This window comes from Orenia marismortui DSM 5156, from assembly GCF_000379025.1.
GTDB lineage: Bacteria > Bacillota > Halanaerobiia > Halobacteroidales > Halobacteroidaceae > Orenia > Orenia marismortui.
Genome location: NZ_KB900620.1, coordinates 54802 through 112472, shown reverse-complemented (window position 1 = coordinate 112472; position 57671 = coordinate 54802). Strand labels below are relative to the sequence as shown.

Genomic DNA, 57671 nt, shown 5'->3' with positions numbered 1-57671 from the left:
CCAGAACTTCAGTTACATATAAAGATTTACCTAAGGATATGAATGCTGGAGATACTATCTTAATTGATGATGGTTTAATTGGATTAAAAGTTAAATCAACTACTAGTACAGATGTTATTTGTGATGTAGTTAATGGTGGTAAATTAGGATCTAGAAAAGGTGTTAACCTACCAGGTGTTGCTGTTAATTTACCAGCTATTACTGAAAAAGATATTGCTGACATTAAATTTGGTATTGAGCAAGGTGTAGATTTTATTGCTGCTTCTTTTGTTCGTAAGGCATCTGATGTTTTAGCAATTAGAGAGATTTTAGAAGAAGAAGATGCAGATATTCATATCATTCCTAAGATTGAAAATCAAGAGGGTGTAGAAAATCTTGATGAAATCTTAGAGGTAGCAGATGGGTTAATGGTAGCTCGTGGTGACTTAGGTGTAGAAATTCCACCTGAAAAAGTACCAGCTGCTCAAAAGATGATGATTAAGAAATGTAATAAAGCAGGAAAGCCAGTTATTACTGCTACTCAAATGTTAGATTCTATGCAGAAGAACCCTCGTCCAACTAGAGCAGAAGCGAGTGATGTCGCTAATGCTATTTATGATGGTACTGATGCAACAATGTTATCTGGAGAGACTGCTGCTGGAGATTATCCAGTTGAATCTGTAGCAACTATGGCTAGAATTGCTATAGAAACAGAAAAACAATTAAAATATGCTCAATTAATGGATAGAGATGGATTAGAGTCTAGAAATACTATAACTGATTCTATTAGTTATGCAACTTGCAAAAGTGCTTATGAATTAGATGCTGCTGCAATTGTTACTAGTACTCAATCAGGATATACTGCAAAGATGGTATCTAAATATAGACCATCTACTCCAATTGTTGCAGTAACTCCTAATCAAAGAGTATTCAATAAATTAATTTTATCCTGGGGAGTTAAGCCTATTTTGGCTGATATTACAGAATCTACTGATGAAATGATTCAAGATTCTATTAATGCAACTCTAGAAGCAGGGTATGTTAATAAAGATGATGTAGTTGTAATTACAGCTGGAACTCCAGTTGGAGAAGCAGGTACAACTAATTTATTAAAAATTGAAGTTGCTAAATAATTTTGTATATAATATTCAAAGGTGTAGGAATTTAAATTCCTACATCTTTTTCTATTTTTTGAGGTAAAAGATTATATATCAGGGATAGCTAATATTTTCTTTACAAAATAGAATAGCGATTAACTACATAATTAAAGGTAATGATTCTCATTAATTGTAAACAACATTAAATAAATGGAGATTTAGTATTGGAAAGCTTCATGATTGAATTAATTTAGGGTCTAAATACTATATCGGTGCTTATACTATCTATTATCCTTTTACCATTTCTTAGATAACAGAATATTATAAGGATAATCTACTAAAGCAGTAGAAAAGATAGAAGTTATGGTCAAAGAAGTAGAAGAGAATACTAGAGTCAGTGTAGGAAAAACAGTTAAATTAATTCAAAATATAACATCAGATTTATAATAATGTGCAAGGGCTAGTGGAAAAGCTCTAAGATCAAATGTAAAATATTAACAATTTAATAAATTTGGTTATTAAAGTCGACCTACTGGAATATATTTGATTCTGGTAGGTCTGTTTTTGATTAGCTTATCTGAAAGTATTTTTGTATTATTTTTAAATCAGTTATATCAAATGTGATAAATATTTATTTAAAAAGCAATATTTATTAGAAAATAATGGATGAGTTTATTTATTATAATTATAGCTTATTTTTCTTATTTGATAAAAAGCAGGGATAAAAAGACTATAAATTACAGGATATAAATTCTAATTATGTATTTTTTATTTAAAAATTGCCTTGACATTTGTTAAAAAAACATTTATTATGTTTAGATGTGATATCCATTAATTTCATAAAAACAAAAATAATAGGATTTAAATAAAATTTATCAAGTAAACTGCTGGAAAGGAGGTGAATTTTAGAAGGCGGTATTATATAAGAATTAGTTTAATTTTATGTGAAACTAATTGTGATAACTTAATAAGTGATAAAATATGGGGAGGAATTTCAATTATGGGTTCGTTTTTTAGTCAGAAAAATAATAAATTATTAGTTATATCAGTATTGATGATAGGACTTTTGGCATTAGTAGGTTGTAGTGATGACGATGGTTCGCCTACATATAATGTGTCTGGTAAAGTGATCAAAGCTGATGGAACTGGAGTTGAAGGCATTAAGTTAAATGCAGGTAATAAAGTTGCTGAAACTGATACAGAAGGAAAATGGAGTTTTACAAGGGTTAAAGAAGGTGTTGAGATTACTCCAGTTGCTGGAGAAGCACAATCAGCTACTTTTTTTGAGCCGGAAGCATATGAAGTTAAATCAAATCAAGAAGATGTAGAATTTACAATGACTGGTGTAACTGGTGCAACTTATGTTGAAGGAATAGAGTATAAGGAAGATATAGATGAGACATTATTTATTATCTCTTTTGATAGAGATATTAGAGAAGCAGATGCTAGAAAAGATCTAAAAGAAGCTATTACAGTTGAGGGGTTAGATGGAGATTTTTCTGTTAATCTTTTAGCTAATGAAGAAGCAGCTACTTTCTTAGATTCTTTAGATGAGACAAATACAGATGATGGTGATGATGATACTGATTATTTGGAAGATAAGGTATTAATTATTAGAATCAATGGAAGAGTAGCAAATGAATTGAAGGTTATAATTGAAGATAACACTTTTGTTAATTATGATAAAGATGGTGAAGAAGGTAGTAAGCTTGGAGCTATTGAAACTGCTAAGTTAGGATTAAGCATTAATACTAACTTAGAGAGTATTCAAGAAGATATGGAAGATGATGGTGTAACTGGTATTGAAGCAGTTGTTACAGATATAGATAATACAGCTAATAAGGTATTTGTTTTACTTGATGAAGATGAATTGCCAGAAATAGTATTACCAACTGTAGAGAAGCTATACTCAGCTTTAAGAACAGTGGATACTGGGGCAGATATTATTTCAATTGCTGGCAAAGAAGATAATACTTCTACTTATCGAGTTAGTGAAGAAGATCTAATCGTAGTAAGAGCAGAAAATGGAAAAACTACTGAGTATAAGATAGAGATAGACCCAATGTATAAAGACAATACAGTAGAGTCTAGAGTTAATGTTGATGGAAACAAGTACTATACTGTAGATAACACTGCTAATGTAATTAGTAGTGGTACTGTAACAATCTCTTATAATGGAAAATTTGATATTTCAAAACTTGATTATGATAACGATTATAAAGATGTTATGTTCGTAGAAAAAGATTACGATGATGAATTTAGTGCTGATAAAGCAGATGATGTAAAGGATTTAGTGCCTGGAAATGAATACAAATTAGTAGTTAGATCAGCAATTGGAACAGTTAGAATTTATGATATAGAAACTGCAGAGCCATCTGATAATACTAATTTAATATCAGATGATATTAGAGAGTTAGCTATTGATAATGAAGCTAAAACAGTAGTGGTAAATACTAATGCTGCTGGAGTTGCATTTAATACAGTATTTGCTCCAGAAGATAATGCAATTCTTCCAAGTGAAGCAATTGTAGATGATGCTACTGTAACTATAACTGCTGCTGATGGAATTACTACTGCTGATTATAAGGTTGATGTAGTTCCTGCTATTACAGATGCAGTTATTGATGATGATGTAGCCAATGAAATTAATCTAACTTTCAGTGAAGAAGTTGGATTATCAGATAAGAGTGGATTTACTGTAAAGGTAAATGACACAGAAATAGCTATTAAGAGTATGCATAATAATTCAGAAGGTAATGGTGAAGAATATGCTACTTTAGTATTAGCTGAAGATGTAAAAGAAGATCAAATAGTTACTATAAGTTATGATGGTAGTGGAGATATTAATGCTGATGCTGATAATGATCCATTATTTGCTCATGTTAATTATCCAGTAACAAACAATGTTGATGCCCCAGATTTTGCTGATGCTATAGTGAGAGACAATAATCCATATAGCTTAGAAATTATCTTTGATATGGATTTAGATCCTTTAGTAGATGAAGATTATGAAGATATTGATGCATCTGATAACTTTACGGTAATGGTAAATGGTACAGAAGTTGAAATTAAAGCTGTAACAAGAGATGATATAGATACTTCTTATAGTGGTCAGGATACTATAACTTTGACACTTGTACAAAAAATTCTTGAAGATGATGATATTACAGTATCATATACTCCTCTTGAAGAATATGAATTTATTAGAGATATTGCTGAGGATCAAACAGTTGGGTTTGAAAACCAGGGTGTAGCTAATGCTGTAAATGCGCCAGATTATGAAATGATTCCAGTAGCTGTGACTGATAATAGAAATGATATGAGTCTAATAGATAATACTGTTACTGCTGATCAAGATGCAGTTCTAGTAGAATTGGATTCTAATGTAACTATAGATGGGGATGCAAATAAAGTTGCAGAACAATTTACAGTTTATCTTAATGATAAAGCTTATATTCCTAGTGATATTGATGTTAGTACTGGTGGAACTCGAATTCAATTAACTATTGATACTAGGATTTTAGAGGGAGAAAAGATTGAGGTAGCTTATATTCCTGGAAATAATGTTTATAATGATCAAGATGTTTTAGAAGATGGAAATAATAATGTAGCAAGATCATTTGCTGCAGGTTCTGGTGACTTCTCTACAAAAGGTAAGTCTGTTCCTAATAGAATTGAAGTTCCTGAATTGGAAACTGCAACAATCTTTGATGGAGCAGCTGATAAGCTTGTATTGGATTTTAATGCTAATGTAGAACTTTATAATGTTGTTGCTGCTGATCCTAATGCTTTTACAGTAAATAGTAGTCAAGGTGAAATAAATGTTATTGATGTTACTGCAGGTACAGATGCAGACCAGGTTGTTTTAACATTAGAAGAAGCTGTAGATGAAAATGCAAAAATTAATGACATTACAGTGACTTATGATCCTCAGTTTAGATCAGATAGTCCAGTAACTACTGATTTAATTGTAGATTCTACTGCTGATGATTTATATAATAGAGTACTGCCATTTATTGATGAAACTGTAGATAATCAAGTAAAAGTACCAACTGAATTAATTAATGCTATCGTTATTGAAGGAGATAGAAATCAGCCAGATATAATTGAATTAACCTTCAATGATGATATTAAAGAAGTTAGTAAAATTGTTAATGATGCTCAGGAAAACATATTCTATGTTGATTATTCAGGTGGGGTAAGAGATAGTAAAGATCCTGAAGAAATAACTGTAACAAATGCTACAGTAAGTGGAGAGAAAGTTATCTTAACTTTAGATGATTATGTTGCTGGAGAAGATGAATTTACTTTACACTATATAGAAAATGTTATTAAAGATGTAGATGGTGATACTGTAGTTGATTTTGATGGTATTGGATTTGATCCTGATGCTACTTCTACCATTGACTTAGCTAATGGCGATAATATTGGTCTAAATGATGTTGAAGAATTATACATTACTGGTGGTAAAGCAACTAATCCACATACAATTCTATTAAACTTAAACAAAGTGATCGCTATTGATCAAGATGATCCAGACTTTGGTTTTGATGCTAGTTATGGAGATGACTTTGCTGATGATAACTTTAAAGTATATTTTGGTAGCCAAGAAATTAAGGTTACTAATACTCAGTTGAAGAAAACTGGTCAGCCAGAAGAGCAAATTCTTCTTACTCTTAATAAGCCAATCACTGTTGACTCTGGTAATGTTACAGTAAGTTATGAATTTGTTGCTGGTGCTGATCAAGATCATATTGATAGTAAGATTACTGATGGTAGACACAATTATCTTGAAAATGATAATTTAGATAGTAATAAGATTAATAAAAATGTACCAATCGAAAGTTTAGACTTTGCTTCTTTTGAAAGTGCTATAGTTGAAGATAATACTTCAAATATAATTAGCTTGACATTTACTGATAGTGTTATCAATACTCCAACTGTTGATAGTATTGATGTAACAGTAGGTGGTAGCTCTGCTACTATATCTAATGTAAGAGCTAGCGGTAATAATGTAAGTATTACATTAGATGAAAAGGTTAAAGAAGATGCTTTAGTTCAAGTAAGCGGTATATTTGAATTTGTAGCAAATGATGTTGAGCTTAGTAATGAAGCGGTTGTAAATGAAGTAGAAGGAGCAAAAGTTGCTAGTGCTGTAGTTGCAGATAATGCTTCTGATAAAGTAGTTGTAACATTTGAAGAAAAAACCAATATAGATGATGCAACTGGAAATGACACTTCTGTTCAAAGAGTAAGTGGTGTGAGTGATGAAGATCTTATTAGTGACTTCAAAGTAGCAATTAATGGAAATAATACTACTATCACTGCTGTGAATATAAGTGCTAATAAATTAACATTAACTCTTGATAGAAAAGTTGAAGAGACTGCAAGTGTAACATTAGATTACACTAATAATGATCATTTACAAGATCAATATGGAAATCTTGCAGTGGTTGATGCTAGTGTTGCTGCTTTTGCTGTAGCTAACGAAGTAGAAAATGATCTAGCAATAGATTATGATAGTGAGACTACTTTAGTTAATGATACTGCTAATGATAGTGCTGTTGTTACAGTGCCAATGACTCAAGCTATAGAATATCAAGGAAATAGTGATGATATTAATAGTCTAGACTTAAAGGTATATACTGTAAATGATGGTACTGCATTACCTATTAACACTATTGAAGTTGTTGATAGTGGAAGAACCCTTAAGATTACATTAGCAAATGCAGTAACTAAAGAAGATGGTAACTTAACTGCTTACTATATCTCTAATCCAGATAATAATTTAGTTACTATTGCTAAAGATGCAGTTGAGACATTCTCAGTTCATGTTCAAAATACTTTAACTGAGGAGTAATCGGATTTACAAAAAATAAATAGTTTAACTATTTTCCCCGTATCTTAGTTGATGCGGGGTTTTTATATGGAAAGCGAGATTCCTGCCTACGCAGGAATGACGAAAGAAGGCAGGGAATATACTGTGATTTAGAATGAGAGGAATACCCTATAAAGTATCATTTCGATTGAATCGGAATACCCTATAAAGTATCATTTCGGTTGAATCGGAATACCCTATAAAGTATCATTTCGGTTGAATCGGAATACCCTATAAAGTATCATTTCGGTTGAATCGGAATACCCTATAAAGTATCATTTCGGTTGAATCAGAATACCCTATAAAGTATAATTTCGGTTGAATCGGAATACTCTATAAAGTATCATTTCGATTGAATCGGAATACCCTATACAGTCATTCCGGTTGAAACGGAGTGGAATACCGGAATCTTGATTGTAGAATAAAAGAGATATTTTTACTTGTGTAACTAAAAATGATAATAGAGGGAGTTAAGATAAAATGAGAAGGTCATATGCATATATGATGACAAATAAAAACAATACTGTGTTATATATAGGCGTCACTAATAATATTAAAAGACGAGTATATGAACACAAAGAGAAATTAGTAGATGGTTTTACAAAAAAGTATAACTGTAGCAAATTAGTATGGGCAGAAGAATTTAAAACTATGGAAGAAGCTATTCAAGCAGAGAAGAGAATGAAAAAGTGGAAAAGAGAGTATAAAGAGAATTTAATAAAAGAACTTAATCCTGATTGGAATGATCTGTATGATTATTTTTAGTTAGAATTTTAAGCTAATATGATCTAGAGGAAGAGATACTATAATTTTGTTTCTAGAGAAGTATAATGTTCCAATTTTATTTGTGGAAGAAAAGCGAGATTCCTGCCTACGCAGGAATGACGTTTATACAGCCATTCCGGTTGAAATGAAGTGGAATGCGGGTTATACAGTCATTCCGGTTGAAACGAAGTGGAATACCGGAATCTTGATTGTAGAAGAAAAGATATACTTTGATTCTAGTTGAAATAAATTTAATATCTTAATAAATATCATTTCCAAATTATTCTTTTAATACCAGTGGGATTGATGTATAATAATTAATAGTAAAAACTAGATTAAATAACATAATTTATAATTATTAAAAAGTGTTATATTAAAAATATTAACTAAAGGTTGGTGGCATGACTATGAGAAAAAAAAGGAAGTTATTTTTACTACTAGTTATAATGTTGATGTTAAGCTCTGCTTGTTCTGATGGTAATAGTGTTAAGGAGTTCAGTTTAGAAATTAAGTTAGAGGGAGAAGGGATAGTAACTCCTACTGAAGGGATACATACATATAAGAAAGGTACAGAAGTTACTTTAACAGCCGAAGGTAAAAACGGTTGGCAATTTGAACAGTGGAAAGGAAGTCTAAATGCTACTAATAGTCCTAATACAATTGTAATTGATAGCGATATGACTATTATTGCCAAGTTTTCTAAAAAAGATTATCTGTTAAAAAAATATAGATTTGATCAGTCAGAGGATAAAGTGGTAGATTTAGGAGTACTTAATAATAATGAGGAAGTTATTGTGGCTATTACTCCATTAAACTTAAATCCTGAGAGTAATAAGATATATAGTTCTAAGCTAGATATAAACTATACTAATGAAATTAAGCAAAATTTAATTTCAACTACGAAGATACAACAAGTAGCTAGTGGTTTTTCAGATCAAGCTCTAATGGATACTAAGATGAGAAACTTAGAAGATCAATTTTTGCAAGAAAGGTTAGAGAATAAAAATAGAAAGTCTTACATACAGGATATTAACAGTTCATATCAGTTAGGTGAGAGTAGAGAGTTTTATGATGGGATTTATGAAAGTTTAACAGCTAATTTAGAGAAGGTCAGTGATCGAGCATTAATTTACGTAGAAGAAGGATATAATATGAGTCAATCTGAGTTAGACACTATAGCAGAAGAATTTGATAATCAGATTTACGATACTGATATGAGTTATTTCGGTAGAAATAATGGTAGTATCTATGATTGGGATAATAATGGCAAGTTAATTATTTTAATTACAGATATGAGTGATTATTTTACTAAGACAGCCAAGCTTAATTCTAAGACTCTAATGGGCTATTTTTTCTCTAGAGACTTTTATAGTAGAGAAGATAAAAACACTTCTAACGAAGCAGATATGATATATATTAATTATCAGGTTTTAGAAAAGATTAAAAATGGAGAGTATAGAATGGATGATTTACTAGGAACTATAGCTCATGAATTTCAACATCTAATTTATTTTGTAGAAAAATATGAAGCTGGACGAGTAGGTAGTCTAACCTTGCCAGAAGATCAGTGGATTAATGAAGGTTTTGCTAGGTTAGCTGAGTATTTAGGTGGGTATAGTAGTATTGCTAATGATACTCAGATAAACGAAGATTATTTCTCCTATCCAAAGAATGAGTCCTTGCTATATTGGGGAGGAAAATTAAGTGATTATGGGATTGCTAAGATATTTACTTTTTATCTATATCAACGTTTAGGTGCTAATATACTTAAAGAGATAAATTCTAGTTCTCAAGATGCAATGACAGTTATCTCTGAAGAGTTGGGGGAAGATGGAGATTTTGTTGATTTATTATTAGATTGGATGATTACAAATCAGATTTATGATTATACTGGGCTAGATAGTAAATATACTTACCCAACTGATTTAGGGGCAAAGCCTAGTATAGAAGAGATAACAGCTTCAACCTCTATTCAATTTGTTGTTAATTCTAATGCAGTTAAGTATTTTAGAATAAAAGGTGCTGGTAAAGAGGTTGAATTAAATTTAGAATTAGCAGAAGATACAGGGATTGTTATTTATAAATAAGGAAGATTTTATTTGAAGTGTTAATGTTATGAAGAAGGGTGATAGAAATCTGACTATATTATAGTAATTAGTTATTTGTTTAGTTTTATAATCATCTATAAAAGGTATATCTATATTATTCTAGAATTTCTATATTAGATAGATGATAGAGTTACTATGGTCTTGGATTCATTCTAGGGCCTGATCTTTAGTTTATCCTTTAAGAGGGTCCAGGTCATGCTTTGATACTAATTTTTAGGGGAAGATAACTACTATCTACTATTTTATACGCAATGTTGATCGTGGTACTACCGAATCGACTTGGCATAACCACGATCTTCTATATTAATTACGCAATGTTGATCGTGGTACTACCGAATCGACTTGGCATAAAGCTTCCTTTGAAACTAATAAGTCATTTTATGAGTTTTTTATTAACTATAATGATAGATAAGAGTTGATTGCTGAAGAAAATAAGGTGTCTGCTATTCTTTTAAAGCTTTATTTTAAGAAGGTTACCCTAGGATATGGAATTAGTAAAGAAAGCAAATAACCAAATATGAAGGCGCTTAATTAGAATTATGGTGATGAATGCTTAGATATTATTGTGATCCTTAATTCTAATGAAATAATTTAAAATAAAGGTAAAAGGGTTAGTTATATAACTAACCCTTTTACCTTTATTTTAAATTATTATTTAAGGCAAAGCTTAAAATTATCTTAAGCAGAGGGGGATTATTATGAATAGATTGTATACTAGAAATCAAAAAAATAATAGAAATAATTTTTTAAGAGATTCGGATAATAGATTTAAGTTATCGGATATGATTTTAGAAGCTTCTATGGATGCTTTTTTGGTAGTAGATTTAGAAGGAGAGATTTTAGAGGTTAATGAAGTTTGTGTAAATCTTTTAGATTATTCTCCATCTGAGATAATAGATATGAATATTAAAGATCTTAATATTTGTAGGAGTCAAGAAGAAATTAAAGAGTATTTGAATCAAATTAGAGCGAAAGGAATAGATAGATTTGAAACACAATGCTCTCTTAAAAATGGGGAAGTTAAAGAATTAGAGATAAGTGCTATTTTTATTGATAACTTTGAAGTTCCAATAGTTAATATTTTTATTAGGGATATCACCCAGAGAAAACATAGACAATATCAATTAGAAAAGGCATATCAGGAGAATAAAGAATTTTTGGATGAATTACGTAAGCAAAATAATAGAATTAATACTATTTTACAGACTTCAATGGATGCTTTTTGGGTAATGAATACTGATGGAGATATATTAGAAACTAATGAAGCATTTTTAAATTTATTTGGGTATTCATTATTAGAAATAATGAATATGAATATTAATCAATTAGATGTTAGTAAAAGTAAAGATCAACTTAAAGAGAAATTAAAGGAAATTCAGAGAAAAGGAAGAGATCGATTTGAAAGTAAATATCAACTTAAAAATGGAGAGATTAGAGATTTAGAGATCAGTGTTACTTATGTAGATTGTTTAGATCAATCTATATGTTTGGAAGAAGCTATCTTTGAAGTCTTTGCAAGAGATGTTACTGAGAGAAAGCAGAAAGAGGAAGAATTAAGGAGAACTCAAAAACAACTTATAAGATCAGAAAAGATGGCTGCTTTAGGGAGACTTGTAGCAGGAGTAGCCCATGAAATAAACACACCAATTGGTATTGGAGTAACTGCTATTTCTCACCTTGTTGAAAAGACTGAAGAGATCATAAAACTTTATAATGAAAATAAGATGAAACGTAGGGATTTAGAAAATTTCTTTAAGTCTACTATGGAGACTGCTAAAATAACTTTAAGAAATTTAAATAATGCTTCTGAACTAACAAATAATTTCAAGCAATTTGCAGCAGATCAAACAGATAATCAGAGAAGAAAGTTCAAAATGAAATATTTATTAAATGAGATAATGATTAGTTTAAAGCCTAAATTCAAGAATACTAAGCATGATGTTGTGATTTATTGTGATGAAGATATTGAAATAACCAGTTATCCAGGGGCTATTTCGCAGATTATTACTAATTTAACCTTAAACTCGTTAATCCATGGTTTTGAAGAGCAGAAAAAAGGCAAGATTAAAATTGAAGTAGTCGAAGAGGAAGATTTAATTAAGATTATATATAGTGATAATGGAAAAGGAATTTCAGAAGAGAATATGGATAAAATATTTGAACCTTTCTTTACAACTAAGCGTGGGAGGGGTGGAACAGGACTAGGCTTAAATATAATATATAATTTAATAAATAATTTTTTAGGTGGAGAAATAGAATGCAATAGTAAATTAGCTAGTTATACTGAATTCATAATTAAATTACCTAAAAAATCAAAAATTAGTAACAATTAACTAACAAATTGCTTGTTAAAAGCTATGATATCGACTAATTATAAAAAGTATTGTTTTAAATAATATATTAATATACTATTTAAAAATTCTAAAAAAGGAATTATATAGTCGAAACTAGAATTAATATATTAAAAACATATAAAATTATCTTGAATAATAGAGATTTGTTATTTGTGAAATTAGTATCTAAGATATATATTTATATAATGACAGCTCAATTAAATGTTAGATAGATTAATTCTTAAAGAGGGTGACTATGTATGGAGATAAAGGTGAGTAATAAAGATGATATAAAGGTAATTAAACTAATAGGTGATTTTGATGGTTTATATGCTGATAAGGCTAGAGAAGAAATAATGCCTATTATTAAGCCGGATATAAAGCTAGTTTTTGACATGAGTAAGTGTAAGTATATTTCTAGTGCAGGATTAAGGGTTCTTTTAATAATTGCTAAGAAGCTTAAATCTGTAGAAGGATGTGGAGTTATTACTAATTTATTAGAGGAGGTCGAAGATGTGATGGAGATAACTGGCTTCAGTCATATGCTTAACATTTATGATGATCTTAATGAAGCAATAAATTATGTTAAAAAAGGAGAATAAATTATGTTACGTGTAGATACATATCCGACTCATGAGTATGAAGGTATAAAAATTCGCCGTGGTAAAGCTTTACCTTTTGGTGCAACAATAGTTCCTGGAGGGGTTAACTTTTCCATATTTTCAAAGCATGCAACCTCATGTGAACTTGTTCTTTTTAAAAAGCATGAGCAAGAGCCTTATGCTATTATTCCTTTTCCAGATGAGTTTAGAATAGGAAATGTCTTTACCATGATGGTCTTTGATATTAACCATGAAGATATAGAATATGGTTACAGAATGGATGGACCATATAAACCTAAAGAAGGGCATCGTTTTAATAAGAATAAAATATTACTAGATCCTTATGCTAAAGCAATAGCAGGTAGAGAAGAATGGGGAGAGGAACCAGATTGGGATAAAGAAGTTCAATATCGATCTAGAATAGTATTAGATGATTTTGACTGGCAAGGTGATAAATCTTTGGAACGAGATATGAAGGACTTAATTATATATGAGGCTCATGTGAGAGGTTTTACTAGACACTCTTCTTCTAATGTTAAATACCCAGGAAGTTTTGCAGCTATTAGAGAAAAGATACCTTATTTAAAAGAGCTAGGGGTAAATTGTATAGAACTTTTACCTGTTTTTGAATTTGATGAGTTTGAACATTCAAAAATTTCTGAAGAGACTGGGGAAAGGTTGATGAATTATTGGGGGTATAGTGCAGTAGGTTTTTTCGCTCCCAAAGCAGGTTATGCAGCAACAGGCAAATATGGAATGCAGGTTGATGAGTTCAAAAATTTAATAAAAGAGCTTCATGAGAATGGGATTGAAGTTATTTTAGATGTAGTATTTAATCATACTGCTGAAGGAAATGAAAAAGGTCCCTATATATCTTATAGGGGAATAGATAATAAAACCTACTATTTATTAACCCCAGATGGATCTTACTATAACTTTAGTGGTTGTGGTAATACCCTTAATTGCAATAATCCTATTGTTAGAAATATGATATTGGATTGTCTAAGGTATTGGGTTTCTGAATATCATATAGATGGATTTAGATTTGATTTAGCATCAATTTTATCAAGAGATCAAAAAGGGGCTCCAATGGTGAATCCTCCTTTGTTAGAGACCTTAGCCTATGATCCTATTTTAGGGAAATCTAAGTTAATTGCCGAGGCATGGGATGCAGGTGGCTTATATCAGGTAGGTTCTTTTCCAGATTGGGGTAGATGGGCAGAGTGGAATGGACAGTATAGAGATGATGTAAGAAGATTTTTAAAAGGAAATGGTCAGATGGCGGGTAGAATAATTCAAAGAATTCAGGGTTCACCTGATCTTTATAATGATAGAGGTCCTATAGCATCAGTTAACTTTATTACTTGTCATGATGGTTTTACATTAATGGATCTTGTTTCTTATAATAGAAAACATAATAAGGCTAATGGAGAAAATAATAGAGATGGTTCTGATGAAAATTACAGTTGGAATTTTGGTCATGAAGGAAAAACTGATAATCCAGAGATAAAAAGAAATAGGATCAAGCAGATTAAGAATGCAGTAACAATTTTATTACTAAGTCGAGGAGTACCAATGTTATTATCTGGAGATGAGTTTGGAAATACCCAATTTGGGAATAATAACGCTTATTGTCAGGATAATGAAATATCATGGTTGAATTGGGAGCTTTTAGAGGAGAATAAAGAAATATTTGAATATTTTAAACAAATGATATCCTTTAGAAAGAGGCACCCAGTTTTAAAGACAGAACACTTTAGAACTGCTTATAATGCTTCAGGATATCCTGAAATTTCGTGGCATAGTCAACAGGCTTGGAACTTTGATTTTAGTGCAGATACTCTTACTTTAGCAGTAATGTTTGCCGGAGCAGCTGAAGAGTACAATACTAAAGATGATCAATTTATTTATGCGGCAATAAATATGCATTGGGAATTGCATGGTTTTGAATTACCAGAACTTCCTGAAGATAAAAACTGGTATGTATTTGCTAATACTGGTATGAATTCTCCAGAGGATATTTGGGAAGAAGGTCAAGAGAAGAAGCTTAATAAGCAATCTGAAGTATTAGTTGCTTCAAGGTCAATAATAGTATTGATAGCTAAGTAATTGTTCAGAGGTTTATCTACTAATTAATTTAAAGGATAAGATTAATTAATAATTTAGAATTAGCCAGATTTCTCTGATTTTTGTTATTAACGCCAGGTGTGCTAAATAAGATTAAATTAAAGGGTAATTAGTAGTATAGAAAATTTAAAGAAGGATGATTAAGATGAAAAGTTTGAAGGCACCTGCAACTATGAAAAATCTTGATTTAATGATCGGATTTATCATGGATAAAGTAAAAAAATTAGATTTAGAAGACAAGAAATTAATCTTTAATCTGAGGTTAGTTTGTGAAGAAGCTTTATCTAATATTATTAATTATGCATATTTAGATAAAGATGAGACTGGTGAAGTAAAAATAAGCTTTGATATGGATACTCAAGAGGGGAAATTAGTTCTAGAAATAGTTGACTATGGAGTTTCTTTTAATCTAGTTGAATATGACCCTCCCAAGTTAAAATCTTCTATAGAAGAACAGAAGATTGGAGGCTTTGGTATTCATCTAATTAAAACTTTGATGGATGAAGTCAAATACAAAAGAGAAGCTGGAAGAAATATATTAACTTTAGTTAAATTAATTGATGTCAACTGATAAATAATTATATAAAGTTTGATTTCTATTTCTTGGGAAGGTGAAGGTATTGAAAGCAGATAAGAATAAGATACTATTCAATTTTGAAGATAAGAATAATATTTTTGAAAAAGAAATTTTCTTTGGCTCAGAAGACCAAGATAGTGAAATATTATTTGCTCCTGAAGATAAAGAAGAAATTAAAAAGGATAAGGCATCTAAATGGAAGATATTAATTGTTGATGATGAAAAAGAGATTCATAGGATAACAGAGCTTGTATTAAATGATGTTGATTTTGAGGGGAAGGGTATTGAATTTATTAATGCTTATTCAGCTAAGCAGGCTAAAGAGATAATAGATAGTGAATCGGATATAGCAGTAATTTTACTTGATGTTGTAATGGAAAATGAAGACTCTGGTTTGAATTTAGTAAAGTATATTAGAGATGATTTGAAAAATAATTTAGTTCAAATTATCTTAAGAACTGGTCATTCTGGACAAGCACCAGAAAGAGAGTTAATTAAAGCTTATGATATTAATGACTATAAGGAAAAAACAGAACTAACATCTCAAAAATTATATACTACAGTAATGACCTCTTTAAGATCTTATTATAATTTAAGAAAATTAAAAGAAACTGTAGCTACAAAAGAGAGAATAGAGAGTGAATTAGAAATAGCTAGTAAGATTCAAGTTAGTATGCTTCCTAGATCTTTTCCCCCTTTTCCTAATAGTGATGAATTTGATATCTTTGCTAGTATGGAACCTGCTCGACAAGTAGGAGGGGATTTCTATGATTTCTTCTTTATTAGTGATAATAAGCTTTGTCTTGTAATTGGAGATGTTTCGGGGAAAGGTATTCCAGCAGCAATATTTATGGCTATAACTAAGACTCTAATTAAAAGCGAAGCTTTAAAGGATATTTCACCAGCTGATATTTTTTATAATGTCAATAATGCTTTATGTAAAGATAATGATGAATCCTTATTTGTTACAGCTTTTATAGGTATACTAGATTTAAGAACTGGAGAATTTGAGTTTGCTAATGCAGGGCATAATGCTCCTTTGATTTGCCGGGATAATAATGAATGTAGATATTTAAAATCTAAGGATACATTTATTCTAGGCATAAATGAAGATTTTAAATATAAGACTGAAACTACTCAATTTAATCCTAATAATGTTTTAGTATTATATACTGATGGTGTAACTGAGTCGAGAAATAATGCTAAAGAACAATATTCTAATCAGAGGTTACAGGAATTACTATCTGAATTAGAAGATAAGGATGTAAATAATATAGAAAAGGTAGTCAAAGATGATTTAAGGAGTTTTACTAAAGGAGCCCATCAATTTGATGATCTAACAATGTTAATACTAAAGTTTAATAGAACTAGTGATATATAAAATAATATTAGATTGATTAAAACTATTTGGATTTTAGATGAGTATTTTAAAGCTACTAAGAGATTTAAATCTCTTAGTAGCTTTTTTTAGTGTGATTACAAAATTATTTAAACTTACTAAATAATATCTACAGTGTGACGAGGGGAATATATAATTGAGTTGCTATAAAAGGAAAATTAGAGAAGGAAGTAGATTTATCTTTGATTTTTTTGTGCTTCTACTTTTCTTTATACATATTCATATCAACAATTTTAATTAAGTGATTCTATAATAAAGGACTAAACCCCTCTTTTTAGTATTAATTACTATTAAGAATTATTTATAATTCAAAAAATAAAATTTATGAGTTTAATAGCAGCTATTTTAGTTTTTTAAAATAAAATATAATATATTAGTAGCATATTTAGAAAAGTTATCTAAGATCAATGTGTACTAAGGAATTTTATAAGTCAGATAGGGAATAAATAAGATAGAATCATAGATATAAAGGAGGTCTAAAGTATGCTAATAGGTGAGGTTTTAAATAAAGTAGCAAAGGAGAAGGAAGGAAAGGTTGTAGCAAGTTGTGAGAATAATAAGCTTACTTATAATGAGTTAGAGAAAAAGACAAATCAATTAGCAAAAGGAATAATTGATTTAGGAATTAATGTAGAAGATATGGTAAGTATTTTATTACCAAATAGTATCGATTTTTTAATTGCTTATTTTGGAATTATTAAATCAGGGGCTACAATGGTGCCTATAAATATAATGTATAAGTCACCTGCTATAGAGTATATACTCAACAACTCAGAAGCTAAAGTATTAATTACCTCTCGTGATTTTTTAGAAAAGGTTCAAGGGTGTGATTTAGAATATCTAAAAGAGATAATAATTATTGAAGAAGAAAGAGTAGAGGGGTATAAAAATTTAAGAGATTTCTTTAAGGGAGACAGCTCTTATCATAAGGTAGAGAGTTTATCCCCAGATAATGTAGCAGCTTGTCTATATACATCTGGTACTACAGGTGATCCTAAAGGTGCTATGTTAACACATAAGAATTTAGTGTTTGATACAGAGTCTTCAATAGAACATTTAAAGGTTGATAGTACAGGTCGTTATCTATGTGTTCTACCGATGTTTCATGCCTTTGCAGAGACTGTTTGTATGTTAATGCCTGTATTTTTAGGAGCAACTATTATAATTATGAAGAAATTCTTACCGGAACAAGTTTTAAAGACTATTCAAGAGAAGAATGTAACATTTTTTTCAGGTGTACCTACAATGTATATAGCTTTGTTAAACGTTAGATATAAGGAAAAGTATGATTTATCTCATTTAGAGTTGTGTTTGTCTGGTGGAGCAGCAATGCCAGTTAAAGCGATGGAAGATTTTGAAGATATCTTTAATGTTACAATTGTGGAAGGAGATGGACCTACAGAGGCTTCTCCAGTTGCCTATGTAAACCCAGTTAATGGTACTAGAAAACCTGGATCAGTTGGTATAGCTATCCCTGGTGTAAAGGTTAGGATTGTTGATGAAAATGATAAGGAAGTATCTCGTGGAGATATTGGAGAGATTGCAATTTATGGTGATAATGTAATGAAGGGATACTTTAAAAAAAATGAAGCTACTGCCAAAGTGTTACGAAATGGATGGCTTCATACAGGAGATATGGGCAAGATGGATGCTGAAGACTATATCTATATTGTTGATAGAAAAAAGGATATGATAAATGTAGGGGGTCTTAATGTTTATCCTCGTGAAATTGAAGAGTATTTATATACAAATCCCAAAATAAGGGAAGCTGCTGTAGTTGCTATGATAGATGAATTAAGGGGAGAGGTTCCAAAGGTTTTTGTTGTTTTAAAAGATGGTCAACAAGCAACGGAAAGGGAGATAAGAATATATTGTAAAGATCATTTTGCTAACTATAAGATTCCAAAGAAGGTTATCTTTATAGAAGAGTTACCAAAGAATGCTACTGGAAAGATAGATAAGAAGGTTTTAAGAGAAATCTAAGAAGTAATTTAGAATAATAGAATAAGTTTAAATAAGAGGTAAGTGTAAATATTTACACTTACCTCTTATTTATGGAGACTAATATATTTTAATTTAAAATTTAATTTTATGAGCATAAAATTACAGTAACGAGTGACTAGTAACAGATTACAAGTTAACTTATTTATTATTTATAGAAGTATCGTAATATCTTCTATAGCTCCTTATTTTAGTTTTATTCTAATGCTGAATATATAGATGCTTTACTTAGCTAAATATGAAGAGTATTCTTTTCTTAGTTCATGCAGATAATTAAGTTTATCTAGAGATTTCTTCTCATCTTTTATAGCTATAGCTACTATTATAGATTCAACTAAAGCTATTGGAGCAACCATTGAGTGGAATTCCCATACTTCACCACGGTCAACATATAGGACAATATCACTTCTATCAACCATTTCAGATACAATTAAATCAGTTATTAGAATAATTTTAAAGCCAATTTTTTCTGCATAGTCTAAAATCACTTTGGTTTCAGCTAGTACTTTAAAGAAAGCAAAGATGATTACTGTATCTTCTTGAGTTATATTGATTAGACTTTCAAATATTTCTTTTCCACTTTTAGCTATCTTTCTGATATTTAATCCAAATCTATTCAAGCGAAAAGAGAATAAATCAGCTATACTTTCTGTTGGCCCTGGAGAGAATGTATATATGTTTTTAGCTCTTAGTATAGCATTTATCGCTTTATTAAACTCCTCTTTAGACAGATTTCTAGAGGTATTGTTAAGGTAGTTAATAGATCTATTTATTATTGTGCTAGGGGCTTCTTTATCAGTAATTTCATCTAATATAGATTCCATTTTATTGGCAGGTGTTATTTCAAATGTATTTTTTAAATGATCTTTAAACTCTTTAAATCCTGAAAAACCAATAGATTTACAGAATCTTGATATTGTAGCTATACTAACCTTAATCTCTTTTGATAGTTCGTGCAAAGTCATATATGGAATAACCTTCACATTTTTGCAGAAAAAATCTGCGATCTTTTTCTCACTTTTAGATAGATCTTCTATATTTATATCTATACCATAAATTTTCATAATTATCAGTCCTCCTCAATGATTTGTGTTAAGCTAATGTGTTTTGTTAGTTCATTATTTAATATAGGTGATTATAATTTAACTGTAATTAATACAAGGTCTAAAGCTATTATTATTATAATGTATAGAATATAAAATGTAAATTTTTTTACATAAAAAAATAATTTTAAAAAAATTTACATTACATTAACATTTAGTTTATATCTTTTTAACATTTAGGTCTTATAATACAAATTGAAACTAAGGTTATTTCTCAACAGGGAATAAATAAAGTATAGTTTTCAATAATTATAGTTGATTAAGAAGTTGCTAATATGATTAATAGCCTTATTTTTTAGATTTAAAATATCTATAAGGTATGTAAAATTAAAAGGGGAGATGATTAATTATGAAGACTAATTCTAAAAAGAGAGTTTTGACTCAGTCACAAAAAACGATGGTTTTTATCTTGTCTATGGCTTTATTTGGAATGGCGGATTTAATTACTGAAATAGTTCCAGAGTTTGCAATTGGACCTATCGAATTTTCTGTTTCTTATTTTGCTTTTATACCATTGGTGTTATGTATACTTTTTGAGCCATTGTATGCTGCGTTAGGTGCTTGTTTTGGTGAAGTTATCTTTGCAGATTTATTAATGGGTGACTTTGGTGGCTTAGGTGAGTTAGAAGGTTTTATAGAATTAGCAATAGGATTATATATTGCAGGTTTATTGGTAAAAGACCCCAAAAATCGTAGACAAATTGCGATTGCAGTACTTGTTGGTGTAGGAGTTGACCAGATGCTTAGTTCTATAGTTGATATTTCTAAGGTATGGATTGGGATCGAAGAGTTAGAGGCTATTCCGGGGCTTCCTAAAAGTATACTGCTTTTAGAAGGATTAAGTTTTATAAATGAGATGGTAATTACAGGTGTTATATTTGGCTTAATACCAACTTTATACCTAGTTCCTAGATTACATGGTAAGATTGAGCCATTACTAGGAATAAAGCCTCGTACAGAGCTTGAATCTACTTCTATGTTGGAGCTTCTTACTCCAAAGCTAATTGTTAGCTCAGTATTATTTGCCTTTATTGCAGCTATTTCAGAATTTATGTCTGAAATGGATATTAATTTTGGGGTGTGGGAACCTGAATTTTTAGATAAATATGGGCAAGGATTTATTTGGGTTGGAATATTAGCAGCAGCTGTCTTCCTTGCTGGTGTTATAATCTTTATGATGAACAGTAGAAATAAAAAAGCAGTTACTGAATAGTTAGATTTGGATGAATAATTTATGTCTGTTTATTGATTAAATAAAGTAAGTAGAGGAGAGTAAAAAAGTGAAGGAAATAATAAGAGTGGAAGATTTGACTTTTAAATATCCAGGTGCTGATGAAGATGTATTAGATAATGTCAACCTTAAAATTAATCAAGGTGATTTTGTAGCGATTATTGGGAGCAATGGTTCTGGAAAGACGACTCTTTGTAAGACTTTTAATGGATTGATTCCTCATTATCATGTAGGTGATTATGAAGGGAAGGTTATTGTTGGAGGTAATGATACCCTTGAAATACCAGTCTCTAAATTGGCTCAAAAGGTAGGTTATGTATATCAGAATTTTGAAGATCAGCTAGTACGTCCTACTGTTTATGATGAAGTTACCTTTGCTCCTTTGAATTTTGGATTTGAGGATTATAAAAAAAGAGGAGAGTATGCAATTGAGCTATTAGGATTAGAGTCGATTAAGGATAAATTCATCTGGGAATTAAGTGGAGGGCAGAAACATTTGGTTGCTTTGGCAGGAGTATTGGCACTAGATCCAGAGATAATTGTTATAGATGAGCCTGTAGCCCAGCTTGATCCTGCAAATGCAATAGAGATTTATGAAAAACTAAAATATTTAAATGAAGAACATGCTAAGACCATAATTGTTATTGAGCATCATACTGAATTTATTGGTGACTATTGTAAGAGTGTAGTGATGATGGGAAAAGGCTATGTGGCATGGCAGAAGCCTGTGAAGAAAGCTCTATCTAGGGTAGAAGAACTGAGGGAGAAGAATATTTTCCCACCTCAAGTAACACAGGCTGTTTATGAATTATCTCAAAAAAGCTATAGATATCCGATTACTCTAGATGAAGGAGTATCATATTTTTCTGATATCTCTAAGCCAGTATTTACAATGGCAGCAAAGAAGTCTTCTAGAAAGAAAATGGATATAGAACCTGTAATCACATTTCATAATGTTAAACATAGTTATAGAAGCTTAAATAAAAAGAAAAGATTAGCTCTAAAGGATCTTAATCTATCCTTTTATGAAGGAGATAGAGTAGCTTTAATTGGAAATAATGGTGCAGGAAAATCAACTTTACTTAAGATGATAACAGGTCTTCTCAAGCCCAAGCAAGGTGAGGTAATGGTTTGTGCTAAGAATACTCAAAAAATATCTTCTGAAGAGTTGGCTGAGGATGTGACTTATATTTATCAGAACCCTGAAGAGATGTTTATTAGTGATAATATTCGTCAAGATATAGAGTATTATCTCAAAGCTAGAGGTGAAGAAAATCTTGATGAATTTGTAGATCAGATTATAGAGACCCTTGGGCTTAGTGAGTTGCAAGATAGAGATGGTCGATTATTAAGTGGTGGTCAACAAAGAAGAGCATCTCTTGCTATTGGAACTGCGATGAAGCCATCAGTTATCTTATTGGATGAACCAACAGCAAGTTTAGATATAGTAAGTCGCAAAGAGATGTTAAGTATGATAGAGAAGTTGGAAGGATGGGTTAAGACTGTAATTGTAGCTACTCATGATATGCAATTGGTCTCTGATTGGGCAGATAGAATAATTGTTCTTAATAAAGGAGAAATACTTAAAGATACAGATCAATATGGGGTCTTTGAAGATGGAGAGCTTTTAAATAGAACAAATATAAAGCCTCCACAGATTCTTGAATTAAGTAGAAGGCTAAAGATGAAGCCTATTGCCTTAAGTGTAGATGAATTTGTAAATAGATTGGGAGGTGAAAAGTTTGAAGTTATTTAGTAATTTAATAGATAAAATATCTGTTGAAACTATTAAATTAGAGTTGATGAAGACAGCTTATGGGACTCAAGATACATTTTTATCTAAATTAGATTCTAGAATATTGATTTTATGGTATTTGATCTTTGCTATACTTCCTTGGCTCTTTTTTAATAAGACTATTATAATTGCTTTGCTTATATTTATGATAGTAATAGCTAGTATGTCTAAGGTTAGTAAGCTGATAGTTGCATTGCTTTCTTTTAGTCTTATTGCAGAGTTTAGTTCCATATTTATTGTATCCTACTTTTTTGGAGGAGGTATGGAGAGTTTAGGACCTCTGGTCTTGTTAAGTACTAAGCTGGTTATTATTGCTTTAGCTAGTATTTCGGTATTTGCTAGTATGGATCCTGAAAAGTTCAGTGATGCACTATTGAGTTTTGGGCTTTCAGGAAGATATTGTTTTGGAGTATCTTATGGTTATAGAATCTTGCCCTTGCTATTTGAGGAGTACAATAATATCTTTAATTCCTTTAGACTAAGAGGAAAGATGCCAGAGAAGAAAGGGTTTTTAGGTTGGCGTTATATTTATTACTATATTAAAGTGGTTATTTTAGGGTTTTATCCGATGATACTAAATACAGCTAAGCGTACTCGTACAACTGTAGAGGCTTTAGAATTGAAAGGTTTTACTTATTCTTTAGATAATGATGAGGTTAAAAGGCTTAAATTATCATATATGAAGATAGGTAAGAGAGATATTTTGTTTTTAGCGTCATCTATTTGTATAGTTGCAATCATTATTACAATAGGTCAAATTTATCCGTTATAGAAGGGTGGAATAAAAGATGTATATGGATTTTCATTGTCATACAAAGATTTCTAAGAAATTTGAATTTGAGTTAGATCGTTTTAAGCGCATAATAAAGACAGCAAAGAAGAATGGTTTGGATGCTATTGCATTAACTGAACATTTTCATACAGTAAATTTTTATGACATTTATAAGACTTTAGACAGAAATTATCAATATAATGGTGATTACTATGATGTTGATGGTTTTAAGGTCTTTTGTGGTATGGAGGTTGATATTAAAGAGAGGGGGCATATAATAATTGTAGGAAGAAAAGAGGATTTGTTAGATTTAAGAGCTTTATTTCCTGAAGTTATAAGAGAGAATGAATTTCCAACACTGAAATATCTAATAGATGAAGCTGAAAAGCGTAATCTGATTAAGGTTGGAGCTCATCCTGCTAAAAGAAGTAAGTATTTAGTAGATATGGATCCTAGCTTATTAGGAAGGTTAGATGGTTTAGGGTTAAATGGGAAAGCCTTAAATCTAAAGGATGAGGTTGCTGCCTTATCTAAGAGGGTTAACGTACCCATGGTAGCAGGTAGTGATACTCATCATGTCTTACATATGGGCACAGTTAAAAACCGTTTCTATACTGAACATGATACAATTGCTGGAATTAAAGAGGCTATTGCAAATAGAGAGTTTGAAACTGTTATTAGCAAAGGAGCTAAATTAAAGGCTGCTGCTGGTCAAGTTGCTAAAAAGATAGCAAAGCGTTTTAAAGAATTAAAGGAGTCTCAGGCAGTTTAATTTAGAAGTGAAATTTAATGGGTATATTGCGATACTTTTAGGTGATAGGTCATAGGGGTTGGGCGTTAGTTTTTCCTAATACCTATCTCCTAGCGCCGAAACTGTCGCAATATCTATCTATAACGCCATATTTTAATTTTATCCTAAAGTTGGCTGATTATATATTTAACTAAACAGATTTATTTAGGAGATGTAAGAATTGATGAAATTAAACTTGCAGCAACAGGTGAAAGAATTAAAAGCAAAGGTATATATTCTCTATTATGCTTATAAAGATTCAAGGCTTCCTTGGTATTCAAAGTTATTTATAGTTTTAGTAATAGGCTATGCTTTAAGTCCTATAGATTTAATTCCAGATTTTATTCCTGTTTTAGGGTATTTAGATGATCTAATATTATTACCTATTGGAATAATATTGGCTTTAAAACTGATTCCTGATAATCTATATGAGGAATTTAAGGAAAAGGCAGAAATAAGCATGGATAACCAAGTCAGTAGAATCGGAGTAGTATTTGTTATTATTGTTTGGATAGTTTTAATTTTTATTTGTTTTTTTGCTTTCTTAAAATTAAAATAGATGCTTTGGTCTATCTTTGATATAATGGTTATAATTGTAATATAAAGAATTGAGAAGGTAGTTTAATTTTCAATATTTTTCAAGAAGATAGACTATTAAATTAATTTATATTTTAGGATGAACGATAATAATATGGAGAGTTGGATAAATTATTTATCTCAGCTATTAAAGGATAGTTACGAATAGAATAAGTATAAAAATGATTAAGTCCTGCTATTTAGTAGGGCTTATTTTTTTGAAAATGTAAATGAGAAATTACGCTAGCAACAAAAATTTAGCTATTGATTTAGGACAAGTTAATTTACTAGTAATTTATGGTTCTAAAAAAGTTTAATTTATCATTGGCTTCAATTAATACATTTCTAGATTAGAATTTTAATCTAATCAAGAATAATATAAGATACAATTCATTACTATTACTTCCCTTACTATATAAGTTGAACTAATTATTTTCACAAAAGATTCAAAGTAAAATCTTTTTTTACCACGGATATACACGAATCTACACTAATAGTTCAAAAGAGTTTTATTTATAAGTTAATTCTTTAGTCCTTTATTCGTGTTCCATTAGTGTTAATTCGTGGTTAACCATTCTTTTAATAATTAGAATTAAAGAATTTTTATTGCTTCCAGTATTATGTGTAATATTAACAACGTAAATCATCCTTAACTATTAAGAAGCTTTCTTAATGATGTTAGAAACAGATCGAGAGTATCAAAAAAATAAAAGATTATACTTATTCTATAAATTCCATATACTTATATATAGTAGAATTTAGATTTTAACCATTGCTTATAGAAAAACTTAAAAAAGAAGGAGCATTGTATAATTAAATGCACAGGTAGATCAAAAAATAAAAAGTGACACATAGAAATACCTCATATATAATGTTAAATAACCACAAATAACATAAAGTGAGGTATTAAAATATGTGTCAAAATAATTATAACAGAAAAAGTAAAAAAGGAAAACACCTAACTTTGGAAGATAGGAAAATAATAGAGCATTTATATAATATTCAAGGTAAGAAAGATAAGGAGATCGCAAAAGAGTTAGGAAAACATAGAACAACAATAAGTAGAGAGCTTAAGAAAGGTGAATTAAAATTATTAAATTCTGATTATACGACAAGAATAGAATATGATGCTGAAATAGCGCAAAAAGTCTATGATAAAAATGCTACAGCTAAAGGAACTAAGATAAAAATAGCTAAGGAACATGAGTTAGCAAGATTTATAGAAAGAAAAATAAAACAAGATAAATGGTCTCCAGAAGTAATTGCTAATCAAATACAGGAAGATGAAAGATTTGAAATTAAGCTACATTGGAAAACAATATACAATTATATAGACAAAGGTATCTTGATGGTAAATAGAGATGAGTTAGTCTATGGTAATTATAAAAAATCTAAAGGTACTAAAAGACAAGAAAAGGAATCAACTAAGAGGAGAAAAGATGGCAGAAGGATATCAGATAGACCTGAGGAAGCTAATAAAAGAACAGAGTTAGGTCATTGGGAAATGGACTTAGTAGAAGGTAAAAAAGGAAAAGGAGAGCCATTCTTACTAGTTTTAACAGAAAGATATAGTCGAAAAGAGATAATAGAAAAAATATCGTAATAAGACTCAAGAAGCAGATTATAAATGGATTAGATCGAATTGAAAGAAGAATAGGTGGTAAGAAGGTTTAGAGAGTTATTTAAGACGATAACAACAGACAACGGGCGGGAATTTTATGATTATGAAGGAATAGAGACTTCATTTACAGGAAGTAATATACCAAGAACTAATCATTACTATGCTGATGCCTATTGTTCTTGGCAAAGAGGTAGTAATGAAAATTTAAATAAGATGATTAGAAGGTTTTTGCCAAAAGGAAGCAGTTTCAAAGATATTAGTACGAGTGAGGTTAAAAATATTCAACAATGGATGAATAACTACCCAAGAAAGATGTTTGATTTTAAAACTTCGAATGAAGTTTTTGAAAATAAATTAAAAGTAGCTTAAAAGTTTATATTATATGGGGTATAAGTGTTTCACAAAAAAACGTGCATTTTATATTGCAATTCTCAAACTTAAAAAAGAACCATAATTTTCTTGACAAAAAATCATTTTTATGTAATAATTACTAGTAACGATAACTGTTATCAATTCAAGAATTATATTTATGAATATCTAAAATAACAATCAGGAGGGATTTTATTATGTCATTAGTAGGAAAAGAAGTATTAGCATTTAAAGCTCAAGCTTATCAAAATGGTGAATTTTTAGAGGTTACAGAAGAAAACTTTAAGGGACAATGGAGTGTAGTTGTATTTTATCCAGCTGACTTTACATTTGTATGTCCTACAGAATTAGAAGATTTACAAAATGAATATCAAAATTTAAAAGATCTTGGAGTTGAAGTATATTCAGTTTCAACAGATACTCACTTTACACATAAAGCATGGCACGATAATTCAGAAACTATAGGAAAGATAGAATATGTTATGGTTGGAGATCCATCACATACACTTTCTAAAAACTTTGATGTACTTATTGAAGAAGATGGTCTTGCTGACCGTGGTACCTTTATTATTGATCCAGATGGTGTGGTTCAAGGAGTAGAAATCAATGCAGGTAATATGGGACGAGATGCAAGTGCTCTTGTAAGCAAAATTAAAGCTGCCCAATATGTAAGAAATAATCCAGAAGAAGTTTGCCCTGCGAAATGGAAAGAAGGTAGTGAAACTCTTAAACCAGGTCTTGATCTTGTAGGTAAAATTTAAGGGGTTGGTCAAATGATCTTAGATGCAGATATAAAAGCACAATTGAATGAATACCTTCAACTTATGGAAGGTGATGTGCTATTTAAAGTGAGTGTCGGATCTGATAAAGTATCCCAGGATATGCTCGCTTTGGTGAAGGAGTTGTCAGATCTGTCTTCAAAGATTAAGATAGAGGAGACCTCTTTAGCAAGAACACCGAGCTTTAGTCTAAATCGACCTGGGGAAGATACTGGAGTTACCTTTGCTGGTATTCCATTAGGCCATGAATTCACTTCATTGGTCTTAGCTCTACTACAGGTAAGTGGCAGACCGCCAAAGGTTGAAGAGAATGTGATTGAGCAAATCAAAAATATTCAAGGTGAATATCACTTTGAAACATATATTAGCTTAAGTTGTCATAATTGTCCTGACGTTGTACAGGCATTAAACTTGATGAGTATCCTTAATCCTGGTATCACTCATAGCATGATTGATGGAGGAGCTTTCAAAGATGAGGTAGAAGATAAAGATATCTTAGCTGTACCCGCTGTCTATTTGAATGGAGAATTCTTCTCAAGTGGTCGTATGTCCCTTGGAGAAATTCTGAAGAAGATAGGTAGTAGCATGGATAGCTCAGATTTAAGCAATAAAGATCCTTACGATGTATTAATTATTGGTGGTGGTCCTGCTGGTGCAAGTGCAGCGATTTATGCAGCTCGTAAAGGTATTCGCACAGGTATTGTTGCTGATCGTTTTGGTGGTCAGGTTATGGATACCTTGTCCATTGAGAATTTTATCAGTGTAAAACATACTGAAGGTCCTAAATTAGTAGCAAGCCTTGAAGAGCATATAAAAGATTACGATATTGATGTGATGAAATCACAACGTGCTAAGGGACTGCAAAAGAATGAGTTTATCGAGGTTGAACTGGAAAATGGTGCTGTTCTAAAGGGTAAAACTGCAATCATTTCAACTGGAGCTCGATGGCGGAAACTAGGTGTACCTGGAGAAGATAAGTTCAAGAACAAAGGTGTGGCTTATTGCCCCCATTGTGATGGACCAATGTTTCAAGGAAAGGATGTAGCTGTCATTGGTGGAGGTAATTCTGGTGTTGAAGCAGCGATCGACTTAGCAGGTATTGTAGATCATGTAACAGTCCTTGAGTTTATGCCAGAACTTAAAGCCGATGAAGTTTTACAACAGCGTCTTGATAGCCTTGACAATGTTAGTGTTCTCAAAAATGTGGAAAGCAAAGAGATAACAGGTACTGATAAGGTAGATGGGATTACATATATTGATCGTGAGACAGAAGAAGCTCATCATCTTGGATTAGAGGGTGTATTTGTTCAGATTGGACTTATCCCTAATACCGATTGGTTAGGAGAATCAGTGGAATTGAACTCTTTTGGGGAGGTTGTTGTTGATAGACATGGAGCTACAAGTTTAGATGGAGTATTTGCCGCAGGAGATTGTACCCATAGTCCATATAAACAGATTATTGTTTCTATGGGGGCAGGTGCTACTGCAGCTTTAGGTGCTTTTGATTACTTAATCCGAAATGAATAGAATATATTGATAGATAAGAAGTCGCTTACTCCTATATTGGGGGTGGGCGATTTTTATGTTTATGTATAAAATATACTAGTTATATCTGTCAATTTAACTTATAAAATCTTAAGTTATGTGTCACCTAGAAGGGGACTTACTTTTTTGGCTAAGGAAAAAAGCAAGCAAAAAGGGCATTGTTGGCAAAATGATCGTACTATCTAAGGGGATTTTTATTTATTATCTTAGTTTTTAAATGGTACTAATATATTTAGTGCAATATCAGACATCGCTTGCTTTTCCAAAGATATTAAATACTAAAGATACATTTAATATAAAATTAAAAAAACAATTATTCAACAATCTAGTATATTATATTTTTATAGTAATTAATAAAGGGATGCGTAGAGGAGAGATGTTAGGAGGGAATGGGAGTTATTAATAATAAGTTAGCAGTAACTCAAGCTTTACAGAGAGTAGCAAATAAAGGAATAATAATTAGAGATCCTAAAACATCTAGTTCTAAAAGAAGTATTTTTGATGATATAGAAACAAAAGATTTAATTAATTCAATTATCAAGGTAAGCAAGGCATTAGATAATGAAAGAGAAGATTTAAAATTTATAGTTGATAAAGAGCAACTTACTTTAATTAATGAAAAAGAAGAAATAAAGATTAGCTAAAATCTTACTAAAATTTTACCATTAATAGTTAATTAAGATGATATACAAAAATTAAGCAACCATAATTATCAAATTAATGTCAATTTTTCATTGTTGAATTTGGACAATATACTAGATAAAATATTAAATAAGAGGGGAGCGATATTGTGAAATCAGATAAGATTAATTTAATACTAGAGAAGATAGAAAAAATAGAATCAAGGCTTGATAGTATAGAGGGTGAATTGAGGGGGGAAGGTGAAAAAGAAGTTAGTCAATCTGATAATTCAATAAAATTAGAAGAAATAAAAAAAGAGTTTAGAAAAGAGTTTCAACAGGAAAAGTCTGAATTAAAAGAAAGAGAGATAGAAAAACTTAAAACTTTTTTAGAGAACAAAGCAAAAGATTCAGTAATTCCCAATAAAAAAATACCTGAACTATGGGGTGACTTAATGGAAGTGTTTAAGAGTGAAATGTCTACTTCAAGTTTTGAGACTTGGTTTTCAACTCTTGAACCAGTTGCTTTTGTTGAGGATACATTAATAGTTAGTGTTAAAAATGAATTTGCACAAGATTGGATTGAAACAAAATTTTTAAGACTATTAGAGAAGACTACGTATCAATTAACTGATAAAAAGATTAAATTTAAGTTTGTTACTCTTGATTCAGATGTAGTAAGAAGATTGATTTAAATATATTAAGTATTTAGTTGTAGTAAACAGGATAGAAATTTGTATTTTATAGTATAAGAGGGTATGAGTTTAGATGGCTTTTATTAGAGAGTAAAGATTGACTAGAATTTAAATATAATTTATAAGATTTTTTTATTAAATTAAAACCTCTTATTTTAGTTAGATGAGAGGTTTTTAACATGTTAGAAAAGAGAAAAACTTTAGCAAATTTAATTATAAAATTTTTGATTGTAAATTTCCAATAGATATCTTACAAGTATAGGAATATATTTTTTATGATAATGCGGGTTATAGTTCAACTAATTTATGTTATACTAATATTTATGTTGTCAATTAATAAGTAAGATTCTTTAAATTTATATTTTAGATATGATTCATTATTGATAAAAGGAGGATTAATTTTATAAAGTAAGAAATATTATTAAAAGCAAATATAAACGATCTTATTATAAAGGGAGGAAGAATTAGTAAATGGTTGAAGAAAACATTAGATATAAACAAAGATTTTTTAGTTCACTAAAGGACTTATTTGTAGGTGAAAGAATAGAAGGGAATTCTGGTTATGTTAATCTTATGTATTTAAGAAATCAATATTTCAAAGAAGTTAGACCTTATATTGAAGAAAAAATAAATAATCTAATACAAGATCCAGGTGAACAAGAGGTGCTTTTTGAGAAATTATTTACTTTTTTTGAAAGTTATTTTAATGAAACTGGCAGTGTTTTTTTTAATAATACACCTATACATAAAAATCTTTATGAAAAGGTTTATAGTAATGAAGAAGATGTTTCATTATTTTGGAAGACTAAAAAACTTTATTATGTAAAATCAGAATCTAATTATATATCTTTAGATACGGAAATAGAAGGAATTAAATTTAAATTTGATGCAAGTGAGCTAGAACATGAAAAAGGTAATGAAAAATATAATATTACTTTTGTTTTAACTTCTTTAGAAGATAATGAAATTACTTTAAAAGTAAAAAAAGATAAGACTAATAGCTATACTAAAGCAAAAGAACATTTGAATATAAATAAGAATAGAGATTTAAAGGACTATTTAATTGAAAATAGAGAAGATATATCCCATCCTAATATTAATATGATTATTAATGATATTATAATAGATGATGATAGATTAACTAAAGGTATTCAGAGAAATATGGTTTTAATAACAGAGAAAGATGATTTGATTGGAACTGTAGAAGTAGAATTTGGAGTTAAAGGAGTAGAAAATATAAAAGAATACTTGAATAGGTTAGAATCTAATATTAACTTTAATAACTTAAAAAAAGCATGTAGCATTTATAGAAAACAAAATGAAGTAGATTATTTTATTCATAAAAATGCAGAGGCTTTTTTAAAAGAACAATTTAAAATTTATATGTTTAATTATATTTATAACAGTGAAACAGATTTTAAAAAGAATAGGGTTACATTATTAAATAAAATTAGAGAAATTACATTTTCAGTAATTGAATATATAGCTCGTTTTGAGGATGAGTTAAAAGCTATTTGGGAAAAACCTAAATTTGTAAGAAATTCTAATTATGTTTTAACTTTGGATAAATTAGAGAATGATATTGAATTAGTTGAAGAAATTATTAATCATCAAGGTTTTGATAATCAAATAAAAGAATGGCAAAGATTATATGAAAACGAAGAAAATCACGAAGGGGAAGAGATAAAAAAACAATGGAAAGAATTTGATTTTATAAATGACTTTAATAAAGAAAGTATAATAGCAGATGGGCGGTTAAATGAAAAGTATAGATATCTTCCCATAGATACAAAACACTTTAAGGAAATTGAGGGGAAAATACTAGATTCTTTTAATAATTTGAATAAATATTTAGATGGAATTTTAATAAAAAGTGATAATTTTCAAGCTTTAAATACAATTTTACCAAAGTACAAAGAACAAGTTGATTTAATATATATTGATCCTCCTTTTAATACAGGGGATGATTTTGATTATAAAGATAAGTTTCAAGATAGTACTTGGTTGACTTTAATGAATGATAGGTTAGGACTTGCAAAACAAATTTTAACAAGAGGAGGAACTTTTTATTTACATATAGATTATAATGCTAATCATTATGCTAAAATACTAATGCAAAATCATAAATTTAAATATAGAAATGAAATAATATGGCATTTTGATATTGGTACTGCTCCTAAATTTGACTTAAAAAGAAAACATAATGTAATCTTGAGATATTCAAAGGGTGAAGATATTATTTTTAATGAGATTAGAAAAGAGGCATTAAATATAGATAGGTATGATAAAACTGATGAAGATGGAAGAAAGTATATGGTTAGAGGAGATACAGGAAAGATTGTATATGCAGATGAAGGACAAGCAGAAGATGATGTATGGTCTTTTATTTCTTCTAATTCTCTAAGGAATTTAAATTCTATGTCAAATGAGAGAATAGGATTTAAAACCCAGAAGCCAGAATATTTAATAAATAAAATTACGAAGTTATCAACTAAAAAGAATTCTATAGTAATGGATTTCTTTAGTGGAAGTGGATCTACTATTTCAACTGCTCAAAAGAAAGGGAATAAGTGGATAGGGATAGAAATGGGAGAACATTTTTACACTAAAATATTACCAAGAATGAAAAAAGTTCTCGTAGGGGATCAAGCAGGTATTTCAGATGAAGTAGATTGGCAAGGTGGAGGATTTTTTAAATATTATGAGTTAGAACAGTATGAAGAAGTATTAAATAAATGTAAATATAAATTACAAGAAAAAGAATTGAGTTCATATAGCTTTAATAACGATGAAAAAATGTTAGATGCACTAGAGATGGACTATGATGAGGAAAAGATTAAAATCCATTTTCAAAATTTATACCCTGATGTAGATATTGCTGAAACATTATCCAATCTTTTAGGTAAAAAGATAAAAAAACTTAATGGGGAAAGGGTAATTTTTGAAGATGATACTGAGATAGTATTTGATGATATGACTTATGAGGACTATTCTTTCGTAAAACCACTTATATGGTGGGGGAATGATAATGAGTAAAAAAAGGCTTCTTAAAAATATAATAGATGATAATTATATAAATTTACCAGAATATTATCATAATTTAAATTTAACTAGATTTGGACTTAAAAAGAAATTGTTTGATTATCAAATAGAAGCTTTAAAAAATATTCTTACAGTAATTCATTATTATTACGATTCAAAAGAAAAACTATTTGAAAAATATCAAAATAATGATACAACTAGTTTATTAAAACAATTAAATATTTATCAAGATAATGATAATTTTGATTTTCTAAAAGAATATTATCCTATAAATAAAAAAAATGATGGAACTTTTTATATAGATTTTAAAGAATTAATTAATAGAGCTTCAATTTGGATGGCAACTGGTAGTGGAAAAACTTTAGTTATGATTAAATTAATTGAATTATTATATAAGATGGCTAATAAAGGGTTTATACCAAATAAACCGATTATGATATTAGCTCCTGATAATGATATATTGTCTCAAATTAAAGAGCATATTATGGAATTTAATGAAACTAGTGATGTTAAAATTAATTTAAAAAGCTTAAAAGAATTTGAGACTTCTTATAATATGAAATTAGATTTTTATTCTCAACAATCTTTGACTATATTCTATTATGAAAGTACTAATATATCTAATAAAGAAAATGTTTCTCAAAAGTCAGATGGAAAAAGAATAGATTATGAATCTATTTATAATAATGGCAATTGGTATATATTGCTAGATGAGGCTCATAAAGGAGATAGTGAATATAGTAGAAGACAACAGTACTATAATATTCTAAGTCAAAATGGTTTTTTATTTAATTTCTCAGCTACTTTCACAGATGATATTGATTTAGTAACTACAGCAGTTGAATTTAATTTATCTACTTTTGTTTCTAGAGGTTTTGGTAAACATATAAAGATAGTAGATGAAGAATTTAGAGGTTTTAAGGAGAGTCAAGCTGATAAACTCACAGATGAGGAAAAGCAAAGAATTATATTAAAATCATTACTTCTTTTCACAGCAATAAAGAAGAATAAAGAAAGTATTGTTGAGATTAATGCTAATATGTATCATGATCCATTAATGATAACTTTAACTCATAAGGTTAATACTAAAGATTCTGAATTGAAGTTATTCTTCAGACAGATAGCCAATATAGCAAAAGGGAATTATGAAATTCAAAGTGCTAAAAATGAATTATTACAAAGTTTGAGTAATAACCCACAATATCAATTTAATTATGGAAATGAGATTAATAGGAAATTACTTGATACTATTGAAAATATTAAAAGAGAGGATATACTTAGATACTTCTTTAATGCTGATTCTCCAGGTAGTATTGAGGTAACTAGAATTCCTAATAATAATAAAGAATTAGCATTTAGATTAAGTTCTTCTTCTCAACATTTTGCTTCTATAATTATTGGTAATATATCTAATTGGAAAAATGATGAGTTAGAAGGTTATAATTTTGATGATACTCCTGTTACAAATAGTTTCTTTAATGAGATAGATACACAAAAGAGTAATATAAATATGTTAATGGGTTCTAGAAAGTTTTATGAAGGTTGGGATAGCAATAGACCTAATATTATTAATTTTATTAATATTGGTTTAAGTAGTGATTCTCAAAAGTTTATTCTTCAAGCAATTGGAAGAGGAGTAAGAATAGAACCTTTTAAGAATAAAAGAAAAAGGTTACTTAAAATATCTAATACAGAAAATATAACTAATTATATTACTCAAAAAGAATTTAAATGTATTAAAGATTATAGTGATTCTTTAGAAACTTTATTTATATTTGCTACGGACAAAGAAACGGTAAACAATATTATTGAGAGATTAGAAGATGATAATAAACCAGATGAATGGAAAGATGTAAGAGATTTAGAAACTAATAAAGATACAGAATCTAAAATCTTATTAGTACCTAAATATCGAAAACTAGAAGATAAACTTAATAATAAACCTTTTAGAATATCTAGAAGAAATATTAATACATTAAAAGATTATTTTAAAGATATTTTTGATAAAATTTTAGCAGTGAAATATAATTTAAATATTTCTATTATAGAGATATTTAAAAAGTTAATAGATGAAACTGAAAACTGGAAAGATTATTTTGAAATAACAGGTAAGGATTATGAATTATCTTCAGAAGACTTATTATTAAAAATAAACAGACACTTTATAGACCCTCCAAGAATTTTATCTCACTATGAACTATTGGTTGATCAAGTAAACCACTATAAAGAAATTAAAGTTAGAGATTTTAATGATTATGAACTTTCTTCTCTGGAAGAAAGTATACAGCAAGCAATAAATATAGCTGGTTATAATAAAGAAGATTTACGTAATAAGTTTAGAAATGGTGAAATAAGTGATGAAGAATTTGATGAAAAATATAGAGCAATTAATGAGGGAACTGATTTTACTAAACAAGGTGGAACAATTGAAATAAACAATAAATTATTGAATCACTATTACCAACCTCTTTTAATGTCGGATAAAGAAACTCAATCTATAGCAAATGATATAAAACATATTATTGATGTTAAAAGTGAAATAGAATTTCTTAAGGATTTGCAGAATTATACAAATAAATCTGATAATAACTTAAAAAACTATGATTGGTGGTTCTTTTCTAAATTAGATGAGACAATAGATAATATTACAATTCCTTATTATGATGAGTCAGCACAACAGTATAGAGATTTTAAACCTGATTTTATATTCTGGCTAAAAAAAGATAATAAATATATAATTACGTTTGTAGACCCTAAAGGCATAGAACATGTACGAAATCCAGGTAATAAAATTGACGGATTTGAAGAAACATTTAAGAATAAAGCTATATCTTATGAGGATAAAGAAATTGAAGTGAATTTATATTACTACAATGAAGACCTACCACCTTCTATAATTGAAGAAAATCATAAAAAATATTGGGAATTTGATTTGAATAAAATATTTTAATATAAAAGACCTGTCTTAAGACAGGTCTTTTATTATTCTTATGTAAAATATTAAGTTATTTAAATCAAATGTCAGGATTTCGGCAGGATTTACTCAAAAAATAAAAAAACTTACCTTAATGGTAAGTGCTTTAAACCTTGATATAGTAATGGTACCGAAGGTGGGACTCGAACCCACACGATCGCAAGGACCATTGGATTTTGAATCCAACGCGTCTGCCAATTCCGCCACTTCGGCATATTTTATTGAGTTATTTCCTTAACGACAATTAATATAATAACACAGGATATTCTTTAATGCAAGGATTTTTTCGAATTTAAAATCTAGTATAACTCCCTTAAATTTACTTTTATATCAAACTTAAGTTTAGCTTTATTAACTTATTGTTAATATGTCTGTAATCTTTCATTAACAAAGCTATGGTTTAATTTAATAAAATAGCATAATTGTAATTTTTTACTGCATATTATTGAAAAATTTTCAAAGGGGAGTTAAAGAGAATGAGTTTGTTAATAGAATTAGAGGAGAATATTATAAGTAACTGTTTTAGTTTAGATCCTTCTAAAAAAGAATCTAAAATTAGATATCAGGAAGAAAAGATAGAAGTTACGCCAAAACAATTTTTTGACTTGACATATATAACTTCAACTCTTAAAGAATTATTTATAAATCTTAATCAGAATTTATTAGGAATCAATATGAACAGAAGCATTATTCTATCTGCTAAACATGGTACAGGAAAAACCCATGCTTTATTGGCTTTATATAATCTATTTCAAGCCCCTGAAGTAGCAGAAGATTATCTTAAAGAGAATAAGATAAAGCTCAATAAATTTACCATTACAGAAATAAAGAATAATAGTCAAAGTTGTATTTTAGACCTTAGCAAAGAGAAAACAGATAAAATTTGGGAAGTAATTTTTAATAAATTGGATAAGAAAGATATACTTAAGAATATTTATGGTTATCCAGAAGTTGATGAAATTAGAGAATTAATTAATAATAAATATACATTAATTTTAATAGATGGTTTAAAAGAATACTTTGATAGCATTGATGATGAAAGAGAAGACTACTTGCTTGAAGCCAACAAGATATTTTTGACTACTCTATTAAAAGAAGCAAAAGAAAATGACAAGTTAATTATTGGTCTAGGAACTTTAGAAGATAATCAAATAATAGCAGACATTAATAATGAATTAGAAATTAGAGTAAAGAATATGAATAACTTAGATGAATGCAGAGAAATTATTTTCAATCGTTTATTTAAAAACAAGAAGACTAAACGAAAAGAAATAAAAGAAGTAATAGATAAATATCTAGAAGAATACCAGAGAATAGGATTTTCTTTTAAGAATATAGAGCAAGTAAGAGAAAACTTTATTAACTCTTATCCCTTTCATCCTCAATTACTTAATTATATAATTAAGTCTTATCAAAAATATTGCACTTATCTACCTAAACCCATGAATCATATTAAAATATTAGCTAAATTAGTCAAAGAAAATTATCAAGACAAAGAATTAATTCTACTATCTGATCTTAATACTAAACTATTTGAGAAAATTAATATAGGTATTACTGAAGCTTTTCAAGAGAATTTACTTGATTGTGTAGACAAAGGAGAATATTGTAGTGATATTCTAAAGATCATCTTTTTAGTTCAGATTAGTGAAGATAGATTTGTAAGCCAGGAAGAGATTTTACAAGGATTAGTTATGCCAGATAAGAATAACGCAAAAGCAATAGAAGAAAATTTAAAACGGGTTATAAATCATAGTAGCCAATTAATTACAGAGAATTTGAAATACAAAATTAAAGTTGATAAAGATATTATTACTTTAATTAATGAAAAACTTCCCAAAATGGATCGAAGAAAAGCTCAAAATAAATTATTATCCTTTTTTAGAGAGAACTTTGTTGACTTTGATTACAAGATATATAATTTTGATCAAATTAAAGATGATTCAGACTTTAAAGTAGTATTATTACTTACACCACCAGAATCTAAAAAAGAATTAATAAAAGAAATTAAAAATAAAATTTATAATAGAAACTTCAAAAATAATTTATTGATTATTAAAGCTGATAAAAGTATTTGTACTCCAGAAAATATAAATACAATTAAAAAGATAAATTTATTAGATCAATTAAAAGAAGGAGAAAACAATTTCTTTAATAGTGAAGTTGAATTGTTCAGAGACTTGCTAGAAGATCAATTAAGGAAAAGTTTAGAAAACTTAAAATATAGCTATTTAATTTGGACTCAAGTTCAAGGAAAGATAGATTTAGTAGAAAAGAAGATTGAAAGCTTAAATATAAATCTAAAAGAAGAAATAGAAGCTGACTTTACTACAATAGAAAAATATATTAAAAGAAAATTAAATGAAAGAAAGAAAATTACAGTTGAAGAATTATTACTTGAGACAAAAAAGAATATATTTAATCCAATAATAATTCAAGATCAAACTTTTTATAATGTAATTAAAAAGTTAAGTATTAAAGATGAAATCTATATTTCAAAGAACAATGAAGTTTATAATAAGAGTAAAGAACTATTATTGAAATATATTTTAAGTATATTAGAACAGAAGTGTTCTTTAGCTATTCAAGATTTGATTTATAGGATAGAAGAGAATATAGAACTAAATTTTAAAGTAGATCAGCAGGAGCTATATGATTTATTGATAGCTTTACATAAGGGTCAAAAGATATTTTTTGATAAGAATAATAATTGTATTTATAAAGACAATTCTGTACTGATTCAAGAAAAGGTAGCAGAGATAAATAACAAAGAGGCAAGAAAAGAGTTGTTTGATTATATAAAAGAAGAGTTATTTGATATAGAAATACAGATATATGGTCATGATCAAATAAAAGATAATAAAAAAGTAAAAGTATTACTATTAGATATCAGTCATAAGCTAGTAGCAAGCAATTTGGAGAAATATGCAAATAATTCATTGCTGTACAGAAGAGAATTAGAATTCTTTCTAAATGATAAGATCTATAAAAAATTAAAATATAAGAATACTCTAGCTATAATTAAGCCTAAAGAAGATTTATTTTCTGTAGAAATTATTAATTTGATCAAAGAAATAATTGCTATCCGAAATTCAGATAGTATAAGAAAAGAATCAGGAGTATTAAATGAAAAGAAAAGAATATTAAATAATTTATTACAGAATATTAATTGGTTATATCTCAAATGGGAGCAAGATACTAAGGGGATAAAGCTTAAGCAAGAGAAGATTAGTATTGATAATATATTAGAAGAGATAAAGCCTGATTTCAATTTGGCTAAAGGCTTAGTTAAAGCAGAGATTGATAATAGAGGTGATAAAATTTATACAGAAGAATTATTAGAGGGGTTTAAACAAGATAGAAGCAAAATTTTTCTTATTGAAGATGAGTTTTTTGATGCTTTAATTGATGAATTAAGAGTTGAGAACTATCTCTTTACAGCTAGCAATAATAAATTAATATATAAAGATATAAGGACTTTAATTAAAGATCAATTAAGAGAAGTCGATGATAATATTGCTAAAGAGAGACTAATAGCCCTAATTTCAAAAGATCTATTTGGACAAGAATTCAAAGTTTATAGTTATCATCAATTAGAAGATAAAAATGATTTAGAATATGTGATTTTATTAAATGATTTATATAGTGATGATAGATTAAAAGAATTTCTTGAAGATAATATTTATCATGGTCGCAAATTTCAAAATACATTAGTAATTATTAAAGCAAATGAAAATATTTTAGTAGAAGAAAATATTATTTTAATGAAAAAAATTTTACTACTGGAAGAGTTAAAAGCGAATATAGGGATTAGAACTAAGTTGAAAGAAAAGAAGAAGCAATTATTACATAATCTTAGAAGTTCTTTTGGTGTTTATTTAAGATGGTTTGCTAAAGATGGAGAAGTAAAATTGTCTAAGGAAGATTTAGAATATGAAAGCTTTAATTTGTCTCAAATGATTAAGAGTGATAGATTATTATTAAAGGAGTTTATTCTAAGAGAGATTAAGGGTAAGACAGCAGGAGTTTTAATAGAAAAACTATTATCCTGTTGTAAAAGTTATAGGCACAATCCATTTATTTCTGATGATATTATTTTTTATCAGGTCATTGAGCAATTATACGATAGTAGTAAAATTACTCTTAAAGATAAAAATTCTAAAGTATATTATGAAGAGAAAATTATTATCAATAAAGATATGGTGCTATTAGATAGTAATATTAATTTTGATAATCAGAAGGCGAATTAGATTATAAACTAAGGAAGAATTATAATTGTTATATAGATTGAATTAAAGAATCTCATTAAAATATAAGTACTTACTAAAATAATTTTTAGCCATGAATTAACATGAATAAAAGAACCTTAAAAATTAAAATTTCACGAAGGGTTATATTTCCAAACTCAGAGGGCAATGACTGAGGAAGCACTCTTGGTTGACTTACTCAGGTATTGTAGCTATTGGCTAACAGTTAATGGCTACTAGCTAATAAATAAGGTCAGAACTTAATTAGATTTTAATCAGCGTCAAAAAAAGATTTAGCTTTCAATTTGTTTCTAAGTAAATTTAAATTATTAGTTCAACTTATATAGTAATGATAAATGAAAAATAGTCAGGATAATTATCCTGACTATTTTAATTCTTAAATTGAATTATGATAATAGATCACTTCTACTCATAACCTCTTTTAGAGCAGTTGTGATAGCAGTATTTTTAGCTACCTCTTTAGCTGTTTCCCAATCTTTATTAGATGCTGCTTCAATTAATTCTACTGGAAGATTTGTATTGATAGAGATTGCTTCAATCAATCTATCTTTAGCAGCAAGCTCTAATTGATTCCAGTCCTGATTGAACATAGCTTGAACTTCACTAATTGTTAATCCTTCTTCTAATAATGTCATTGTTACCTCTTGCTTTAGACGAGGAGTAACAGCTTCCCAATCACCATCAGCAATTGAGACCAATTCTTCTGCACTTAGAATATTATTAGTTAGATCACTCACCTTGTTACCCACATCTTCTTTAGTAATTAAGCCAAAGGCTTTTAGGTAAGTTACATTGTTAGATTCATTTAATAATAGATAAGCTTCATCAGAAACAAGCATCTCATCTAGGTTGACTAGACGGTTATTTCGACCGATTAAAGTATTTGAAGAAAGCTTAAAGTTTTTGATTTCATCTCCAACTTTTACTTTAACCTTTCTAGCTAAAGGATAAGTTTCAATGATTTGTCCTTCTACTTTTTTCAATCCTTTTAGCTTAGCTAATAACTTGGCACTCTCTGCTCTAGTTACATAATTATTAGGTTTGAAATTACCATCAGGGTATCCATTAATAATATTTAATCTAGTAGCCAAAGAGATTAGGTTATTTGCCCAATGATTTTCATTAATATCAAAGTAGAAGTTACCATCTAATTCGATTGTTTTTTGTTCATCATTTAAGCTTAAACTACGTCCTAGCATTGTAATAATTTCTGCTCTTGTGATCTTCTTTTCTGGTCTAAAGGTTTTATCGGGATATCCAGTAATGATCCCTCTTTTTACTAGAGCAGAGATATAACCTTTTGATGGGTGATTGCTAATATCAGTAAGCTCTGAATTTGTAGAAGTTTCTAAATTCATTGCTTTAGCTAAAGAATAAGCAAATTCACCTCTAGTAGTTGCCTGGTTAGGATGAAACTTTCCATCTTTGTAGACATACATGATCCCCTCATCAAGTAATGGGCTAATATATTCTAAAGCCCAATGGTTTGTAGCTATATCTTCTGGTCTATAAGCCATAACAGGTAAAGCCAAAGACATTATTATTGTCAAAGTTAAAAGACTTGTGATAATTCTTTTCTTCATTTTTTACTAACCCCTTTCTAAATTCTTAAATTACATTAAAATACTAACATATATTTACGGAAATATCCATATGATCCTCTTTGTAATTTGTGGTAATTAATTTCTCTTAGCTTAACAATTTTAAAACTGATCTGTATATTATAAAAATGGGGAGATATTCGTGATAATACTCATGTAGATCCTATTATGAATATAGATATACAATTTTAGAAAAGAATTTAAATACAGAACTATAGATAGATAAAGTGACAGTTTCGGAGTTAGGCGTTAGGAGCTAGGACATAGAAAAGATCTTACTAACTCCTATGACCTATGACCTAGCACCTAAAAGTGTCTCTTTATACTCTTTAGACCTATATGACTTATTAAAGTCTAGGAATTAACTATATTAATTTGTCAAAATATGGTTTGCGAGCATATAATAATGCAAGTGAATATTTACAAACTATAATTAAGACTAGGAGGTATGTTTTAATGAAGAAATCTTGTTCTAAAAAAGGATGTAAGAGTAAGAAAAGAAGAAGATCTAAAAAGAAAAGAAAAAAATAAATTCTTATCAGAGAAGAATAATTACTAGAATATTCGATGGCTACCTTTAGGGTAGTCTTTTTTTAGCTGGAAATAATTTATAGATTAGGAGTTGTAGGGTATACTAGAAATTGTTTAAATAAGTAGTTCAGGGGTCTTTTTAAAGGATTTTAGCTTTTTTTAATGAATAACTGTAGAGTAGTTAGTAATAAAATTAGCTCTATTTAAGAGTTAAAATAGATTTGGATAAAGTAATTTTTTAAGGAGGAGAATATTTTGTCACAAAAAGAATTATACTTATTGGACGGAAATAGTTTAACTTATCGTGCATTTTATGCATTGCCAACGACATTAACTAAATCAGATGGAACAATTACCAATGCTGTTTTTGGTTTTACTCGGATGTTATTGACTTTAATTGATAATGAAGCACCTGATGCAATTGGAGTTGCCTTTGATGTTGGGAAGAAAACCTTTCGCCATCAGGCTTATGAAGATTATAAGGGAACAAGGGAGAAGACTCCTGATGAATTGAGACCACAATTTGAATTAGTAAGAGAGGTACTAAAAGCTTTAAAGATACCATTCTTTCAAATGGAGGAGTATGAAGCAGATGATTTAATTGGTACTTTAGCCAAAAGAGCAGAAGAAGAAGGTTATAAGGTTACTATTGTAACTGGAGATCGAGATGCTCTACAATTAATCAGTGATAATATTCGAGTTATGTACACAAGAAGAGGTATTACTGATATTGTTGATTATAATTTAGATAAATTTAGAGAAGATTATGAGTTAGAGCCAATTCAGTTAATCGATAAGAAGGGATTAATGGGTGATACTTCAGATAATATTCCTGGTGTTGATGGAATAGGAGATAAGACATCTACTAAATTATTAAAGGAATTTGGTACATTAGAGAATATATTAGAGAATATAGATAAGGTAGGAGGAAAGAAGAGAAAGGCTACCTTAAAAGAACAGTCTGATAGAGCAAGGATGAGTAAGGATTTAGCAACTATTAAGTTAGATATTCCAATAGATGTTGATTTTGAAAGCTTAAAGATGTCTGATTTTAATAATGATCAGGCTTATGATCTATTTACTGATCTAGAATTTACTAGTTTAATCTCTTATATTGGTGGACATAAAGAGGTAAAGGATTCTGAATATGAGGAGATAGATTCTCTAAATGACTTTAAGAATTTAGACTTAGCTGAGAGAATAGCAGTGAATTTAGAGTTAAGTGGTGATAAATTAGCTAGAAGCCTAGCAAGTATAACTATTTCATTAGCAGATAATCAGAATTATTACATAAAACTAAGTGAAAAAGAGTTACTTGAAGGTTTAAAAGAGGTTATTGAAGATAAAGAAATTCTAATGTTAGAAGGAAAAGAGCAGATTAGATATCTATTAAAGCAAGGGATTAAGATTAATCCTTTATCTTTTGAACCTTTATTGGCGGATTATCTTCTAAAACCTAGTGAGCAGGAAAAGAGTTTTGAACAGTTAGTACAAGGACATATGCAACGTACCTTGCCAGAGGTAGAAGGGAAAGACTTATTAGTCTTAAAGACACAATTGTTATTTGATTTAGAAGAAAAATTAATCGCTGCATTAGAAGATAATGATCTATTAAAGCTATACCATGAAGTAGAATTACCATTAATTAATGTCTTAGCAGAATTAGAGTTAAATGGTATTAAAGTAAGCAAATCGGGACTTGAAAAGTTAAATGCTAGGTTTAAAGAGAAGATTAAAGAGATAGAAGAAGAAATTTATGAGTTAGCAGATGAAGAGTTTAATGTCAATTCTCCAAAGCAATTAGGAGTAATATTATTTGAGAAATTAGGTTTACCAGTAATCAAAAAGACTAAAACTGGATACTCTACTAGTGCTAGTGTATTGGAGAAATTAGAAGCTAAGCATGAGATCATTCCTTTAATCTCTCAATATCGTACTTATACTAAATTACAGTCTACTTATGTTGCCCCATTAGAAGACTATATTAATGAAGAGACTGGAAGAATACATACTACTTTTAATCAGCGGGTAACTGCAACAGGCCGTTTAAGTAGTGCTGATCCTAATCTACAGAACATTCCAATCAGAAGTGAAGAAGGCAGAGAGATTAGAGGAGTATTTGTAGCAGAAGAAGGTAAGAAATTATTAGCAGCCGATTATTCTCAAATTGAGTTAAGGGTATTGGCACATATTTCTGATGATGAAGGTTTGAAAGAAGCCTATGAAGAAGGTTTAGATATTCACACTAAGACTGCTAGTGAAATCTTTGATATTCCCTTAGATGAAGTAACTAGTAATGAACGGCGTAAAGCGAAGGCAGTTAATTTTGGAATTGCTTATGGAATTAGTGATTGGGGATTAGCTAAGAGATTGAATATTAGTAATAAAGAGGCACAAGAGTTTATTGAACTATATTTTAGCCGCTATCCAAAGGTTAAAGAATATATGGATAATACTATTAAGCAAGCAAAAGAAGAAGGCTATGTAACAACTGTCTTCAATCGTAAGAGATACTTATCAGATATTAATAGTAAGAATTACCACCGTCGAGAATTTGCTAAGAGAATGGCAATCAATACTCCAATTCAAGGTACTGCTGCTGATATTATGAAGATAGCAACTATTGATGTAGCAGAAGCTCTGAAAGAAGAAGGATTATTAGCAGAAGTCTTATTACAGGTTCATGATGAATTGGTCTTAGAAGTAGCAGAGGCAGAATTAGAGAAAGTAAGCAAATTGGTCAAAGAGAAGATGGAAAAAGCTGTTCAATTAGATGTTCACTTAGAGGTAGATGTGAAGGTTGGAGATAATTGGAATGATATGGAGTAAATTCAGTGACAAGTAAGCAGTAACAAGTGACGAGGAAAGATTTATGCAGTGTCTGGTCACGACCAGACACTGTAACAAGATTAATATATAATAAAGAATTTTTCTTTATAAACTCGTCACCCGTCACTTTGTCACTCGTTACTTTACTTAAAAGGGGGTTATAAATTGTTATCACACAAACTAATTAAGCAAATCCTACAGGTTGCTTTAGAGAATGGTGGGGATTTTGCTGAAATTTATTTTGAAGACTCTATCAGTAATGTAATGACTTTAGAGAATTCAAAGATAGAAAAAGTTAAGACAGGTTATGACTTAGGTGTTGGTGTTAGAGTTTTAACTGGGGATAAAGTTTCTTATGCCTATACTGATGACTTAAGTAAAGCATCTCTATTACAGGTAGCTAAAGTAGCAGGAGCGGCTAGTAGAGGTAAGAGTAAAGTATCAGTAGTAGATTTGAAAAAAGGAAATCTAGCAATGATTCATTCGATTAAGAAGAGACCAGAAGATATAGCTAAAGTAAAGAAAGCTACTATTATGCAGAAAGCAAACCAAGCTGCTTTGGACTATGATGAGAGTATTAAGCAGGTTATAGTTAGTTATATGGATAATACCCAAAAAATTATGATTGCCAATTCAGAGGGTTTATATGTTGAAGATGAAAGAATTCATACTCGAATGATGGCTAGAGCTATTGCTAGTGATGGTAATCAGATTCAAACAGGAAGTGAGAGCCCTGGTTTACATATGGGATTTGAGTTATTTGATAAATATCCACCTGAAGAGATAGGTAGAGAGGCTGCTCGTCAAGCCGTTACTATGCTAAAGGCTGAAGCAGCACCATCAGGAAAAATGCCTGTTGTAATTAATAATGGATTTGGTGGTGTTTTATTCCATGAAGCTTGTGGACATGGGCTAGAAGCTGATGCGATTCAGAAAAATTCATCAGTATTTGCTGGAAAGCTAGGTCAACAAGTAGCCTCTAAAATTGTTACTGCTGTTGATGATGGAACAGTATCTAATGGATGGGGTTCTTATGGTGTAGATGATGAAGGAAACTCAGCTCAAAGAACAGTTTTAATTAAGGATGGAATACTAGAGGATTATATGTATGACTTTAAAACCTCTAAAAAAGAAGGAAGATCTTCCACAGGAAATGGTAGAAGAGATTCTTATCAATCGATACCTATTCCTCGAATGACTAATACCTTTATCGAAAAGGGCGATTCCAAGCCAGAGGAGATTATTACTGCTGTAGATGATGGATTATATGCTAAGAAATTAAGTGGTGGTCAAGTTGATACTGCTACAGGGGAGTTTGTATTTACAGTAGCAGAAGGGTATTTAATCAAAAAGGGAAAGCTAGCTGAAGCAGTACGTGGAGCTACCTTAGTTGGAAGAGGGATAGATGTACTAAATAAGATTTCTATGGTTGGTGATGATCTAGAATTAGCCCCTGGTATGTGTGGTAAAGATGGTCAAAGTATTGCAGCAGCTGTGGGGCAACCGACTTTATTAGTTGATGAGATTACTGTTGGAGGAACAGAAAGGAGGGGGGAATAAGATTATGGGATTAAATTTAACAACTTTGATAGAAAAGGCCCAAAAATTAGGTGCAGACGATGTAGAGTTATATTATGAACGGTCAGAAGATAATAATATAGAAGTTTATCAAGGAGAAGTCGAAAGCCTTGAATCAGCTCATTCCAAAGGATTGGGAATTAGAGTTTTAGTTAATCAAAAGATGGGTTTTGCCTATACTGCTAATTTCAATGAGGATATTTTAGAAGAGGTAATAAAAGAAGCAATTGCTAATGCTGAAATAGCAGAAAAGGATGAGTACAGAATCTTAGCTGAAGGAGATTATAGTTATAAGAAGCTTAATATTTATGACTCTAACTTTAAGCAAAATAATATTGAGGATAAAATTGATTTAGTTTTGAAGATGGAAGAAGCTGCCGCAGACTATAGTGACAAGATAGAAGGGGTAGTTAGTGTTGGGTATGGTGATAATATTTCAGAGATTACTATTGTTAATTCCAATGGTTTAAATCAGAGCTACAAAAGTAATGTTTGTTATGCTTATATATATGTAATCGCAAGTACAGGTGAAGATAAGCAGACAGCTTCAGCACTATGTTATGCTAGAAATTTAAAGGATTTAACTCCTGTTAAGACTGGTGAAGAAGCAGCTAAGAATGCTATTAAATTATTAGGAGGAAGAGCTGTTAAATCTCAAGAGGCGCCAGTTATCTTTACTCCTAAAGTTGGTAGTATGTTCATGTATGTCTTATCTAATGCCTTAACTGCTGAAGCAGTACAGAAAAAAAGATCACTTTTTATGGATAAGCTAGATCAAGTTGTAGCAGCAAAGGGTGTAAATATTATTGATGATGGAACTTTAGAAGAGGGATTAGCTAGTGCTCCTTTTGATAGTGAAGGAGTTCCTTGTTCTCCTACAGATATTATAAAAGAAGGAGTATTAAGCAATTATCTATATGATACTTATACTGCTAAAAAAGATGGTGTAGAATCAACAGGTAATGCAGAGCGAGGTTCATATCGAGGTATTCCTGCTGTGTCACCAAGTAATTTCTATTTAGCAGGTGGAGATAAAGAACCAGAAGAGATTATTGCAGGTGTAGATAATGGATTTTATCTTCATAAGGTATCTGGATTAGTAACCGGGGGAGCAAATCCTATTTCTGGAGATTTTTCTGTAGGTGCTACAGGACAATGGATTGAAGATGGGAAGATTAAAGGAGCAGTAAGTGAAGTTACGATTGCAGGCAACTTAATTGATTTTCTTAAGGATATAGATGAATTAGGCAATGATTTGAAGTTTAATCCTATGATTGGTTCCTTTGGTTCTCCAACTTTTAAGTTGAAGAAATTAGCGATAAGTGGGTCATAGAAAATTTAGAATTGATAATGGATAATTGAGAATTAAAACATCGTAACGCCCTAGTCCCTCTTAGTCTTAAGAGGGGGTTTAAGTTCCTCTCTCTGTAGAAGGGAAATTATCTTCATAAATCTTTTTAGATGAAGATGATGACCACGGAGAGTCTCATTGAGACTCATAGGAAGAGAGAGGTTAGGAGATTTCTTTTATCACGGAGTGGTCGTTAGACCCTTAGAGAGAGTTTGAGTTTTTAATTTCAAATTACCAATAATTAAAGTCATAATCCTTTCTAACTTTAGTTAAACTAAGCTTAGAAAGGGGAAGATGGTATGGAAGAGAGTTTATATTACTGTCCAATTTGTGATCAGGATACTTTACATGATGTATTAGGAGAGAATAGTGATAATATCAGTATTCAATGTACTCTTTGTCATACTAAGACTGTTGCTGAGCCAGAGAACTTTCATAACTATGAAGAAGTATCTATGGGTTGGGATGAAGAGATAAAATCAATTTTAGATAGTTGGGAAGATTAGTATAAGGTCTTTAATCATAATATTATGATTAAAGACCTTTAAAAGTGAAAGGGGATAGATATGAAAGAACATAGCCATGAGATTAGAGTTACTTATGAAGAAACTGATAAGATGGGAGTAGTTTATTATGCTAATTACTTACGTTGGTTCGAGGTTGGGAGAACAGAATTTTTAAGAGAAGAAGGTTTGACATATAGAGATTTAGAAGATAAGGGTGTCTTATTACCAGTTTTAGAATCACACTGTAACTATCATCATCCAGCTTTGTATGATGATTTAGTTAGAATTTTTACTAAGATTAAAGATCTACGTAGAACTAAGGTAAGCTTTGAATATGAGATAATTCGGGTAGAGGATAATAAGCTACTTACAAGCGGTAGTACTGTTCATCCTTTTGTTAATAATGAATTTAAACCTATTTCTTTAAAAAAGAAATTCCCTAAGTTATGGGAGATAATTAATCTAAATTTTGATAATAAAAAATAAAGTATGTTATAATGAAAATAATAAGGTTAAAGATATTATTAAGTACAAGGTTATTTTTCAAATAAATTTTAAAATTATTCTTTCATTCAAACAGTAATTTTTATTATTTAAGGTCTTTGAAAAGTAAGAGCTATATTATGATAAACTTGATTTTAATTAAAAGTTGATTTATAGGGTGATAATTAAAGGTTATATTAATAAGTACTAATAGTTTTCCCTAATGGAATTTTTGCTATAGTAAAAAGTAAGGTATTCTTTTAGGACGGAAGCTGACTTTTACTTTGTTTTGGAAATGAAAATTATTGCATTACCTATCTAATTAATTTCTCTATTGATATATGATATTATTTAAACTTAAAAAGGAGGAAGAGAAAAATGCCTGAACTACCAGAAGTACAGACTGTAGTAGATACATTATATCCAAGAATTTTAGATAAAGAGATTGTAGATGTAGAAGTTAAACGAGAAGAATTGATTGCTAATGTAGATAGTCAAGAGTTTAAGAATAGATTAATTGATGTTAAAATTAATAATGTAAGAAGAAGAGGAAAATATATAATTATTGAATTAGATAGTGGAGAATATCTTGTTGGACATTTGAGGATGACAGGTTATTTCTTCTATGCAGAACCGGGAGTTGCCAGTACTAAGTATGACTGTATCTTCTTTAAGTTTAAGGATGGAGATGAATTAAGGTTAGGTAGTAAAAGAAAATTCACCCGAATTTATCTAGTTGATGATTTAAATGAAGCTGGAAGTTTAACCAAATTAGGTCCAGAGCCTTTAAGTGATGAATTTACTTTAGAGAAGTTTAAAGAGATGCTTTCCACTCGTAGAGGTAAAATAAAACCATTACTTCTAAATCAAAGATTTTTAGCTGGATTGGGAAATATTTATGTTGATGAAGCTTTATTCTTATCTAAGATTCATCCTTTAAGAACTGCTGATACAATTACTGAAAAAGAAAGTAGTAATTTATATTATGCTATTCGTAAGGTCTTAAGTGATGGGATTGAGCATAGAGGTACTACCAAGTGGGATTATGTAGATGCTAGTGGAGAGTCAGGTAGTCATCAAAATTATTTAATGGTTTATGATAAAGCAGGAGAAGAATGTAGTGAATGTGGTACAAAATTAGAAAAGATTAAAGTAGGAGGACGTGGAACTTATTTTTGTCCGAATTGTCAAGAGCAGGGGGAATAATTTGAAATGGGACTATTGAGGTTAAGTGGGGCAAGTAAATATTACCCAGAAAAAGTGATCTTTGAAGATATATCATTGCAGATTGCCAAAAAAGATAGAGTTGGGTTAATTGGTGTCAATGGAACGGGTAAGTCTACACTAATGAAAATTTTTATTGGTCAAGAGTATTTAGATGATGGAGAATTATTAAGCAGTAATGATTTAGATATAGGTTATTTAGCCCAAGATTTTGGCTTGCAATTAGATAATCCTCTTTATGAAGAGATGTTAACAGTATTTGAGGATGTTTTTAGATTAGAAGAGAAGTTAAGGGATTTAGAATTAGAGATGAGCAAGACCCAAGATTTAGAGAAAGTAATGAATCGTTATAGCCGCTTAAGAGAAAAATATGAAAAGAGTGGTGGTTATCAAATTGAAAGCAGAATTAAGGGAGTACTTAAGGGGTTAGGGTTTTCGGAAAGTTATTTTACTTCTAAATTATCAAATTTCAGTGGTGGAGAGAAGACAAGAGCTGCTTTAGCAAAATTATTATTACAAGAACCTGAATTATTATTATTAGATGAACCTACTAACCATCTTGATCTAGAATCTAAAGAATGGTTAGAAGACTATCTAATTAGTTATCCTGGAGCTATGGTTATTATTTCTCATGACCGTTACTTCTTGGATAAGGTAGTTAATAGAGTTTGGGAATTAGAAAAGGGGCGTTTAGAAAAGTATAAAGGCAATTATTCATTTTATTTAAAAGAAAAGCCTCAACGGTTATTAACTTGGCAACGAGAATATGAGAAGCAGCAAGAAAAGATTGAAAAGACAGAAGCTTATATTAGGAAGTATAAAGCTGGTATTAAGTCTAAGCAGGCTAGAGGAAGGCAAAAGCAATTAGATAGAATGGAGAGAATTCCTAAGCCTCCTACTCTTAGCAAAGCCAAGATTAAATTTAATTCAGAGACTGTAAGTGGTGAAGAAGTAGTAGAAGTTGATAGTTTAGTAAAATATTATGAAGATGATTTAATCTTTAGAGATGTTAATTTTAAAATTTATCGTGGTGAAAAGATAGCATTAGTAGGGTCTAATGGAAGTGGTAAGTCAACATTGTTTAAAGTTTTATTAGATAAGATAGATCATAAAACAGGCAAGATTAAATTTGGTACTAAAGTAAAGGTAGGTTATTTTTCTCAAGAGCATGAAGAATTAAGTTTAGAATATAATCTGATTGAAGAGATGATGAAGGTTAAAGATGTAACAAAAAGTCAAGCTCGTGATATTTTAGCTAGATTTTTATTTAAAGGTGATGATGTCTTAAGAAAGGTAGGGACTTTAAGCGGAGGGGAAAAAGGAAGGCTTGCCTTAGCTAAGCTGTCAGTTCAAGATTTTAATCTATTATTATTAGATGAGCCGACAAATCATCTTGATATTCAATCAAAAGAACTATTAGAAGAAGCTTTAAAAGAATTTCCAGGAACTATTTTGATGATCTCTCATGATCGCTATTTCTTAGATAAGTTAATTAATAAGGTATTTGCTCTACAAGAGAAGACCTTAGTAGAGTACTTAGGTAATTATTCTTCCTACCGTAAACAGTATTTAAAAGTTTTAGAAGAGAAAGCAATTAAAGAGAAGATGAAAAAAGATAAAATCATTAAAAATACCGTAAAAGAGAAGAAGAAAAAGGTTGATTTAGAGAAGTTGGAAGAAGATATTATGAATTTAGAGACTAAAGTATTAGACTTGGAGAAGAAATTTAACCTTGAAGAATTCTGTATGGATTCTGATAAATTAGCTGAATTAACTGAGGAATATCAAAATGCAAAAAAAGAATTAGAAGAATATTACATTATATGGGAAGAAGCTATTTAATCACATTGTTCTCTCCTTTGTCATACTCTAACTATAGATATTAGAGTTATGATGAAGGGGGGATTAATATGGCTATTTTGCCTATATTTATTTTAGCATTAGCAGTTAGTTTAGATGGCTTTATAGTTGGAATTACTTATGGATTGAAGAAGATAGAGATTACTTTTTTGCCTATTTTAATAATTAGTTGTGCTTCAGGAATTACTATGTTAGTATCTATGAGTTTAGGTAATTTATTAGCTGGTTTTCTTTCGCCAAATTTAGCAGAGAAAGCTGGGGGTGGATTGTTGATTATTATTGGTATTTGGCTCTTTTATCAATCGCTTATAGAATTTATACATAAGAATAGTGATCATAGAGAAGCTCCCAAAGAAATTTTTAGTCTTAAAATTGAGTCATTAGGATTGATTATAAATATTTTAAGGGAGCCCATTAAAGCAGATATGGATTATTCTGGAGCGATTAGTAATAAGGAAGCTGTATTTTTGGGAGTGGCTTTAGCTTTAGATGCTTTTGGAGCAGGTATTGCAGCAGCAATGACTGGATATAATTCTATTATAACTGCCCTATCTATTAGTATCTTTAAATTTTTCTTATTATCTGGAGGAATTTATTTAGGAAAGCATATGGAATCTGTATTATTAAATGATAAAATTAGATTATTACCAGGTATAATTTTAATTTTATTAGGGCTTTTAAAATTTTACTAAACTGGCCATTAGCGAGAAGTTAATAGTCAACAGCTAAGGATCAAATATAGAAAAGGAGAGTTAAAATTGAAAATTGGTTTAACTGGTGGGATTTCTAGTGGTAAGAGTACAGTCTCAAATTATCTAAAGGAGTTTGGTGCTACTGTAATAGATGCAGACCAGGTTGCTCATAAGTTAATGGAAGCAGAAAAAGAGCTATGGCAAAGGATAGTTGAAGAGTTTGGTGAAGAGATACTATTAGATAATAAAGAGATAAATCGCCAAAAATTAGGGAAGATAATATTTAATGATCATCAAGCTAAAGAGTTGCTCGATGAGATTTCTCATCCAATTATAATTACTAAAATTAAAGAGGAAATGGATAGATTAGCTAACATAAGCGACATAATAATTGTAGATGTACCATTATTGATTGAGGCCGATATGCTTGATCTCTTTGATCAGATTTGTTTGGTATATGTAGATAGAGAAGTACAGATAAAGAGGCTAATGAAAAGAGATGAGATAGATAAAGAATCAGCTATTGCCAAAATTCAATCTCAAATTCCATTAAAAGAAAAAAGAAGATATGCTAATATAATTATTAATAATAATGGTAGTAAAGATGAACTAAAAATTAAAGTAAAAAAATTATGGGAAGATTTGAAAGAAGATTAAGTTTGATTTATATAAATCAAACTTAATCTTAAAATTGATTATAGGAGTGTTAATTTTGGTAATTAATTTTGGGAAAGTAGTTGTTGTGTTATTATTGATTTTTATCATTGTTTTTGCTTTATTAAATCATAGAACAATTTTGAAATTTGTATATCCTATTAAATATGAAGAAATAATAGTTAGGGAAGCTAAAAAATATAATTTAGATCCTTATTTAGTTATTTCTATAATATATGTTGAAAGTAAGTTTGATTTAGAGGCTACTTCTAATAAAGGTGCTAGAGGTTTAATGCAGATTATGCCAGAAACTGGCAAATGGATTGCTGAGATGATAAATGTTAGTGATTTTCACAGTGATATGTTATATAATCCAGAAATTAATATTAAATATGGTACATGGTATATAGCCAAATTGAAGAATAGATTTAATGATAATATAGCAGTCATGTTGGCAGCATATAATGGTGGAGAAGGAAATGTTGATAAATGGCTTAAAAATAGGGATTGGGATGGTAGCCATGCTAATTTAGATCAAATTCCATTTCTTGAAACTAGAGAATATGTTCATAAAGTTAAAAAAATATACTCTAGATATAGATATATTTATGAAAGATAGAAAAGTATATATTGCTTAATTAGAAAAGCCTATAAACAGCATATATTTGACAAAGAATTAAAAAAAATATATAATTATATTGTTGTAAATTCATATCTATATCGTTTTCCTTGTGTAAAGGGAGGTGTCAAATTTAGCTTGTAATAAGGGGTGACTTATCTAAGTAACCTAGAAATTATTATAAAGTAATAGATAGGAAAAGTTATTTTTAAATTTTTTGTTATGACATTTACAGTAAATTGTTGTTTTTAAGGGCTACTATAAGTGATCTTTAAATCACCTTAAAAGGATATAATCTTTTAAATTTATCATTCGTGTGCAACTTATGGTATTTTTTTCTTTTTTAGGGGTTAATTACATTTTTGCGTTCTATTAGATTTTTTTAATTAATAAATATATTAATAGTAATTATTAAGAATAAATTATTAGTGTAATGAAAGGTGGTAAAATCATGTTAACTTATATTTTACGTAAGAGCTTAATGGCGGTTCCAATTTTAATTGGTCTTGCTACAATAGTGTTCTTGCTGAATTTTGTTTTTGTTCCAGGAGATCCAGTAAGAATAGCTATGGGTCAACATGCAGATCCTGATACAATTGAAATGATTAGAGAAGAGATGGGATTAAATGACCCTCTATATATTCAGTATTTTAGGTTTATTGGGAGGTTATTCAAAGGTGACTTAGGAGAATCTTTTACTTCTAAGAGACCAGTAACAGAAATGATAATAGAACGTTTTCCTGCTACGGCTCAATTAGCTTTTGGTGCTATGGTCATCTCTATTGTTTTAGGAGTAACGGCCGGAGTTATTTCTGCTATTAAACCCTATTCAATATTAGACTATGTATTTATGACTTTAGCTATGGTAGGTGTTTCAATGCCAGTTTATTGGTTAGGTTTAATTTTGATTTGGGTACTTGCACTAAATCTAGACTTATTACCAGTAGGTGGCTATGGAACATGGCAGCATTTACTTTTACCAGCTTTGGCTTTGGGGAGTAGACAAGCTGCTCGTATAGCAAGAATGACTCGTTCTAGTATGTTAGAGGTAATTGGTAAAGACTATATTAAAACAGCTAGAGCAAAAGGTTTAGCGGAAAGAGTTGTAGTTATTAAACATGCATTACGAAATGCTTTAATACCAGTTATTACAGTTATTGGTACACAGTTGGGTTATTTATTAGGTGGTACAGTTATAACTGAAAAGGTATTTTCTTGGCCAGGTGTTGGTCGAATGGCTGTAGATGCTGTAATGAAAAGAGACTTCCCACTAATTCAAGGGACGGTATTATTCTTAGCAGCAATCTTTATTGTAGTTAACCTATTAGTTGATTTAAGTTATGGAGTATTAGATCCAAGAATTAGATATGAGTAATAATATATATATAGTTAGTCAAGGCTTGATCGAGGAAGTAGAAAAAGGAGGTATCAGTAGTGGAAGCAAAAACAGAGATTAATGAAAAAATAGAAGTTTCCAAGCAAGAAGTTCATAGCCCGTGGCGTGATGGGTGGAGAAGGTTAAAAAAGAATAAAATGGCGATGGTAGGATTGTTTATTACTGTGACTTTAATGTTACTGGCTTTATTGGCACCTGTAATTGCTCCGCATGATCCTTATTATTCTCCAGTTATGGAAGATGGTAAGGTAGAGTTATCTATGCAAGGACCAAGTTTACAACATCCTTTTGGAACTGATAAATTGGGTCGTGATATATTCAGTAGAATTATTTATGGTGCACGTATTTCTTTAACAGTTGGATTTATTACCCAAGTAATAGCTTTAATAATTGGTATAGCTTTGGGGGCAGTAGCAGGTTATTATGGAGGATTAGTTGATGATATTGTTTCATATTTGATTAATGTTTTCTTGGCTTTTCCTTTTATGTTATTTGCGATTGCTATTATAGCTGTATTTCAAGATCCAGGTGTAGAGAAGATATTTGTGGCTTTAGGTTTGATAAGTTGGCCAGGTTTGGCTCGGATTGTTAGAGGACAAGTAATGTCTTTGAAAGAAGAAGAATATGTAGAAGCTGCTAAATCTTTAGGAGCCAATGATTTTAGAATTATTATGAAGCATGTTATTCCAAATACTCTAGCTCCAATTATTGTTACAATTACTTTAGGTGTGGCTAGTGCTATTTTGGCAGAGGCTGGCCTTAGTTTCTTAGGGATTGGTATACAACCTCCAATTCCAAGTTGGGGATTAATGTTAAGTACGGGTAAAGAGTATTTAAGAAGTGAACCAAGAATGATGATTTTTCCAGGTTTAGCAATTGCAATTACGGTATTAGGATTTAACTTATTTGGTGATGGATTAAGAGATGCCTTAGATCCTAAGATGAAAGATAAATAAATTAGTCACTAGCTATTGGCTAATAGCGTAAAGATTAAAAGAATTAAGCTAGTAGCCAAGCATTAATAGCTAGCAGCTAATAAGTACTAACGGAGGTGAGAAGATGAGTGAAAAAATATTAGAGGTAAAAGATTTAAAGACACATTTCTTTTTAGATAAAGGAGTAGTAAAGGCTGTAGATGGTGTTAGCTTTAGTATTAATAAAGGTGAAACCTTAGGGATTGTAGGTGAATCTGGTTCAGGTAAGAGTGTAACTTCAGCATCAATTATGCAATTAATCCCGACCCCACCAGGAAAGATAGTAGGTGGAGAGATAAATTTTAAAGGTGAAAACTTATTAGAAAA

At 29.8% G+C, this 57671-nt stretch carries 36 protein-coding genes, 1 tRNA gene and 2 pseudogenes (1 of these 39 running past the window's edge); 36 read left to right on the top strand and 3 right to left on the bottom strand.

Features of this window, described 5'->3' with window-relative positions; translation table 11 throughout:
* The 10 genes and pseudogenes from pyk to OREMA_RS0109915 form a co-directional block, all read left to right on the top strand.
* Window positions 1-1103: pseudogene (gene pyk / locus OREMA_RS0109965) on the top strand (pyruvate kinase); its annotated part reaches 307 nt to the left of the window's first position; the annotation flags it as partial.
* Between the two features lie 973 nt (window positions 1104-2076).
* Window positions 2077-6936, top strand: a complete 4860-nt coding sequence (locus OREMA_RS0109960; protein ID WP_018249117.1) for a SwmB domain-containing protein — start codon at window positions 2077-2079, stop codon at window positions 6934-6936.
* Window positions 6937-7434: 498 nt separating this feature from the next.
* The gene (locus OREMA_RS0109955; RefSeq protein WP_018249116.1) at window positions 7435-7719 is read left to right on the top strand and encodes a GIY-YIG nuclease family protein; all 285 of its coding nucleotides are present in this window, start codon (window positions 7435-7437) and stop codon (window positions 7717-7719) included.
* Window positions 7720-8126: 407 nt separating this feature from the next.
* On the top strand, window positions 8127-9806 hold the full coding sequence (locus OREMA_RS0109945) for an InlB B-repeat-containing protein (RefSeq protein WP_018249114.1): 1680 nt from the start codon (window positions 8127-8129) through the stop codon (window positions 9804-9806).
* 719 nt (window positions 9807-10525) lie between these two features.
* Window positions 10526-12160, top strand: coding sequence for a PAS domain-containing sensor histidine kinase (locus OREMA_RS18675; RefSeq protein ID WP_018249113.1), 1635 nt, complete (start codon window positions 10526-10528; stop codon window positions 12158-12160).
* Between the two features lie 260 nt (window positions 12161-12420).
* Window positions 12421-12762 (top strand): STAS domain-containing protein, encoded by a 342-nt coding sequence (locus tag OREMA_RS17625; RefSeq protein ID WP_018249112.1) that lies wholly within the window; start codon window positions 12421-12423, stop codon window positions 12760-12762.
* 3 nt (window positions 12763-12765) lie between these two features.
* Window positions 12766-14871 carry a glycogen debranching protein GlgX gene (glgX, locus tag OREMA_RS0109930; RefSeq protein WP_018249111.1) on the top strand — a complete coding sequence of 702 codons (2106 nt, stop codon included), beginning with the start codon at window positions 12766-12768 and terminating at the stop codon, window positions 14869-14871.
* A 163-nt stretch (window positions 14872-15034) separates the two neighbouring features.
* Entirely contained in the window at window positions 15035-15460 is a 426-nt protein-coding gene (locus OREMA_RS0109925; RefSeq protein WP_018249110.1) for an ATP-binding protein, read from the top strand.
* Between the two features lie 49 nt (window positions 15461-15509).
* Window positions 15510-16847 carry a PP2C family protein-serine/threonine phosphatase gene (locus OREMA_RS18385; protein ID WP_018249109.1) on the top strand — a complete coding sequence of 446 codons (1338 nt, stop codon included), beginning with the start codon at window positions 15510-15512 and terminating at the stop codon, window positions 16845-16847.
* 501 nt (window positions 16848-17348) lie between these two features.
* Window positions 17349-18848: a long-chain-fatty-acid--CoA ligase gene (locus tag OREMA_RS0109915; protein WP_018249108.1), complete on the top strand. Its 1500-nt coding sequence runs from the start codon at window positions 17349-17351 to the stop codon at window positions 18846-18848.
* Window positions 18849-19090: 242 nt separating this feature from the next.
* Here the strand turns inward: OREMA_RS0109915 and OREMA_RS0109910 are convergent, their stop codons facing one another.
* On the bottom strand, window positions 19091-19930 hold the full coding sequence (locus tag OREMA_RS0109910; protein WP_018249107.1) for a MurR/RpiR family transcriptional regulator: 840 nt from the start codon (window positions 19928-19930) through the stop codon (window positions 19091-19093).
* Window positions 19931-20318: 388 nt separating this feature from the next.
* Between OREMA_RS0109910 and OREMA_RS0109905 the strand changes: the two genes are divergently transcribed.
* From OREMA_RS0109905 to OREMA_RS0109845, 12 genes and pseudogenes are all read left to right on the top strand, one after another.
* Window positions 20319-21182: a hypothetical protein gene (locus tag OREMA_RS0109905; RefSeq protein WP_018249106.1), complete on the top strand. Its 864-nt coding sequence runs from the start codon at window positions 20319-20321 to the stop codon at window positions 21180-21182.
* Between the two features lie 67 nt (window positions 21183-21249).
* The gene (locus OREMA_RS0109900; protein ID WP_018249105.1) at window positions 21250-22956 is read left to right on the top strand and encodes an ABC transporter ATP-binding protein; all 1707 of its coding nucleotides are present in this window, start codon (window positions 21250-21252) and stop codon (window positions 22954-22956) included.
* Window positions 22943-23767, top strand: a complete 825-nt coding sequence (locus tag OREMA_RS0109895) for an energy-coupling factor transporter transmembrane component T family protein (protein ID WP_018249104.1) — start codon at window positions 22943-22945, stop codon at window positions 23765-23767. Before OREMA_RS0109900 ends, OREMA_RS0109895 begins: the two co-directional genes overlap by 14 nt.
* A gap of 16 nt (window positions 23768-23783) precedes the next feature.
* A complete protein-coding gene (locus tag OREMA_RS0109890) occupies window positions 23784-24539 on the top strand; it encodes a PHP domain-containing protein (protein ID WP_018249103.1) in 756 nt (251 codons plus the stop codon).
* A 202-nt stretch (window positions 24540-24741) separates the two neighbouring features.
* Complete coding sequence (locus OREMA_RS0109885; RefSeq protein WP_018249102.1) at window positions 24742-25116, top strand: YkvA family protein; 375 nt, start codon at window positions 24742-24744, stop codon at window positions 25114-25116.
* Window positions 25117-26046: 930 nt separating this feature from the next.
* A pseudogene (locus tag OREMA_RS17620) lies at window positions 26047-27123 on the top strand (IS30 family transposase).
* 197 nt (window positions 27124-27320) lie between these two features.
* Window positions 27321-27884, top strand: a complete 564-nt coding sequence (gene ahpC, locus OREMA_RS0109875) for an alkyl hydroperoxide reductase subunit C (RefSeq protein WP_018249099.1) — start codon at window positions 27321-27323, stop codon at window positions 27882-27884.
* 12 nt (window positions 27885-27896) lie between these two features.
* The gene (ahpF, locus tag OREMA_RS0109870; protein ID WP_018249098.1) at window positions 27897-29429 is read left to right on the top strand and encodes an alkyl hydroperoxide reductase subunit F; all 1533 of its coding nucleotides are present in this window, start codon (window positions 27897-27899) and stop codon (window positions 29427-29429) included.
* A 407-nt stretch (window positions 29430-29836) separates the two neighbouring features.
* Window positions 29837-30091 (top strand): site-specific integrase, encoded by a 255-nt coding sequence (locus tag OREMA_RS0109860; protein ID WP_018249096.1) that lies wholly within the window; start codon window positions 29837-29839, stop codon window positions 30089-30091.
* Between the two features lie 146 nt (window positions 30092-30237).
* Window positions 30238-30762 carry a DnaA N-terminal domain-containing protein gene (locus OREMA_RS0109855; protein ID WP_018249095.1) on the top strand — a complete coding sequence of 175 codons (525 nt, stop codon included), beginning with the start codon at window positions 30238-30240 and terminating at the stop codon, window positions 30760-30762.
* A 471-nt stretch (window positions 30763-31233) separates the two neighbouring features.
* Window positions 31234-33798 (top strand): DNA methyltransferase, encoded by a 2565-nt coding sequence (locus tag OREMA_RS17615; protein WP_018249094.1) that lies wholly within the window; start codon window positions 31234-31236, stop codon window positions 33796-33798.
* Complete coding sequence (locus OREMA_RS0109845) at window positions 33791-36754, top strand: DEAD/DEAH box helicase family protein (protein WP_018249093.1); 2964 nt, start codon at window positions 33791-33793, stop codon at window positions 36752-36754. Before OREMA_RS17615 ends, OREMA_RS0109845 begins: the two co-directional genes overlap by 8 nt.
* Before the next feature lie 149 nt (window positions 36755-36903).
* On the opposite strand, the gene OREMA_RS0109840 is transcribed toward OREMA_RS0109845, so the two are convergent.
* Window positions 36904-36991 (bottom strand) — tRNA-Leu (locus OREMA_RS0109840).
* A gap of 263 nt (window positions 36992-37254) precedes the next feature.
* Between OREMA_RS0109840 and OREMA_RS0109835 the strand changes: the two genes are divergently transcribed.
* Window positions 37255-41028 carry a hypothetical protein gene (locus OREMA_RS0109835; RefSeq protein ID WP_018249092.1) on the top strand — a complete coding sequence of 1258 codons (3774 nt, stop codon included), beginning with the start codon at window positions 37255-37257 and terminating at the stop codon, window positions 41026-41028.
* Window positions 41029-41432: 404 nt separating this feature from the next.
* Here the strand turns inward: OREMA_RS0109835 and OREMA_RS0109830 are convergent, their stop codons facing one another.
* Entirely contained in the window at window positions 41433-42629 is a 1197-nt protein-coding gene (locus tag OREMA_RS0109830; protein WP_018249091.1) for an S-layer homology domain-containing protein, read from the bottom strand.
* 804 nt (window positions 42630-43433) lie between these two features.
* Between OREMA_RS0109830 and polA the strand changes: the two genes are divergently transcribed.
* The 13 genes from polA to OREMA_RS17610 all read left to right on the top strand — a co-directional run.
* Window positions 43434-46007 carry a DNA polymerase I gene (gene polA, locus OREMA_RS0109825; RefSeq protein WP_018249090.1) on the top strand — a complete coding sequence of 858 codons (2574 nt, stop codon included), beginning with the start codon at window positions 43434-43436 and terminating at the stop codon, window positions 46005-46007.
* A gap of 165 nt (window positions 46008-46172) precedes the next feature.
* On the top strand, window positions 46173-47567 hold the full coding sequence (locus OREMA_RS0109820; RefSeq protein ID WP_018249089.1) for a TldD/PmbA family protein: 1395 nt from the start codon (window positions 46173-46175) through the stop codon (window positions 47565-47567).
* Between the two features lie 4 nt (window positions 47568-47571).
* The gene (locus OREMA_RS0109815; RefSeq protein ID WP_018249088.1) at window positions 47572-48918 is read left to right on the top strand and encodes a TldD/PmbA family protein; all 1347 of its coding nucleotides are present in this window, start codon (window positions 47572-47574) and stop codon (window positions 48916-48918) included.
* Between the two features lie 317 nt (window positions 48919-49235).
* The gene (locus OREMA_RS0109810; protein ID WP_018249087.1) at window positions 49236-49442 is read left to right on the top strand and encodes a hypothetical protein; all 207 of its coding nucleotides are present in this window, start codon (window positions 49236-49238) and stop codon (window positions 49440-49442) included.
* A 60-nt stretch (window positions 49443-49502) separates the two neighbouring features.
* The gene (locus OREMA_RS0109805) at window positions 49503-49928 is read left to right on the top strand and encodes an acyl-CoA thioesterase (RefSeq protein ID WP_018249086.1); all 426 of its coding nucleotides are present in this window, start codon (window positions 49503-49505) and stop codon (window positions 49926-49928) included.
* Between the two features lie 375 nt (window positions 49929-50303).
* Entirely contained in the window at window positions 50304-51131 is an 828-nt protein-coding gene (mutM, locus tag OREMA_RS0109800) for a DNA-formamidopyrimidine glycosylase (RefSeq protein WP_018249085.1), read from the top strand.
* Window positions 51132-51137: 6 nt separating this feature from the next.
* Window positions 51138-52991, top strand: a complete 1854-nt coding sequence (locus OREMA_RS0109795; protein ID WP_018249084.1) for an ABC-F family ATP-binding cassette domain-containing protein — start codon at window positions 51138-51140, stop codon at window positions 52989-52991.
* A 68-nt stretch (window positions 52992-53059) separates the two neighbouring features.
* Window positions 53060-53701, top strand: coding sequence for a sporulation membrane protein YtaF (gene ytaF / locus OREMA_RS0109790; RefSeq protein WP_018249083.1), 642 nt, complete (start codon window positions 53060-53062; stop codon window positions 53699-53701).
* Window positions 53702-53767: 66 nt separating this feature from the next.
* Complete coding sequence (coaE, locus tag OREMA_RS0109785) at window positions 53768-54358, top strand: dephospho-CoA kinase (RefSeq protein WP_018249082.1); 591 nt, start codon at window positions 53768-53770, stop codon at window positions 54356-54358.
* Window positions 54359-54404: 46 nt separating this feature from the next.
* Window positions 54405-54974, top strand: coding sequence for a lytic transglycosylase domain-containing protein (locus tag OREMA_RS0109780; protein WP_407667766.1), 570 nt, complete (start codon window positions 54405-54407; stop codon window positions 54972-54974).
* A 451-nt stretch (window positions 54975-55425) separates the two neighbouring features.
* The gene (gene nikB, locus OREMA_RS0109775; protein WP_018249080.1) at window positions 55426-56349 is read left to right on the top strand and encodes a nickel ABC transporter permease; all 924 of its coding nucleotides are present in this window, start codon (window positions 55426-55428) and stop codon (window positions 56347-56349) included.
* 59 nt (window positions 56350-56408) lie between these two features.
* On the top strand, window positions 56409-57326 hold the full coding sequence (locus OREMA_RS0109770) for an ABC transporter permease (protein WP_018249079.1): 918 nt from the start codon (window positions 56409-56411) through the stop codon (window positions 57324-57326).
* Window positions 57327-57429: 103 nt separating this feature from the next.
* Window positions 57430-57671, top strand: a 242-nt coding sequence (locus tag OREMA_RS17610; RefSeq protein WP_040657396.1) for an ATP-binding cassette domain-containing protein, incomplete at its 3' end; no start/stop codon positions are given.

Bases quoted from the DNA above. Each gene is read 5' to 3' on its own strand.
- OREMA_RS0109960 (WP_018249117.1), top strand. From the start codon at position 2,077: ATGGGTTCGTTTTTTAGTCAGAAAAATAATAAATTATTAGTTATATCA.
- OREMA_RS0109955 (WP_018249116.1), top strand. From the start codon at position 7,435: ATGAGAAGGTCATATGCATATATGATGACAAATAAAAACAATACTGTG.
- OREMA_RS0109945 (WP_018249114.1), top strand. From the start codon at position 8,127: ATGAGAAAAAAAAGGAAGTTATTTTTACTACTAGTTATAATGTTGATG.
- OREMA_RS18675 (WP_018249113.1), top strand. From the start codon at position 10,526: ATGAATAGATTGTATACTAGAAATCAAAAAAATAATAGAAATAATTTT.
- OREMA_RS17625 (WP_018249112.1), top strand. From the start codon at position 12,421: ATGGAGATAAAGGTGAGTAATAAAGATGATATAAAGGTAATTAAACTA.
- glgX (WP_018249111.1), top strand. From the start codon at position 12,766: ATGTTACGTGTAGATACATATCCGACTCATGAGTATGAAGGTATAAAA.
- OREMA_RS0109925 (WP_018249110.1), top strand. From the start codon at position 15,035: ATGAAAAGTTTGAAGGCACCTGCAACTATGAAAAATCTTGATTTAATG.
- OREMA_RS0109915 (WP_018249108.1), top strand. From the start codon at position 17,349: ATGCTAATAGGTGAGGTTTTAAATAAAGTAGCAAAGGAGAAGGAAGGA.
- OREMA_RS0109910 (WP_018249107.1), bottom strand. From the start codon at position 19,930: ATGAAAATTTATGGTATAGATATAAATATAGAAGATCTATCTAAAAGT.
- OREMA_RS0109905 (WP_018249106.1), top strand. From the start codon at position 20,319: ATGAAGACTAATTCTAAAAAGAGAGTTTTGACTCAGTCACAAAAAACG.
- OREMA_RS0109890 (WP_018249103.1), top strand. From the start codon at position 23,784: ATGTATATGGATTTTCATTGTCATACAAAGATTTCTAAGAAATTTGAA.
- OREMA_RS0109885 (WP_018249102.1), top strand. From the start codon at position 24,742: ATGAAATTAAACTTGCAGCAACAGGTGAAAGAATTAAAAGCAAAGGTA.
- ahpC (WP_018249099.1), top strand. From the start codon at position 27,321: ATGTCATTAGTAGGAAAAGAAGTATTAGCATTTAAAGCTCAAGCTTAT.
- ahpF (WP_018249098.1), top strand. From the start codon at position 27,897: ATGATCTTAGATGCAGATATAAAAGCACAATTGAATGAATACCTTCAA.
- OREMA_RS0109860 (WP_018249096.1), top strand. From the start codon at position 29,837: ATGGGAGTTATTAATAATAAGTTAGCAGTAACTCAAGCTTTACAGAGA.
- OREMA_RS17615 (WP_018249094.1), top strand. From the start codon at position 31,234: ATGGTTGAAGAAAACATTAGATATAAACAAAGATTTTTTAGTTCACTA.
- OREMA_RS0109845 (WP_018249093.1), top strand. From the start codon at position 33,791: ATGAGTAAAAAAAGGCTTCTTAAAAATATAATAGATGATAATTATATA.
- OREMA_RS0109835 (WP_018249092.1), top strand. From the start codon at position 37,255: ATGAGTTTGTTAATAGAATTAGAGGAGAATATTATAAGTAACTGTTTT.
- OREMA_RS0109830 (WP_018249091.1), bottom strand. From the start codon at position 42,629: ATGAAGAAAAGAATTATCACAAGTCTTTTAACTTTGACAATAATAATG.
- OREMA_RS0109815 (WP_018249088.1), top strand. From the start codon at position 47,572: ATGGGATTAAATTTAACAACTTTGATAGAAAAGGCCCAAAAATTAGGT.
- OREMA_RS0109810 (WP_018249087.1), top strand. From the start codon at position 49,236: ATGGAAGAGAGTTTATATTACTGTCCAATTTGTGATCAGGATACTTTA.
- OREMA_RS0109805 (WP_018249086.1), top strand. From the start codon at position 49,503: ATGAAAGAACATAGCCATGAGATTAGAGTTACTTATGAAGAAACTGAT.
- mutM (WP_018249085.1), top strand. From the start codon at position 50,304: ATGCCTGAACTACCAGAAGTACAGACTGTAGTAGATACATTATATCCA.
- OREMA_RS0109795 (WP_018249084.1), top strand. From the start codon at position 51,138: ATGGGACTATTGAGGTTAAGTGGGGCAAGTAAATATTACCCAGAAAAA.
- ytaF (WP_018249083.1), top strand. From the start codon at position 53,060: ATGGCTATTTTGCCTATATTTATTTTAGCATTAGCAGTTAGTTTAGAT.
- nikB (WP_018249080.1), top strand. From the start codon at position 55,426: ATGTTAACTTATATTTTACGTAAGAGCTTAATGGCGGTTCCAATTTTA.